Below are 56,207 nucleotides of genomic sequence, written 5' to 3' on the forward strand. Positions count from 1 at the left end.
TAGTGTAAATGGCACTATTAATGTGACCGGGAAGATCTACGGCAATGTCAGTACTGTAAATGGTACGATTCAAGTGACTGGGGAGGTCTATAGCTCTGTTAGTAGTGTAAATGGTAATATTAAAGTGGTCGGGAATGTCTACGGCAGTGTTAGTAGTTTAAATGGTTCGACTAAAGTGATCGGGAATAACTATGGCATTGGTAAAAGTGGACCAAAAACGTCTCATACCTCATCAAGTGGGGGAACAACATTCTTTACCCCTGGGGCTCAAAGCAATACATTTTTTAGCAGCACTGACAAAGATGGAAATCAAACCAACATCTTCACGTCTCCTGACGTTGTTGTTGGTGAGGGGGAAACCTTTCAATTTGATGATATTTTTAAACATATGAAATTTTAATCGTTTCTATCCCAGCATACACATCTAAATTTTGGACACTAAACAGCGTTTTGCCTTCGTGCTGTGCTTTATGCACAGCAACCAGTATATAAGTGATTATCAAGTCTTTTGATAAAGGGATTATTATCGTTAAAAGAAATTTCTGGGGCATTTGGATTGATACATTATCGATAGTCACGCCTATGTTCGCTTCTTCATTAATTTTATCAAGGCATGCCAAAAATTGAATGAGCTGTTCCTTTGAAAATATTCTTTTCAGAGATCAAATCTATATCTTCAGAAAAGCGACGATCTTCAAAATAGATTCTTTTTATTGCTGTCCCGCCATAGAAAACAAAGTGCTGTTTAATATCATTTTTTGAGATGAGTATTGACCAGGGTAAACTATAAGAGATAGGGGGTCATCAGGACTTGACCCCTATTTATTCTGAATGCGATTATTTTATCCGGTTAAGTGCATCATCTCTTAACTGGGTTGTCAAAATCCATTAGGCCAAGACGCTCCATGTCCGTCCCAATTCCCTTGAACATTTGTTCTTTAGAATTTATAGATATCATCTTAAGCTACTCCAAATGTAATCCTTGGATAGTTTTTAAGGGTAAAAACAATTTAAAGTTGTTTTCTGATAATGCCAAGAATCCATAATGCTTATAAAAACTTATGGCTTTATCATCTTTGGCATGAACTACTATGGCAACAATCCCGACTTGCTTTCCTACTGCTATAGTTCGCTTCATAGCATCGATTAAGAGCAACCCTCCTAATCCCCTTCTCTTATATTTTTCATCTACTGCCAATCTACCTAATAATACTCCAGGCAATACCGGATATTTGGGTAGCTTTTTAATTAAAGATTCTGGTAAATCCCCAGGAAATATTCCTATCGTTGAAATAGAGCAATAACCAAAAACAACATCGCTTCCTTGTTCTGATAAAACATAGGTTACAGACATATTTTTTTTAATGTCCTGACTTGCTTGAGTCTGCAGATAACGATCAAGTTCATCTCTTCCGCAAGAGAAATTTGATCGATCATGTTTATCCAATTGCTCGATTATATATTCTTCCTCTTCCATCATTTAGATTGAACACCCTTTTTATAACGATTAGCTGCTTTAACCAAATTCTCGCTTGGCTTGGGTGGATTTAATAAAGCTTGAATAAAAATAACTCTATCAGCTTCCGTCAGCTGGAGTTGTTCATATTCTTTAATTACGCGTTGTGCTGCTTCATACGCTGAATTAACAACAAAATCTGTAAGACTAATGCCTTTAAGTGAGGCAGCATCTTTTAAAACTGATTTTTTGGCCGAACTTATTCTAGCCTCTAAGCGTTCGACTTCATTTGAATGTTTGGAAACATGTACCATAGCAGATACTCCTATTTATTAACTTAATTATACGGCATTTTGCCGTATTTGTAAATTTTAAACAGTAATTTAATGATGGGATTTAGGGGACACTTATAGCTTTACAACAGTGAATAGGAAGAAAATCGGGGCGGCTTGTTGAAAAACATGATCAAAGTTGGATCAAAATCTTTAATAGTTGGTAAAGCGCAAAATAGATTAACCTTTGATAGGGGTCGATAGGGGGCAAGTCCTGATGAAACCCCATTAGTAAACTTTGGAGTTGTTCAGATTGCGTATTTCAGTAAGATAATTTAAACCCTGAATCACGCTGAAAATTAGACAATTAGAAAAAAATACTCTAACAGTTGTTTAATAATTCCTTAATAAAAAACGGGTATAATTGACCATTAGTTGCGCAATATGAGTTGTTCATGTTGCATAGTATGGAAGTCATCGAGATGTTATCGGTATTAGAGCTTAAAGCCCATCAAAACATGAGACAGTGCTCTGTGGCTGAAATCGTTCATGCCATCGAATTCCCAAGCCATAAAATCCCCGCACACTAACAACCACTCATTAAGAGTATTACGCCAGTTTTTTGGGTTGCTAGGGCAACTGTAGGCTGGCTGTCCGCTCCCTTAAGATCGCGGTTGTTTGTGCTTGATGAAACATTACCCCAATCCAGCTCAATTCAATCCGATTCACTACCATTAGGGTGGCGCATAGCAACTCCTACTCCACAACGGTCGTAATCTCTTAATAACCCGTAAATATAACATTATTAAATAGTCACTAATGAAGAGTTGATGGCCACATGGATACAAACCAACAAGAGAAAAAAATCGCATCGCCTGTTGATGTTTTAGCCGATTGTCCTAGTCACAAAAACCTAGAACCAATTAGCCAAGAAGAGATACCCGATGTTTTTTAGCCATCAGCTAGAAAAAATGCAAATGAACCAACCCACACACTCCAATACGATGAATCGTGTGTAACCAATATAGGTAAAAAATGAATCTAGAACAAGCTATCAATGAAATTAAATCAGGAAAAGCGCCGCAAGGATTAGAGCTTAACCTTTCTAACGAAAATATTGATGATACTGGTGCTGAAAAACTGGCCGAAGCCCTCCGATCTGGAAAGGCACCGCAAGGATTAGAGCTCTGCCTTGGGAACAACAAGATTGGTGATGCCGGTGCTGAAAAATTAGCCCAAGCCCTACAATCAGAGAAGGTACCGCAAGGATTAATGCTCTACCTTGGGGACAACAAGATTAGTGATACCGGTGCTGAAAAACTGGCCGAAGCCCTACAATCAGGGAAAGCGCCGCAAGGATTAAGACTTAGCCTCGAGGACAACCAAATTGGTGATACCGGTGTTGAAAAACTGGCCAAAGCCCTGCAGTCAGGGAAGGCGCCACAAGGATTAACGCTTGACCTTAAAGGCAACAATATCAGTGCTGCGGGTTCTGAAAAACTAGCTCGCGCGATAGCTTATCAAAATCATTTTAATAACAAAGCCATTGAAGTTATAGGGATACCCGAGGATACCTTAACCAAGGCCAAGAAGGAATTGCTTGAGCAATGCAAAACTGTTGTCCTATGCATTAAAAAGCACCCCGATTTAGTGGGCAAGGAACTCATTCAAAGTATGCTTCAACGCAACCTGTTTCCAAACATCCTGTTTTTTAGCCATCACCCAAAAGAAACACAATTTAACCAACCCACACGCTCAAATACAATGAAGCGTGTGTAGCAAATAGAGGTACAAAATGAATCTAGAACAAGCTATCAATGAAATTCAATCAGGGAAGGCAGCGCAAGGATTAACGCTTGACCTTGGGTAAAACGGTATTGATGATGATGGTGCTGAAAAATTAGCCGAAGCCCTGCAATCAGGGAAGGCAGCCCAAGGATTAACGCTCAACCTTGAGAACAACGATATTGCTTCTGCTGGCGCGAAAAAACTGGCCGATTTCCTAAAATCAGGGAGTGCGCTACAAGGATTAACCCTTAACCTTAAGTACAACGAAATTGAAAATGAGGGTGTTAGAGAGCTGGCCGATGCCCTACAATCAAGGAATGCGCCGGAAGGATTAACGCTTGACCTTCGGCGCAACAAATTTGATGCTAATGGTGCTAGATGGCTGGCCGATGCACTACAATCAGGGAAGGCGCCGCAAGGATTAACACTTAACCTTCGGCGCAACGAAATTGGTAATGATGGTGCTGGATGGCTGGCCGATGCACTACAATCAGGGAATGCGCCGGAAGGATTAACACTTAACCTTGGACGCAGCGAAATTGGTAATGTTGGTGCTATAAGGCTGGCTGATGCCCTACAATCAGGGAAGGCGCCTCGAGGATTAACGCTTGGCCTTAAGGACAACGAAATTGGTGATGATGGTGTTGGAATGCTGGCCGATGCCCTACAATCAGGGAAGGCGCCGCAAGGATTAACGCTTGGCCTTGAGGGCAACGTAGTTAGTTTTGATGGTCTTGAAATGCTGGCTGATGCCCTACAATCAAGGAATGCGCCGGAAGGATTAACGCTTAGCCTTGAGGGCAACTCAATTGATGATGAAGGCGCTACACTACTGGCCCAAGCCCTCCTATCAGGGAATGCGCCCCAAGGATTAACGCTTAACCTTGAAAGCAACGAAATTGGTGATGATGGTGCTGGGATGCTGGCCCAAGCCCTACAATCAGGGAATGCGCCGCAAGGATTAACCCTTAAACTTGGGGACAACTTTATTAACGATGCTGGTGCTGAAAAAATAGCTCGCGCGATAGCTTATCAAAATCATTTTAATAACAAAGCCATTGTCGTAAAAGGGATACCCGAGGATATCTTAATCAGCGCCAAGAAGGAATTAATTGAGCAATGCAAAACGCTTGCCCTTTGCATTAAAAAGAGCCCCAATTTAACGGACAACACCCACAATACGTTTCCAAAAGACCTATTTCCAAGCATGATGTTTTTTAGCTATCACTCAGAGGAAACGCAATTTAACCAGCCCACTCGCTCCAATACATTTAAACAAAGAGATAAAGAAGAAGACTGTGCTCAAAATGGCAAGGAAGAAATTGTATTGGTAAAAAAGATTAAAAGCGAGAAAGAACCGAATTCTAAAAAAAGTGAGCTTTTAACGTCAGATAAACAAGACAACAATCTTAAGTCTTTTCCAAAAGAGCGGCTTCCACGCATCACGATTTTTAGTCATCTCCCAGAGGAAACGCAATTTGACCAACCCACTCGCTCCGATACATTTAAACAAAGAGATAAAGAAGAAGACTGTGCTCAAAATGGCAAGGAAGAAATTGTATTGGTAAAAAAGATTAAAGTTGAGAAAGAACCGAAATCTAAAAAAAGTGAGCCTTTAACGTCAGACAATCAAGACAACAATTTTCAGTCTTTTCCAAAATCCAAATGAGGCAGAAGGGCTGAGTCAATGAAGCACTGTTCAGTGCGTTTTCATGGATATTGTTCAATAGTCTACTGCGCTGCTGATGTAAAAAATCAGCAGCGTCAGTAACAGTCATTGCCTTGCCCCCCATACACTCAGCCTCGAATATTCAATAGCGCTCAAAATCGAGCTACAGCAACCAAATGAAATAATAAATAGCCCAAAACCATGCGTTACCGCTCAAATCAATGAGGTCTTTGAGAATAGAGCGCTGGGCTTGCTGCATTTTGCAAATGGGAACTAAACTTTACCTAAAATTGCCCATATGTACACATTAGGTCTAAAGGTTCATTTGAGAAAGTATTAATTAAGCTTCTGAACAGATGTATCAAAGAGACAATAGGAATAATAGCAATGGTTAATGCTATGGCCAGCGAATGTCTTAACACTTCGAGGGGAATTGCAATTGCCCAAGCTATTGCATTAATTATGGGTGTATTTTGTCTCTCCTCTAACCAGGTATCAGCAATTAATTTACGTGCTATCAATGGAAAAATTAAAAAATCCAATGCGCCTTTGACCCCTGTTTTACGATTATAAACAGCATGGATTTCGGAACCTACTATTAAAGGGATCAGATAGGGACGAAAAAAAGCCGTCATAATTTGCTCAAACACCGTTTTTTGAGAAGCAGAAGGTGGATGATCATAATGATCACCGACCAAACAGGTATAGGTTGCATCGATAGTTTCATACCAGCATAAATCTCTATTCCACTGTAATTGAATAAATTCGTGAGTCAACAGATCGGGTATTTCCTCAGACATTAATACATGGAGCATAGGCTTGTTACGATAACGAATACCTGACGACTTGGATGTAGGATTTAGCACTTTAAAAAAATGAGGCATAAAGCGTTATTGTTTAATTTATTGATAATATGCGAAAATTATAGCAATCAATTCTGATAGATACTATATCTCATTAGCGATTTGAAAAGCAGATGCAAAAGTTCATGCAGTTGTGTCTACTAAAGTGGGGTAAAATCAAGCTACAGCGTGATGAATATCAAATGACTCTCAACAAAAATTTCTAACCGCATTTAAACCCTGAATTTCATCATCTACCTCTGAATCTCTTTCAGGTTCAGCCACAACCCAAACTAATGACTCAGCATGCGCTTTGGCCTCTTCTGCGGTTTGAGTCACAGCATCCATACCATCAAAAGCTATTGTAGACAATTCTCTCTGTTTGTTTACGTCTATCTGATCAACATAGGTCAATGCCCCCAAATTTTCTTGAAGTCTCTCCGTATGAGTTGATTTAGGAATCACTGCCACACCTCGAGCCATATGCCATGCCAATGCAATCTGAGTAGGTGTTGCATCCATATTATCAGCAATTGTTACTAAAATTTCGGACTTGAGTATAATAGACGACATATTGTATCCCAGCGGTGAATAAGCAATAACTTGTATACCATTGTCTCGACAAAATTTAATGGTTGCATCATTAGGACATAATAAATTCGACTCAACTTCGTTGCTGAATGGCTTAGGCAATTTATTCTTGTCACATACAGCGATTAGTCGTGAGAGATGGCCTGGATAGCAATTAGACACCCCCACCGTTTTAACTTTATCACCTAAAAGAGATGTTACTGCCTCCCATGTATTCGTCAGTTGTTCTTCACTACCGAAAATATGATCTCTGTAAGGATGATGAAGCATAAACGTATCAATGTACTCTACGCCTAAAGCCTTAAGGTACGCTTGAATATCGTCAGGCTTATACTGATCTGATTTCATGGTAAGCCATAATTCATCGCGAGAGATCCCCAGGCCACCCTCCGCTTTGGGTTTCATCGCTTGCTGAATTGCTCCACCAATTGCGGGTAAATTGCCGTAGCTTAATGCAAGATCTATATGTCTGTACCCTAGCTCCAAAGCTTTATACACAGTATTTTTGACAGCTGTCATTCGCTGTTCTACATCTTCAATGCGATCTAATTCAACACCAATAAAGGTTCCAACTCCCATTAATGGGAATACTTTGTTATAAGGCATATCTACTCTTTAAGTGCGTAAACGATTATATTATACGTCAATATTGTATTAAAATATATCAATATGGTTTTAAACAGTAAGTAGGGGCATTTTGCGCGTAGAGGATAAGACAAATAAAGCAGATCTTTTAACGTGATATCGATTTATGGCTCTAAAACGATCCGAATCTCGATTTTTGCATCAATCTTTATAATGAATGCACTTGCGCGAGGAGCTGCAAGAACAGCAGTTATTCTCAAAACTGAAGAAAATGAATCCATGCCTGTCGAACAACCGCATGAACTAAAGAAAATTGAGAGAATGGTTTCAAAGAATTGGGCTCGATAACAGGCTGGATTATTTTTAGAGTAACACAGCGACAAGGAAGTTATTGATAAAATAACTGATGTTGGTATTACAGATAAGCCAGCCGTTTTATTTAATTTGCATAGCAATGGGATAAAATAACATAGCACTATCCCCCATCAAACTTGAATTTGAGTTAGACTAAATAATAAAAAAAATTTAAGGATAATGATGACTAAAAACACATCGATGGAAACACGTATGATGCAGATCGTTTTTCCGAATCAGGTAAATCATGTTGGAACACTTTTTGGCGGACACGCGCTTGAGTGGATGGATATGGTGGCAAGTATCGCGGCAACTCGCTATACTCGAACTACTGTTGTCACCGTTGCAAGTGATAAAATCGAATTTAAAGTTCCTGTAAAAGTGGGCGAGCTCATTGATCTTGTTGCCGTTGTCGAGAGTGTTGGAAAAACAAGTTTAACTGTTGATGTAAAGCTGTATTCCGAAATCTTGCCAACTGGTGAGCGAAAACTATGCACGGAAGGAAAGTTCACAATGGTTGCTGTAGATACGAATATGAGTCCTATTCCTATTATTCGATAGTCTCACCACCTTGTGAGAAAAGCTCCGACAATCAATTCCACGAAATTGGCATCTGAATCTGTAAAAAGCGTGCCATCAAATCATGAACAGCATCGAGTAAACCAAGTTAGCAGTTTTTAGCAACGTTTGAGATTACAAATGCACAACAAATAAACTTATCTTCTAATGATTACCCTTGAACTTCAGATAACAATCAAATTAAATCTTAATGACAAGACGATTTATTACAGTCAACATAAATTGAGCGTAAACTAAATCATGGATTGATCAAACTATTTTAAATGGTGAGAAAGACGTTTCCTAACAATAATAATCTCACAATTCAAGCAGGCCTCAGGTCTGCTTTATTTTGCTTTTTAAAATTGCTCAATCACTCCTTAAGCCCAATGACCAAATTATTTAATTTTAAAAAGTGCACCTAGAAGTGTACCTAAATTTAGGTTGGATAAAAAATTTGATTTAATTATTATGCGTAACTTGTTGATTTAAAAGGATTTTAACTGGTCGGGACGGAAGGATTTGAACCTTCGACCACTAGCACCCCATTCTTAAAAAGACCGTTTTCAAACAGTATCAATTGATATCAAATAGATATCATTCCCCTTTTGGGCAATAAGAAATTAGAGCACTTAAAAACTCGTGAGATAACTCAAGCCCTCGATAAGATTGTAGGCCGTGGCTCCCCTGTTCATGCGAACAAGGTGCTAAGTACTCTAAAGCAAGCCCTTAACTATGCTGTAAGCCGAGGTGAAATGCTGATAAACCCTGCCATGACTATACGAGCAAGAGACATAGGCGGTATATAAAAACCCAGAGAACGCTATTTAACCCTCGATGAAGTAAAAACCTTATGGCAATTCTTAGACAGTGAAGAACACGGCACCTCGTTCCAGATCAGAGCAGCCCTGAAAATCATCCTGCTTACAGGAGTTAGAACAGGCGAAATCCGAGTAGCCAAATGGTCAGAATTCGACTTTGAAAACTCCTTATGGACTATCCCAGCCGAAAATACCAAAACCAATATAGTCATGAGAATCCACCTCACTGAACTGACCAAAAAGGTATTGAGAGAACTCAAAGCACATAGCAATTCAGAATACGTCATTACAGGCGCAGATGACCAAAATATTTTATCCGACCGAGCTATGCCAAGAGCAGTAATCAGAATACAATCACGAGTCGGCATTCCCCATTGGACAGCTCATGATCTAAGACGCACCTTTGCAACTCAGCTTGGTGAGGCGTTGCATGTTGATCCAGTGGTGATTGAGAAATGTTTAGGGCATAAAATGCCGAAGATTATGGCCACTTACAATAAGAATGAAATGCTGCCCCAAAGAAAAGAAGCATTGGAAAGGTGGAACCAACAAATTGAATCCTTCTCTCACGACAAATCAGACGTAGCCTGGATGAAACAACGTGAAATCCAGGAACCCATGAGCGCAGCGAATTCATTCTAATAAGTATCTATTCATAGATTAATAACAATGCCCAAGGGTAGGGATAATTTGTCTCTACCCTTGGTTAATGAACATAATTCAGTAGTAAGCAACTGTTTCCAAATTGGGAAGAGTTCAATATTAGAACTTTATTTAAGGATAAAAATTAACAAAAAAAGCACATGTTCCAAAATGGAACATATGATATTTATATACAATCAGCTACAATCTTTGATAAATTTCATATCAAATCTTGTAAACTTAGTTTACAAAAACTATAATAACAATATGGAATAGAAGTAATGGTTAAAAAACCTTCTAAAAAAACAGACCAAGAGCTTTTTGCTTTGATTGAGAAGAAAATTAAAGAAAGAAACTATATCTTTGTGCCGCATGCAAAAGAAAGGCAAAAACAAAGAAATATTTCAGATCTTGATGTGCTCAATATTTTAGAAGGTAAATCAGGCTACGAAAGAAAAAGAAACAAAAGCAAGGATTCCTATGAATCCAACTACATACATGAAAAACCGCAGGATTGGAAATACTGTATTGAAGGTAAAGATATAGATGAGAAAAAAGTACGAATTATCCTTACATTTACTGATGCTCTGATGCCCATCATTACAGTGATCAATTTAAGCGAGGAGGAAACACCATGAAAACTAAAATTGAACCTACATTCCTTTATGAAGGACTTGGTTTTCCTATTGAATTAGAAAATGTAGAAATGATTAATATCAATGACGAATGGCATCCCAAAATCGATGTTCGCTATGTGGCTGATGAAATAATCAAAAAACTGGCTACCCAAGAAGAAAGATTAACTGGCAATCAAGTTAAATTCATTCGCTCCTATTTTTCCATGTCTCTACGTGAATTTGGTGAAACAGTGGTTCATGAATCACACACAGCTGTCAGTAAATGGGAAAAATTTGAGGATGAGATAACCAATATGAATGCAAATACGGAGCAAGTATTACGACTTTATATTATCAAAAAAACACTAACTAGGACTAAAGCTGAGCAAAAGAATTTCTATTCGAATTTCGAAAGAAGCGAAGCTTTTGTAAATGCCAAAGGTAAAAAACCCAAACCTCTGCAATTAAACCTATGCGCATAACATAAATTGTTTTCACTTAGTACCAGTCGGTGACATTTTATCACCGACTGGTACTAACAAATAATGAACAAAGTAAGATTAAGGGTAGTGGCAAATTGCCCCCCCCTTTCAATTGAATAAAAGAAGTTATGCAAAACAGGTGAATATTATGACTAAAAAACAGTTATCTACTTTTGAAAGAGAAATGCAAGATTCTCTTTTTCGCGAACAATTTGAAACCGAGTACAGCGGGTTTTTATTATCTGAAATCATCAACGTACTTATGAAAAATGGAATAATAACGCTACTAAGCCTTAATGCAGTTTTAGCCTTTTTAATTAGACTTACTGTAACACTAAAAAACTAGATGTTTCCAAAATGGAAATAACTGAAAAATAAGCAACTGGTTACATTTTGTAACCGATTGAAAAAGATACTTATAACACTAATTTAATCTTTTAATAACATTGGCTTATTGCTCTTATGAAGCACTCGAATAATAGCATCAAGCACCACATCAAGTCGTTTACTGACATCTTCAGCAAGAAAACGCAAAACCATATAACCATGCTCCTGAAGTAACAAATCCTTACGCCTGTCTGTACGATAGGCTTCTTTAGAGGAAAGATGTTGAATTCCATCAATTTCAATAACAACTCGTGCATCACAGCAGATCAGATCTACTTCCATACCACCTAGCCCATCAAATGGAATCGTTAATACGTGATTTAATTGAAACCGTCCCTTAGTTTCTGGTAATGTCTCTAAGCGGCAAAACAAGAAAGCCTCAATTAGGCTACGTGCACGATCAATTTGATCAGATTCTAACATTGCAACGTCCGAAAATAATTTCGCTAATGAGTTATCAATGCCATCTGAAACCAAACGTCTAATGGTACTGCCATAATCATTTTTCCAAAGAGGTTCAACAGGAAGAACAACATCCGACGGCCATCCGGGATAAGCACTTGCGGGTTGTATTATTTTATAACCAACAGATTCGTAAGCACTAGATCTTCGTTGAAACATACGCTCTAACATAGGAACAGCGAAATCAGCATAATCATATACATGCACTTCTTTTTTTGTATCATGTAATCGATGAAGCCGACCAACATATTGTGCAATCGTTCCTTTCCAGGAAATAGGTAATGTCAAAAATAAAGTATCTAATCGCGCATCATCAAATCCTTCACCAACAAATCTCCCCGTTGCAAGCACAACACGCTCTTCGTTTAATGGAATAGAAGTTAACTGCGAAATAGCTTGTTTCATTTCTTTAACGTTGAGGCCACCTTTAAGCACAATTAAATGTTGTACTTCTGAGCTTAATTGTTGATGAAGTATATCAAGATGTTCATTTCTTTCCGTTAAAATAATAGGTGAGCGTCCTTTTTTGACAGCGTGGATAACATCATTACAAATCATTTGATTGCGGTAATCATCATGCATTAATTCTTCATATAAATCTTGAAATTGAATGCGCAAGTTTTCATGGATTTGCTTGTAAGGACGAAAGCTTGTTGGACGCACAAAAACATAATGTTCAAATGGTCTCTCAATAGCTTGTGCTTTAGCATCCACGCGATGAAGAATAGGACCACAGCGCATCATAATAATAGGATGACGACCATCTTTACGCACCAGTGTGGCTGACAATCCCGTAATAAATTTAGCTTTGACTTGCCGAATTATATCGTCAAAACTGACTGACGGGATATGGTGGCACTCATCTACAATTACATAACCATACGGAGAAATCATACTCTCAATGTCAGTATGCTTAGTAAGACTTTGAATCAGAGCAATATCAATAAACTCTGTAACTTTCTTTCGCCCTCCACCAAATCGACCAATTTTTTTAGCAGGAAGCCCAAGAAAAGTTTGCAATCGCTCTACCCATTGATCTTGCAGTTGTTTCGTATGAACAATAATCAAGGTGTTGGTTTTTCTCTTAGCAATCATACAGGCAGCAACAACTGTTTTACCAAATGCTGTCGTAGCAGACAATACACCAATATCTGATTTAATTAACGCATCGACGGCAATTTGTTGTTCGGGTCTAAGCTCACCACAAAATTGAATATCTAATGACTCCCCCGTAAACAATTCTTCTTGGGTAGTGTATTTAATTTTTAGTTCACGCAGCAATTTCGTAATGTCATCCAAACAACCACGGGGAAGCCCAATATGATGCGAGTAATCACGAGCACAACCAATGATACGAGGCTTATCATAGACAGGTAATCGCATTGCTTGTGCTTTATAGAAATCAGGATTTTGAAAAGCGGCTATACGAATCAGTCGATTTAATAACGGGGATGGCAATGATTCCTTTTCAATAAAAATCTCATTACTGAGAATCAAGTGAATCGTTTTAGGTAATGTATCAATGATTGGTAATGGTACTGGCGGTTTCCAAGGCGTTCTATTTTCTTCTTCAATAATTTCTAATCGTATACCAACAACACGTCCTTTAGCCTCTGCTTCACTAACTAATTGCTCTATTTCAAAACGAGTTATTTTTTTTATATCTGCAAGATAAGCCCATTGATCTTCAATAACTTGTAATTGTTCATTAATAAATACGCTATTTCCAGCATGCCGTGCTGCTTTTTGTAGAGGCAAGGCAATTAGGTTGCCAAAACCACCTCGAGGTAAAGTATCTTGATTGGGGAAAAATCGATCATATGAATCCAAGCCAACTGCAGGATTAGATTCCATTGTTTCTGTTAAAATTGATGCTCCTAATTTTCTTGCTAATGCTGCTGGTATTGAGTCCTCAAAAAACATCCAAACATGGGCACCTTTACCAGAGCGAGAGCGTTCAAGTACCGCAGGCAAATTTTTTTGAAGGCAGGTTTTCAGAAAAGCAACCGCATCCTGTTCCCAGGTTGCTTTGTCAAAATCAGCTGCAAGAAAATAACAGGTTTCGTCCAATAGCATAGGGTAAATCCCCATAACAAAGTCCTGGCCTTTGTTGTCATATCCTTGCAAATGCCAATATACAACCTCATCGTCTATAGGAATAAATTGCCGATGTTGGCAATCCATGCACTTGATGCGCGGTTTTTGGCAGACATTTCTAACCCATTCATTTTTACAAGCAGGCGCATATCCAGATTTATGTGTTTTTCTATTTTGAAACCGGCGAGGATAGACATCAGAACGCCCTCGAAAGAGAGATTGAAATAATGCGATTTTTTCTGCGATTGAAGAATGTTGGGTAACCATAAATATCAGCCGGTTGGAAGCTGGTTAAGTATACCTTATAATTGGCATAAAGAATAAAAGTCATCCTTAAAGAAGAGCCAGTGACATTTTACCACAAAAGTATGTTCTTTATCGTTTTACCTCTAATTTTATTCAAATTGAAAATTTATCACCCAAAACATTGTTGTTTGTTTTGTGCATGCTATAAAATTAAAAAGCATTTTTTATATATAGATAATTAAAGCGTTATATATCATAGAGATAATCATTAAATACAATTATTTGATGTAATGTTTTTTATATAAAATTTATTACATGGGCTAATCATGAAATCGACGAGTGACAGCATTTTAAGGCGAATCAGAGCGAAACAACGCGGTTGGGTTTTCACGCCTAAAGATTTTCTTGATATAGCGCCTCGCAATACAGTAGGCGTGACCTTACTCAGGCTGGTTGAAAAAGGGATTATCAGAAAAATTGGGCATGGGATATATGATTTTCCTATCAAACATTCAAAACTCGGAACTTTATCAGCAAATCCAGATGCAATAGCAAGAGCGATTGCATCAAAAAAAGGTGATACTATTCAACCCGGTGGTGCTCAATTAGCTAATCAGCTTGGTTTTGATGATCAAGTATCAGCAACACCTTCTTATATTGTTTCTGGTGTCTCTCGACAAAAAAACATAGCGAACTATCCAATAAAATTTATTCATTCAAAATTTATGAATAATATACCTTTATATCCCAATGTGATTAAGGTACTTAATGCATTAAACCATATTGGAAAGAATCATATTACTGATGATATGGTGCAGAAAGTAAACAAATATTGTCGCAAAGAGATAAAGCCCAACTTAAAAAAATATTAAATCAGCTACCAGACTGGATGATTTACGTTGTTTTAAAAATCCTAGGAAAATAATATAAACAAAAGGGTCAAGCCTTGCATTTTGCTATTTATGCTGGATTTACATAGAAAGCAAAGCGCAACGGTTGATCACTCTATGTTTTGTGTGAGCAAAGCCTTCCTCAAAATAACGCCACCTCAATTACCTGTGAAATCAGCAAATATATAAATATGCCATTTGTAGGTAATTGATCATTCCGCGTTAATATCACTAATCAGAAATAATTGAAAAAAGCGCAAATAACTGCGATTAGATTGGTTTAAATAGCTTCGAGAAGATAATTTGGATTCTAAGAGTATCTAAAAATTGATGTCGCTAATTATTGACTATATACGCTATTGGCGTATAATATTATTATGAGCAAAAATAAAACGTTCACTTGGGACGAGCCTAAGCGTCAAATAAACATAGAAAAGCATGGAATAGATTTTCAGGACGCGAAACATATTTTTGAAGATCCCTATAGAATTGAGCGCCAATCCTATAAAAATTATGAAGATCGTTACGAAGTTATCGGAGAAGTTAATAGTAATATCCTTCTGGTTGCATATGTTATAAGAGAAGGAAATGTTTACAGGTTAATTTCTGCGAGGAGGGCAAGTAGAAATGAAAGAAAATCATACTATGAAATTTAAAGGAAAGACTGATTGGGACAAGGTTAAATCCTTAACCGAGGAAGATATTGAGAGGGCAGCCTCATCTGATCCTGATGCACCACTTTTAACTAAAGAAGAGTTGACAGGATTCAAGAGAGCAAACCCCGACATTGAGTTTGACGTTAAATTTATAAGAAATAGACAGGAGATGACTCAAGAGGAATTTTCTTCTAGTTACGGCATTAACAAAAGAACCCTCCAGGGGTGGGAGCAAAGAGCAAAAAAGCCATCTGCAACGGAGGTAACATTTCTCAAGGTAATCGATAAATACCCTGAGGAAGTAAGAAGAATGGTTCGCGATGCCCAGGGGTTAAGAGTTCGTAGCGCTCGGACAGGTCGAGATCATCGAACAGAAAAATTTAAAACTATGTCATCTTGCTTAGAGCCTGTTAGCGGACCAAAGCAAGCTAAATCCAAGGCTTCTAAGATAAGCAAGGATGTATGAAATAAAGGGGGCAAGGCTGCTTTTTGCTATTTATGCTGGATGTACTAAGAAAGCCAAGAGCAAGGCTTGATCCCTTTATGCTTAGCCAGTTACTTGAACCCGAGATCACCACGGATTTGTACTTGTTAATAAAATTTATATTGTTGTCAATAGTTGTATAATATATGAACGGAAATCAAATAAGAGCGCGTACTAATGAAAACCAAAATTGAACCCACCTTCCTCTATGATGGACTTGGTTTTCCTATTGAATTAGAAAATGTAGAAATGATTAATATTAATAACGAATGGCATCCCCAAATAGCTGTCCGCTAAGTGGCTGATGAAATAATCAAAAAATTTCTGTAGCTTAGTGGATAAGCAAGCTTCCGGCGTACTGCCATCAATATTAAATCTTTGGGAAAATGACGACCTTCGAAACTAATCATAGTGAACCTTTTTTGAAGTTGCACTATAACCAAGGTTTTCTATTTTCGACAGAACCAATTAGATACAGTGATTTTATGCTCGACCAATGCGCGAAGGATCCAAGAGGCTAGGTTAATACTGGATACTTTTGGTGACAGCACACAGCTCACCCAGCCTACAGATTGTTACTAACTACGTTCAATTAATGAAGTATATTTCTAAAAAAACTTTGAAATTCATCATCCCGTCTTTTACTCTTCCCTCGATGCTCAACTGTAACGTGAATAGACGAGTCTTTTCTAGGCCGTGAGTTTTGATAGAAACTTCCGTATTCAGAATCTTGTTTCTCTTTCCTCTGTATTTCACCAAGAACGCTTGCCCAGTTATTTATGCCTACAGCTGGATTTTTCGCCTGAATTAATTCGGCGATCTGGAACTTCCTATACTCTTGAGCCCAAAGGTATGCCGTATATCCATTCTTATTTTCAATATCGACGTTTGCATTTTTCTGTAAGAGCATGTTAACAAGCAAACTTTGATCCTGTTTAGTCGCTAATATTAAAGGAGTATCTCCTCTGGAATCTTGAAAATTGATTATATTTTCAGGGGATTTTTCAATAAGAATGGTCGCTAGTTTAATTAGCCCATGCTTGATAGCTAAAGCCAAAAAACTGTTTCTCCCATCATTGGATATCTCTTCTATGTTAAACGATGCTCTATCCATTAACGATATAGCCAGCTCCTCTCTATCATGCAACATAGCTTCTTTGAAATATAGATTAACAGAAGAGTCAGGCACCCTTGGCAAGCAAATATCATAAATTTTTTCAATATGATATCTTATCGCTAAACTGAATAAACTCATATCCTCATATGCGACATTTGACTCTGAAATTACCTTTTTTACAAATTCGTCATTTAAAACAAAATCAAACAATGCTCTTTGATTTTTTTCAATTATCTCAAACAGAGGCGGTTTTTTATTGGGCCTTGCAGTAATTAAGTACTGAGCCCAGTCATCTTGGGTCATGTTAAGGGCTTTCAACATTAATTTGACTTTAGAAACACTCCCAGAAAAAATGGCTGCCTCTAAAGGACCATTACCCTCAGTGTCTTTATAATCCAATGGAGCCCCTTGAGCAATGAGCCCCTCAATAACGTACTCTTTACTGTTCTCTTGCTTTAGAATTCTATGCAGTACCATTTCAGCAGAACTATTTTGGGTTTTCTTAAAATCAACATGCCGGACCATTTCTTCAAATTCAGATGGAGTTAGATGGTTCATCATCAACTCAATTGGGGTCAATGCATAACCTATTTCAGGGGAAAAATATAAAAGGTCCGGGTTATAAGTTAATAAAATTTCTATTTGAAGTGTTTTATTTAAACGCGCTGCCGTATAGAGAAGCTGATTGTGGTATTTAGACTGATTTCCAGTCAACTTAATGAAAGTTATAAATTCATCTTGCGAAAGCGTAACAATTTGAGTAACTGGAGTTGTAATGATGGTCTTGCCGCTCGTATATTTGAAGTGTGTGAGACATTTATTCACCGCGTCAACCGTTGGATTTTCATTTAAAATATAAGCTAATGTGCTTTCATAGCTTAAGTAAAAAAAAGAAAGGTTTAGAAGCGTAGAAATCAAATTAAATGAATTTGTTTTTTTTACGATTTGAATGCAAGCAAAAAAACCGTCAAACCACCAATCTGATGTGGTTAAATCCTTATATACCTGAAGTATTTTTTGAGCATCAGTTTCATTAGGGCCAATAGCATTTAAACTGCGTTTAAGTTTTGGGTTATAAAACATTTTCTTGTACCAAGGTAAAGCATTGTAACTATCTCTTAAAGTATCAAGATCTGTTGTATTAAATTGTAATCCTTGCGGCGCCTTCCCTGTTTGAATTTCATTTATAGCTTGTTCTGGATTCATTTTTTACCTCTATTTTCTTCACGCGCTTTGTCGTATTAGAGCGTGTGGTTGGTTAAATTGCTTTTCCTATGGGTGATGGCTGAAAACATCGAGCCCCCCCCCTTTTGGCTAATTGGTTCTAGATTTTTCATACTAGGGCAATGTTGAATCAAGCACAAACAACCGAGCCGCGACCATAAGGAAGCGGACAGGCAGCCTACTATTGCCTTAGCAATGAATTAAACAAAATGGTGTAATACTCTTAATGAGTAGTTGTTAGTGTGCGGGGATTTTATGGCTTGGAAATTCAATCGCATGAAAGATTTCAGCAACAGAGCACTGTCTGATGTTTTGATGGGCTTTAAGCTCTAATACAACTAACATCTCGATTACTTCCATACTATGAAACATGAACAACTCATGTTGTGCAATCATTATTCAATTGTACCCGTTTTTTATTAAGGTATTATTAAACAATCGCTGGCTATTTTTAGGCCGAACTGCCAAATTACCTGTTGCCGAAGCCCAGGCCTGACAAGCATGTAAATTGCATCGTTGCCTCAATATCACTGTTGCCGAAGGAGGGAAATTTAAAAAGTGTACCTAGAAGTGTACCTAAATTTAACCTGGATAAAAAATTTGATTTGAATATCGTGCGTAACTTGGGCTCTACCCCAATTAAGGTGGGGTACTCATCCCAAAACTCAATAAAGGAACCAGCTGGGTAACCAGTAACAAGAAACGCTGGCTAGAGTTTCATAAAGTACCCAGCAAGGTACCCAGTAAAATAGCATTAGAAATATATGGATTCAAAGTTTTCTGTGTAACTTATTGATTTTAAAGGGGATTTATTGGTCGGGACGGAAGGATTTGAACCTTCGACCACTAGCACCCCATGATAATTCCAATCAATATCAATTGCTATCAAACAACTATATTTACAGCCAAAATACCCTTATAAACACTGAGTTTTATTTATTTTGACATATCAATCGATTAAATCTATTATAATTTAAATACACAAAAAAGTGTAGCCATTGGTGTAGCCAAATCAAAAATAAAAAGAGATGTTTATGGAAAAATTTACTCATAAGAAAATCGCTAGTCTGACAGCCAAAAAAGGTCGTTATCATATAACAGAGGGAAATGGATTTTGCCTTAGAGTCAGTCCTGCTGAAACTAAAACCTGGTTTTATCGATATAAACATAATGGAAAAGAAAAATGGCTCACCTTAGGACACTTCCCTGCGATGGGAGTAGCTGAAGCCAGGAGTCTGTTTAATGAATTATGGAATAAGCGACAAAATGGGGAAAACCCCGAAGAATGCCTTAAACAAGAACCAGAATCACACACTGACACCACTGTTGAGCAGTTGGTAACAGAATGGTATTCAGGGTACATCGAAAAACATCGAGCCCACCCGCAACAAATTAAACAGATTATTTATGCCGATATTATCCCCCTGCTTGGTGATAAAAAATTGGCTAAACTCAAAACCAAAGAAATAACACTGGCACTAGATAAAATTGTTAATCGGGGCTCCCCTATCCATGCCAATAAAGTGCTGGCTGCACTCAAACAGGCTTTTAATTATGGGGAAAGCCGTGGTGATATGCTCTCAAATCCCGCTGCCAATATTCGTGCTAGAGATATTGGCGGTTTAGAAAAAGCCAGGGAACGATACTTAACACTAGAGGAAATCAAAGAGCTTTGGCACTTTTTAGATAGCGACAAAAATCATATATCAGTGCAAATCAAAAACTCACTGAAGATCATTCTTCTGACAGGTGTGCGTGGTGGAGAGCTTCGTGTGGCCAAATGGTCAGAGTTTGATTTTGATAAGTCTCTTTGGACAATCCCTGCCGTAAATACCAAAACAGGTACAATATTACGCGTCCATTTAACCCCATTCATGAAAAGCCTATTACTAGAATTGAAGAAAAATAATAGTAGTGAGTATGTGATTAGCGGCCTGAATGGCCTTTCTTGTTTATCAGACAAAGCAATTCCCAAAGCAGTCAACCGCATCCAGGAACGGCTCAATATTCCTCAATGGACTCCTCATGATTTACGCCGGACTTTCGCGACCCAACTGGGAGAAACATTAAATATTGATCCTGTTGTAATAGAAAAATGCCTGGGGCATAAAATGCCGAAAATCATGGCGACTTATAACAAAAACGAAATGCTTCCACAAAGAAAAGAAGCTCTTGAAAAATGGGCTAATTTTGTTAGCAAACTTGTTTTAGAACTACATAACAACGATTATACTGCAGTTACTATAATGGATGTAATTAATGAATATTGAGCAATTAAATAAGCTGATAAGCAAAGGTGAATCTCACCAGCTTGAGTTTAAAAAATCTACAGGGCAACTAAAACCCGCATTTGAATCTCTATGCGCTTTTCTTAATGAAGCAGGTGGCACCATTCTAATAGGCGTAACTGATAAAGGAAAAATCGCAGGGCAACAAGTAAATGACAAAACTCAGCAAGAAATAGCTAGAGAAATATCAAAAATTGAGCCTAAAACGTCCCTGAATGTTCACTATATTGATGTTGACGAAAATAAACAGGTTATTGTAATCAAATGCTCTGCTGGTAAGCATATCCCCTATACTTATGATGGCCGTTCTTATGAAAGAAACCAATCAACTACTGAGCGTATGTCTCAACATCGCTATGAGCAACTTATTATTCGCCGTGGGCAGTTAAATCATAAATGGGATTCATATACCGAAAATGATTTAACAATAAAAGATCTGGATCAGGAAGAAATCAGACGTACCATTAAAGAAGGTGTTGATATAAACAGAATAAGTGCTGAGGCCCTTACCTACAATATTGAGCTAATACTTAAAAACTTCAAACTAATTGAACACGGCAAATTAACCAATGCTGCAGTGGTTCTTTATGCAAAAGATCCTAGCACCATTTTCTCACATTGCATGATCCGATTAGCTCGGTTCAGGGGTAAAGATAGAGTCGGTGATTTTATAGATAACCTACAAGTACACGGTAATGCATTTCAATTAATTAAAGCTGCAGTTGATTTTTCAATACGTCATTTACCAATTGCCGGATATTTTGAACCAGGCAAACTACAACGTATTGATCAACCAGCAGTCCCAGCATTGGCAATACGAGAAGCACTAATTAATGCCATATGTCATAGAGACTATATGGTCGAAAATGCCACAATTTCCTTAGCTATATATGATGACCGCCTCGAAATATGGAATATTGGAGAACTACCACCTGAACTTGATATTGAAAGCTTAAAAGTCCCTCATGATTCATACCCCAGAAACCAAAAAATTGCCGACGTTTTTTACAAGCGTGGATGGATCGAAAACTGGGGAACCGGTACATTAAGAATGATTGGTTATTGTCAAAATAATCAAACTCCAGAACCTGAGTTTGCTCAATATAAAAGTGGTTTCGCCGTCATTTTCAGGTTTAAAGAAGCGATGAATACTGCAGTAACTATTACACCTCCCTCTGATTTTACGCCTCGTCAAATGGAAATAATTGCGGTTTTAAAAAATGTTGAGGAGATGTCTATTAGAGACATAATGGACCATCTACAATTAAAACCTGCAGAAAGAACGCTTCGAAAAGATCTTAATTATCTAAAAAATGCTGGTATTATTAACTCTCAAGGACAGGCAAGATTCACTACTTGGTATTTTATTAAAAACTAATTTTCAGCGCATATCCGGCATATCCGGCATATCCGGCATATCCGGCATATCCGGCATATCCGGCAATAGATTAAGCAGTATAATCTAATATATCAATAGCAATAAAAAAGCCCCAAGTAGGGGCTCAGTACCTTGAAAACACATGAATCACTCCATTTACCTCAACCGAACAATAATCATTGATAAACAGATCACGAGCAAAAGCCTCACAATCAAAATAACACATCAAATTATCCGGTATCGCATTGCTATAGCATTCTTCAAAAATATGCCAGGCAAAATCAACTTCTGAATCATAGAAGCCATGATAACAATCACTTATCATAGTTTCTGCATCTTCAAGTACATACTCACCCAGAAGCGCTTGTCCCAGCTCTCCGTGTTCAACAATAAACTCGCTATAAGGTACGATTGTTGCTATGGATTCATACTCACTAAAACTAAGACTACCAAAGCCTTCATAATCATGTATCGCAAACTCTTCCGCATCTTCAATAGGACTATTTTCTAGCATAGCTTGGATATCTGCCATAATATCATTTTCACTTTGACTGGCGTCTATCCATTCACCATGTAAGATCCCGTTGTTATAAGATGCCAAACAGGCTACATAAATTTGAGGTTTATCCATGAGATTTTTCTCCTTAAAGTTATAAAGAGAGCGAGCCCCAGCGGGAGCATGCTCCCGCATCGGGTTATAAATTAAACAGCTGCAAGTCTAATTGGATTCTTATGATTTCTAACAAACGAAATCAGTGACTCCAACTTACTTAAACTAAGATCAGCCTGCTTAGCATCATCTATAGATAACTGCTGGCGAAAACCTTGCAGATCATTGATGCACCAAGCCAGCTCAACAAGCAGATGTTCAATTTTCAAAGATACAGTATCGAGTTTTTGCATGGTATTTCTCCTGGTTTAAAGGGATTACCTACCCAAATCGGGATAAAAATCCCCATTGGGTTTGCAAAAGCAAATATCACCGACACAGTGGTTGATTTGCCTGATTGTTAAAGAAGTTATGCTCTAAGCATTCCTGGGCATAAAGCCATGAATCATATCCATGAAATTGAACTTGAGATAAACAAGATTCAAAAGTTTCCCGACTAGACGTCCCACCATTAAATTAGGGAAGAAGATGGTGTTATCACAAGACCCGTAGGTTTCACCAGAGTTGCGCTGGATCATCAGTTGTGTAGCTTCAATTTAATTTAGCATTCTTGGAAAATCAATACCTTTTCAGAGCCTGTTATCAAATGAACCTGTTTGATATTAATTGATATTTAAATTTACTTTTAACCAAAGTAAATTTAATATAATTTTTAACTCAACCTAGCACTAAAATTCATAGCTTGAATTTTCTCTTAATTTTATTGCGAAAAATCTTATATGACTTAAATAGCTCACTGGAGTACTCCTTACTTTTATGTAACAACTCAAACTCTTCTGGGTCCCCGTTCTTATATGCGACTAATTTATATTGGTCACCAATAAGCTCGCATCTTCCACACATTGAATAATGTTCAGCAATTTTATGTAGATCGACAGTTAAATCTGATAACAAGACATTTAGTTTTTTATTAAGGAATTTATTTTTGGGAAGCTGGATGAACTCAACCAAACTATCTACTTTCCAATAAGTATCTTTTGGTAAATACCCTATTTGAGTTCCTTTGATTACTGAAAGAATATGCTCATCATTAATTATTGAATTTATCTTACTGTAAATTTTCCGGTCATGCTTAAAATTTTTATAAGTATGTTTTTTGCATTCATTGTATAAAAAAATTAAAAATCCTGAGGAAATCAAAGCTACTAAGATTTCAGTCATCATATTATCCTTATTCCAGCTAGCAATATCTTGTCCGGCTTTCATTAATATTTTAGCACCCAAGATAAGTATTAGTAATAGCCAAACGAGAATGACCCAATTGGCGGCTAATTATCTCTCTTGCGCTTCTATCCCACTCACGCTCAACCCCTTTCAGATTTCTTGAAGAAGTACCACCATTAATTGGACAAATTAAACCCTTCCCAGTAGCATCAAAGTTTTTGGTCAATTCCACGTATAGCCTCTGAGCATAGGCATGGCGCAGGCCATGGCATTTGCTAAGGCCCATATTTTGTGTTTGAACTTGATAATGACTAAGGTGCTGTTTGTAGGTTCGGTCTTTGGGAATCAACGAGTGACCTGGTAACACTAACTGCATGACTTTAGCAATCCACTTACGTTGTTCCTCATTGGTGATTTCAACGATTCGCCCAATACCTCCCTTTGTCCAGCTAGGTTTTATTTTAAGACAATCACCTTGCCAGGCCTCGCTGATAACCAATTTCATTGATTCTTCCCGACGTAATCCAAAAAGCGATTGGGCCTCGAGGGATAATTGAATCATCGGATCAGTACATTTTGAAAAATCTATCTGATGTATGGCTTTGCTATGAGTAGGGATATAGCTACGCTTTGGGATTTGATAAGCGTCATTATCGGATTTAACCAGATGAGGCTTATCCAGTAAAATGCTTAGTTTGCGTAATTTTGCCATGTAGTTTTTTATTGTTGCAGGATTTTTGTCCTGGGTTTTCCAATGCTCGACCAAGATATGAATATGCTTGGGTTTGAGGCCATTAATGTGTCCTACCTGGTATCCTAATTCATGTAAGTCTTTAATGCAGCGATTTAACATATGGCGCATATCGGCTTTACTGGCAAAGGAGTATACCTTGATACTTTTAACACATTCATTAATGGAGAACTGGGCGCTTTTTAATTTTGATTTACTCATTTAAGTAGAGCCATAGTGTATTAGGGGATTTAATCCCCATTTCATCACGGATGAGCCAATTCGTTTGGTAATTACCAAGAATAGGCTGCAGTTCTTTTTTTAATTGTTGAGCATAGAGGTATCGATAGGTTTTATTGGTTGGTAATTTATAAGCACTTAGTGCCATATCCCAAAGGGTGCGAATGGTATTGTAGGGATGCATATCTACCAAACTTTGGCGGCCTTTGCTGTATTGTATCAATGCCTGAATAATCACGAGTTGGCTCTCGTGACGAATGGGGATTTTTCTATCTTCTGAATTAAAGGTAACTTCACGGGTGAGCAAAAGTTTGTGTTCTTTGATGTGTATGTCTGGTCTTAGATTAATGGCTTCATTGAAGGTCAAACCGAATTGGATTTGAAAGGCCATAATAATTTGCGCGACCGGCTCATTTATATTGGTCCAAATATCTGTTGGAACTATTTTTTTTCTTTTGGAAGAATAAATTCGACCCAATCCCAAGGATTTATTATCGATTCCTTGTAATGGACAATCGATGTTGTTTAAGAAACTTCGTATCGTGGTCATATAATCCATAATAGTAGCAGGCTTAACTTTATTGTCTTGCCAAAGCTGAATCAGGTTCTGGATATGCTGAATTTTTAAAACAGACCAAGAACTGGGGATCTCACCATTCGTGAATAAATCATCAATCATTTTGTGAATGACGAAAGCTCGATTTTGTTTATCCTTGAAGCTGCCTCGTGTATCCGATTTTAAGTAGCGATTGGCAGATCGCCTCAAAGACTCTTTTCGCATGATATTGTTCTCTAAAAATACTTGCCCTGACTTTGGTTTAGTGTTGATCGAGCGGCTCACTCAAAAGCGATACCAGGCTTACGCCACAAGGCTCCAACGGGGGGGGCAAATCAATCGTTATAAGGCAAACGATATTGCCGATTTACTGCGGTTTTTTAGTGTTGTTCTCCTTTTTTATTTAGGTAAATGAATACGCAAAAAAGTACTCTGCGCTTAGACTGCGTCATAACAAGGTGTTGTGATGACAGTAAATTTCTAAAGAAATCTACGCTGCCGAATGGCAGATATCCATGAAGGGTTTCCCGACTCAAACGTCCAGCCACTAGGTTAGGGAACAGGATGGCTTAGCATAAGACCTTAATAAGGTTTCGCCTGAACTGCCCAGGCTCATCAGTTATGCTTGATTTAAAACTATCAAAATGGTGCTTGCTGGGCAAGGGGTTTTGAAGAGTAATTTTATCCTATCGGATTTGGTCCGATAGGATAAAATTACTGGATGTGTTGATTTTACTGGGTAAAATCAAGGGTTTTGTTCTGCGTCACTGCACATATTTTGCAGTGACGCAGAAGAGACGAGATTCAGGCTAGCAAACGGTTACCTGTGCAAGAAGCTTCTTAAACAGCCGGCTATCGAGCCAGGATGTTCTTCTTGGACGGTCTTTGACTGGTTTGAAGTTGCCTCATACATGCGTTTGTAACTCAAGGCTGCGAAAACACCCAAAAGATCGTTCGTGATCGTGAAAGCCGTTATTAAATCGCTTTCTTCATGGCTATCTAACCAGGAGGAAACACAGAACCGTTCTAATGTTTGATACCGAAAGTCATCTGGCTTTATGTTGTGGAAATAAGTCAGGTTCCATAAGCAAGTATTTAGTGAGAAAAATGGATGGCCAATCACTGTTTCTCCCCAGTCAATAATGCTTAGCTCTCCTGTTTTTGAGTCAAGTAGAATATTGTTATCATGGAAATCGCAATGATTGATGGTTTCAGGGATCTTGTACTGTGACAGCCGTTCACATTGTTCTACACAGAGATCATAAGCCTGATTAAGCGTAGTGATTTCTTTTTGAGATAAGCCATCAGCAATCAAGAGATCTGTTTCTTGTATAAGCTCGCGGTACAACAAAGGAAATTTATCAAGCCGCCAATCGTGGAGGCCGAAGGCAATCAGCTTAGGTGTATCATTTTCTAAGGTTCTCTGAATAGACACATAATGGCTAATGCCACGCGCCAATAAATCCATATCAATACTGTCCTTTGAAAACTGAACGCGTAAAGAGACATCGCCACAAGCGGCTGTCAAAAAGCAATGATAGCGGTCATTTTTTGCAATGACGGTTGGGATATGTTGACATCCTTGATCTTGAAGCAAGGAAATTGTGTCGGGTTCAAGAAATAGCGCGGGTGGCGTTTGTTTCAGATAGAAAACACCTTGAGAAGTACTTATTTTTTTCACAATCGAATGGGCTGGTTCAACTATTTTTTGAATAGCAACCAGTTTGCAATCATGAGATTCCAGATAATCCACTGCCCATTGGGTCGCAGCATCATTATTTTTCATGCTTCTTCCAGATATCTTGCAACCTTGGCACCACACGTTGCACATTCGCCTTCAAGCGTAATTGTCCTACCATTTTCTATGGCAACAGGTGATATCATTCTGCATACGCCACTGCATTGACTACACCAGACATTATTTAAAATTAACTCTTTCTGCCTTACTTTTTCCCATAGGTGGAGCGCCTTTTTGGTGCCACAAACACCTGCAATTTCTGGATTCAAGGTTCTTTGTTTTGCCAAATCCCAGTAGCGCATTAACTCATCAAAAGATTTGCCTTGTAGATTTTCCAAGCCCTGCTCTTTAGCAATGGTCTTCATTGCATTTAAACGATGTTCAAATTTATCCAGGCTTTTGCGCAGGGTAAGCTCGGTATCAAAGTTACAATAAGTGCATAAAGAAAATACTGCATGCAGTAAATCGCCTATTTCATCCTGCAAGGATTCTCTTTTGTCTTTTTCCTCCAGATGTTCTTCAATTTCCAGACACTCGCTGCGAATTTGCGTCATAATTTGAGCTTTGGTTTCCCATTGTAGGCCAAAAAGAACAGCTTCCTTCTCTAAATGCTCAATGTCGTCAAAAATGGTTTTCTTCATTCTATTCTTCCAATTCAAAAGCCCATGCTCTATGCGTGTGATAACAGTGGAAACATCAACTGGTTTTCATCGAATAAAGCGGTCTTTTCTGTCTCAACAAAAAGCATTTCATCCTTTGCCTTTTCATCGACAGGTACTCTTTCATAGGATGAACAGTCTTTTGGAACAAAACCAAGTTGCACAGTATCTATGTTTTCATCACTCAAGGCACGGATAACATCGCCTAAATTTTGCTCTTTTTTGCTAAACACGTCCAATAAGTTCAGCTTTCGATCTTTTATTTCGACAATGGCGATGGCATCCAATTCAGGCAGATAGAACACATTGTCTTTATACACTGTTATGCAATAAAACATCACCAGATCGGCGTTTTCTTGCATGGAGATCTTGCCAAATGGACAGGTGTTTTGGGCGTAATCATAGAGTTTATCCCTGTTTTCATTTTTATCCATATCCAATTTCACGGAGTTAGCTTGCGTTGTGGATGTTATTGTTCGCTGGTATTGATACTCTTTAACTGACTTAAATCCGAGTTTAGGATAGAAACCCCATACGCTTGAATTAGCAAAAAGATAAATCAGATGGCTCTCTGCTTTCCAATCTTCAAAGACCTTTTCCATGAGCCTTCTACTTAAGCCTTGATTTCTGTAGGCTTCCTCTGTCATCACGGTGCCAATCTGGATCGCTCTTTGTTGATGGCCAAAGATGCTAAAACCCATAATATTTACTGAAACATTGGCAACGGCTTGCTCCCCATCGAACAAGGTATAGGGGATGTATTTATCTCGCCAATAGCCGGATTGGTACCATTCTTCAAACGATAAATCAAAGGTTTTAACTGCAAGATGATTAAACGCGGCGCGCTTTTGCTCATCTTGTTGATAACCCTTAAAAAAAGTAAGTTCTTTCATTCGCTCACCTTGTAGGCTATTTTGTTTGGATTTATGAATAATTTGATTGCGTTAATTTTCTGTAGTATCCAATCTGCACAAGGTACTAACGATGCTTTGATATCTTCCCAATATTCATTTTCATCGCCGATGCAGATAGATTTAGCTCTATTCATCACGGCTTGGTAAGTTTTTGGCAACCGTTCTATTACCCAATCCGCTGCATCTGGTTTGGAGCAAATTGTATTGGTTTCTAAAGTACACCAAATCCTTGCTAGGGTGAGTAGCACATTGCGAGTATCATCTTTGATATCGGCTGCAAGTCTATCCAGGTCTTGAAGCATCGCTTTAATAAAATCAGCGTAGGGAACTGGCGCTAAAATTTTTTCTGGCTGCTCCCCAAACAAGGTCTGACTTTTCAATAAAACCTGAGTGATAATCAAGGCAAGATCAGGCATTTCAAGATTAGGGGATTCAATCTCACCCATTTCAAAAGAAGCTCTTAGCCATTCTCCATATTGAAAATCAAAACGAGGGGGATAATGCCAGGGGTTAACTGCTCCTTTTTCAACAACCGTCATTTCTATAGGCCGTTTTGCGCTTTTCATGTAAAGGCCTGATATGTGAAGCAGGTGTTTCGTCAATTCATTCTTTTCACTCAAGGTTGTGGCATGATTAATTACAACGAATAAGTCAATGTCACTGTATTTTTGTAAACCACCAACAAGGGCTGAACCATAAAGATAAACGCCCAAAATATTGTCACCTAAAATTTTAGTGACTAAATCAAGACATTCCTTGATTTGTTGCGCATCAGGATTTTTTTCTAGTTGTTCATTAGGAGAACTCATGGCAATAATCCAATTAAACGCATGGGCGCTTCGGTTGCTTGTTTGATTTTCAGTGGGAAGGCCATGACAAAACTACCTATAGAGGGTAATTGTTCACTATTTGCAATGTTTTCCACGATGTATCGTCCTGAATTTAACAAGATGCGATGCACAGGATAATCATCATCTGGCCTGTCAGGTGATAAGGTATCTATGCCTAAACCCACAATGCCCCGTGACACCAGCAAGGTAGCTGTTTCTGCCGAGACAGAGGGAAAATTATGGTTGTTACGATATTGGAGGGGGTTACCCCAGAAACGTGACCAGCCTGTTTTCATGATAACGAATGAATCAGGTTGAATAAGACCATGCGTTTTTTCAAAATCAGCAATATCTTGGGGTGTCACATTGTATAGTGCATGCGCTTTTGTGGATACATCAATAACCACACAAGGAGAGACCAATTGATCCAGCGGAATTTGGTCTATAGATAGGCCATCAGGACAGCAATGCGCGGGGGCATCCATATGTGTTCCCATCCCTGCGGGCATACTGAGGCTTTGCACTCGAAATGGGGTTTCGCTGGTAGAGTCAGCGTAATCCAATACTATTGATGACGAAAAACCACAGGTTTCCTCCCAGGCGGGACTGTTTTCATCTAGAGTATGGGTTAATTCAATAAGTTGGTAAGGAAATATCAAAGGTTTCATTTTTTATTTCATTTTGGCTAGGGTTAAAATATTAAGACTTTTATCAGGTATAAATTGATGGCCATCCATATCATACTGGTTAAGCACCTCAAATCCATTTTTTTCGAGTAAATTCTGCAATTCTTGTGCTGTGTATATTTGTAGACTAAAAGTGTTTGTATGGTATTCCGGTTTGCTACCTTCTTTTGTAATCGTATATTTATCATGAGAAATAAGCAGGCCACGTTCTCTGTCTATTTCTGAATGTTGCTGATTGCGAAATGTAACACCATCAACAACGCTATTGATATCCATAACAAAATCTTTAATGATCTCGTCCGTAAGAGCTTGTAAGTTAAATATATCAAAGATATATATGCCGCCATCATTTAAGTTATGGCGTATATTTTGAAGAGTTATTTCAAAATCTGATTTGTTAATATGTCCTATAGCACTAAATATTGTTATAACTGCATCGAATTTTCCTACATTAATAGTGCGCATATCTCCTACAATGAACGGAGCCTTCAGATTCATTTTCTTGGCTTTATTCCGTGCTGAATCAATTAAAGCGGGACTTAGGTCACTGCCTGTAATTTTATATCCATGTTGAGCCAAATAGAGCACTTGCGAACCAGTACCACAAGTCATGTCCAGAATTGTTTTAGCTCCTCGCTCTTTTAAAAGCTTTTCGATCAGCGCATTTTTATTTTCGGTATTATCATTAATGTTATGCGCATCAAAAAACTGGGGTAATTGTTGGTATTCAATTGGTAACCCAAGATTGACCGTTTTATTGCTCATAATTAATACCTCTTATATTGAAAACAACCTGTTTTACGCTTTTAATAAAAATTTCTGGTTGATCAATGTGAATATTATGCCCGCTTTTTTTAACTATTTTAAGAATGCTATTTGTGGATAACGCAAGCATTTTAATTTTTTCAGCTTTTGCTAATGCTATAGGTTTCTTGAGATCAAGATTAAGCATGGCATTAAATGCGCCACGCTGATGTTTACTAATTACCGCATTAACAAAATGTTTTAATTCTCGATAACGAGTAACAAAATGAATCATCTCATTTTGCTCAGCAATAATAACAACTAGAGGCTTATTTCCTAACATATGGGGATTTTTTTTATTTATTTTATCCAAATCATCCATATCTTTACTTTCTATCTTGCGAAAAATATCGATTTTATGTGAAAAATCATTAGGTATTGATTGGCTTTTAATTTTGGCGATTAATTCAGGGTTTTGTTTGGTGGCTTTCAGCTTATCCCCACTAACTTCTGAATGATTTTTTAAGTAAGCATCTTTTTTTTCATTAAGGACAATGAGGGCGTTAACCAGCTCATCAGAAAAGCCATAATCCTTCATGTTCATACTACCAGAAGTTGCTTCAACTAAAACCATGCCAGCAACTTCGTCTGGATATTCCTCCAAGTAATTGCGTACGTACAATCCTCCATAAGAATGGCCAACTAAAATGTAGGGTGGGGGGTTATGTCTTTTAATCAAGGGGTTGTTTAATAAAACGTGTAAATCTTTTGCTGTTTTAAGCGCATCGAACTGTATTTTATTTTTAGGAATGCTGCTTTTTCCTAGTCCTGCTCTACTATAACTGCAAACACGGGTAAATTTGGCTATTTCTGGTTGTACTTTTGACCAAGTTGATAAATCTGTTCCGCTGCCGGCTTCAAGAATAACAGTAGGACTACCTTTACCCTGGCACACTACATGTAACTTATGGTTCCCCACATTAATCCGGGAATCGAATACAGGAAAGGGATTCTGAGAGGAGTAAGCTGCATAAGAGAGCATTAAAAGAAAAATAATGTTGGCGAATTTAATCATTGGGTTGCCTCAAATTAAGATCTCAATTGTTTTAATCGATTAGAATAATATGTCTTAACGCTAGCCTATCTGTTAGATTTAGGAAAAAAACAGCTTATAATTCCATGTATGTCTCTCTCACTGCAATACAATAAATAGTGAATTATATGAGGATTTCTTTAAATGACCAACGAATTTGGCCCTAAAATAAAAAAGGGTTATGACAGCATAGCCGATGTTTGGAATGAAAAACGAGAATGGTATATAGAACAAGAATCTATTGATGAAGCTATCTCATATCTGGAAAAAGGTGCCTCTATTTTAGATGTTGGATGTGGTTCTGGTAAACCTATTGCGGCATACCTACTTTCTAAAGGTTATGATGTGTATGGAATTGATATTTCAGAAAAACAAGTTGAGCATGCAAAAAACATTATTCCGAAAGAGAACCTTTTTGTTGCGGACATCTTTTCATTCTCAACAACTGTTACCTTTGATGCTATTATTTGCTGGTTTACTATATTTCATATCCATGCAAATCAACATCCAGAAGTTTTAAAAAAGCTTCATTCTTTATTAAAACCTAAAGGCATATTATTAATCACCTTTGCAGATACTAGTATAGAGCCTGAGGGAACCGACTTGACCATAATCGATGAGCATACTATTGAATCTGAAATGTTTGGCGAACGATTTTACCATAGCGGTAACCCGGCTTCCATTAATAGCCAAATTGTTAAATCTGTTGGTTTTAAAATAATTGGAGATAAAATCGATCAACCTGGAAATCAAGTCATTTTAGCGATGAAAGAATAAATAAAAGGTAAAAACCATGATTACTCCAATTAAAATAGGCGATACCATTGGTCTGGTTACTCCTTCAAGCCCTATGATGCCAGGCCGACTTGAATCTGGTATTTCCTATTTGCAGCAAAAAGGATTTAAAATAAAAGTGGGTAAGCATGTACATGATGCTCAGCGCTTTATGGCAGGATCCGACGAAAACAGAGCTCAGGACATTATGGATTGCTTTCTTGATCAAGAGGTAAAAGCTATCATGGCTACAGGTGGCGGATATGGTTCGCAACGAATCCTCCCTTTCCTTGATTATGATGTGATTCGTGACAATCCCAAAATCTTAACGGGTTTTAGTGATACCACAGCCCTGCAATCAGGTTTATTAAAAAAAGCAGGTATTATTTCTTGCACTGGTTTTGTATTTGGTGACTTAGACGATGGCTTGCTAGACCCCTTAATTGAAAGAACCTTGTTTGCGTGTCTTCAAGGAGAGTCTTTTCATATTGCTGAGGGTCAATCAGTGTACCCAGGTATTGCAAAAGGGACATTAATTGGTGGCAATTTAGAAAGCTGGGTTGCCCTATTGGGAACTCCCTACCAATCAGCTGTAAACGATTCTATTTTACTACTCGAAGATGTTGGAGCTGAACCCTTTCAAGTAGATTGCAGATTATCGCAACTTGATTTGGCAGGAATTTTCAAACAAGTATCTGGTGTTGTTTTTGGGCAATTCGCACGTTGTAAAGCAAATTATTTTCCTGAACGAGATGGTACTGTGGAAGACGTAATTGATGAATGGTCATCGCGAATAAATGTTCCATGTATTAAAGATTTTCCTTACGGACATATACCTAGACGCTGCGTGCTACCTCTCGGTAAAGAGGTTTTATTAAATGCAGATCAAGGTATACTTAAGGTATAGAAAATCAATTTCAATTAAGTTGCACTTATTCTAATGGATACTGATACTCCAATACCCAATGAACAAATTACATCTTCTGTTGTACATTCAATGACAGGAGAACAGGTGCTATCTGCGACAAGACTAGCAACGGGTGATCAAAATTTTGTATATGCGGTAAAGACTACGGCGGCAGAATATGTACTCCGTTTGACTGATATCAGTCACAAATATAAATTTCAGTCTGCTATTGCATGGCAGAAAATGCTAATCCCTCTTGGAGTCCCTCTAGCTGAATTTATTAATTCAGATTTAGAGGGGAAGTATTCCCCTTTTCCTGCATTACTGATGATGCGTTTGCCTGGTGATGATTTGATTAATGTTTATCAAAAACTAACAAATGTAGAAAAAAACAAATTAGCTAATGAAATGGTTCGCATCCAGTCTTTATGTGCCGGCCTTCCTGACGGGCCAGGTTATGGTATTTTGGACAGTTATGACGTAATTCCAACAGAAAAAACATGGTATGAATTTTTGACAAAAAGATTGGAGCTATACAAAGAGCATATAACCAAAAATGCTGTTTTTAATCCAGTTATGGTTACTCAAGTTCTTAATGTGGCTCAACAAATGAAAGAGAACTTTAACATTATTCGACCAACTCCTTTTTTATGGGATGCCAGCGAGCGCAACGTATTGATACATGATAGTAAGATCGCAGGTATTGTAGACGTCGATGAAATTTGTTTTGGTGACCCGTTATTAGTGATTGCACTTACAAGTACATGTCTTGAGCTTGAAGGTCTTGATACTATATATACTGATTACTGGACAGCAGCTTTAAATCTTGATAAATCAGCACAAGATAGGCTTGATTTTTATAAGTTATTTTATTCTATAGCGTTTATGCGAAAACACTCAATGCAAACAGCCAATAGTAAAAAGGTTATGTTTGATACTGAGAAGCTCTTATGCATTTTTCATCAATCTTGGGATCGACTTAATAAATTGCATGTCTAAAAAGTTATTTTAACAGGGTAATGGGGGTATCAATATGCAATGGGAAATAATTAAAAGCTCCAATGAAGTTATAGAATACATTGATAATACACTGGGCGATTTCAATAAAACGCAAGTTAACTATAATTCTAAAATGAATTATCTCCCTCTTAATTTTCATATTAAAGATAAAGAAGGAGCTGTTATTGCTGGAATCAATTCTTTTTCTTGCTGGCAAATGCTTTATCTCAGTGAGTTTTATGTTGCAGAGCAGTACAGAAGAAAAGGTTTAGGAACACTTTTATTAGAACAAGTAGAGCAAGAAGCCAAAAAACGGGGTAGCTTAATTGCTCAGACCGATACATTTGATTGGCAGGCTAAAGATTTTTATTTGAAGTTTGGTTATGAAGTATTTGGCGTTATTGATAATTGTCCAGAGGGACATAAACGTTTTTATTTGAAGAAAATTCTTTAACTCATTAATTAAGTATCTGAAATGATCTCCACATTATCGATAAACAATTATCGCTCCATCTTAGATTTGAAAATACCATTAGGTCGACTTAATGTAATTACAGGTCCTAATGGGAGTGGTAAATCTAATATTTACCGAGCTCTCCACCTCCTTTCACAAACCGTAAGCGGTGGAGTTATTAAAGCATTAGCGCAGGAAGGGGGATTAAACTCGACGTATTGGGCAGGACCTGAAACATTGTCTAAAAGCATGTTACAAGGTGATGCGGAAATTGTAGGTAGTACTCGCAAAAAAGTAGTACGAATGCAGCTTGGTTTTTCAACACCTGAGTTAAGCTACTCTATTTCGCTGGGTTTACCTAAACCATCCAGATCTGCTTTTTCCTTAGATCCAGAAATAAAACGAGAGTGTATTTGGGCTGGTCCATGCTTTAGACCATCAAGTCTAATTGTTGATAGAGTTGGCCCCATAGTAAAGGTGCGCCCTTCTCGAGCTTGGCAAGTAGTAGATAATCAATTAAATATTTTTGATAGCCTTTTTTCTCAAATTGGTAATATTAAAGAAACACCAGAAATTAGCTACATACGAGAGACTATTCGTCATTGGAGGTTTTATGATCATTTCCGCACTGACAGAGAGGCACCTGCACGGAAAACTCAAATTGGTACACAAACACCTATTTTAAGCAATGAAGGTGATGATTTAGCTGCAGCACTACAGACGATTAGAGAAATAGGTGATCATGAGGCACTTGATCAAACAATAAGCGATGCGTTTCCAGGGACAAAATTAGTACTAACCTCTCATGATGGTGGCTATCTTTCAGTAGGACTTTCTCAACAAGGTTTATTGCGGCCATTAACTTGCACAGAATTCTCAGATGGAACTTTACGCTATTTATTATTAGCTGCTGCCTTATTAACTCCACGACCACCAAAGCTCATGATTTTAAATGAACCTGAGACAAGTTTGCATCCTGACTTAATACCCGCTTTAGCGAAACTGATTTTACATGCATCTGAAAAAACACAAATTTGGGTTGTCTCTCATGCGTTACCCCTTATTGATATTCTAAGAAAAGATTGGTCATGCAATGTTATTGAGCTTGAAAAAAAATTGGGGCAAACAAAAATATTTGGTCAATCGATTTTAGAAACACCCTCCTGGCATTGGCCTGATTAAAAGAATTAGAAAGAGTAATTGACGAATTTTATGAACATTATCTGTTCAGAGCTAGTCCTATGGTATAGTGAAACTTAGAGTTTGGCCATTCAAAAACAATGCAAAATCGAGATTTGAAGGAATATTAGTTTTAACGACATAGTGTTCATCAATCTTTTTTACAGGTTTTGGCACAAGTAAATCTCTTGAATTGGTAATGTGATTTAGCCACCGAATTTAAAACCTAACGCCATTGACTAAATTAGTAATGTTGGTGAAGTTTTTAATTAAGCTTTTATTATTCGAAGGCAAAGGAATTCGAACTTTATAAAGTTCGCCTCCATTCACCAAAACAAAAGCCTGTCCCTTAGGTAAAGAAATAAGGTCATTTACATCAACCATGGGTACTGAGGTAGTTTGTACACGATCTTCATTAGTAGTATTAAAATAAATCCCTTCCTCTCCATTTGGAGTATCATTGACCATAGATACTTGAGTATGATCAACAACACCAACTTGAGGTAGGGCTTTAACCAATAAATTAGCGGTTTCCTCATTTTTGACTCTGAGCATAATCAAAGTATTAAAATTACCCTCTGTTACTGCAGCTTTAGCTTTTGAGCCAAGAGAGACTTCCATATCTTGTATGGTTTGAGCATAGGCTGTTACCTGGAATCCTGCACCACCTGCTTTATTGAGAATTTTTACAAAAGAATCCTGGATGATTTCTGAAAGTTCATCACAATGCAGATTTAAACGATAATTGGCATTACTTTCTTTATAGATCTTTCCTGCAGTAGAGACTAAATCGGATAAGAATGCTTTACCCACTGCTTGGGCTATATTCGGATTAGTCAGACTATCTAGGCCTATGTAAATGACTTTTTTTTCTTTAATTGCAGTCATTAATTCAATTTCATTAGGACTTTTGTTAAATGAGAAAATAGCAGAAGCGTTACTTTTATTGATCTCAGATAAAACGGGCCCCACGCTTGCGGTAATTTTGTCATAATAATGTTTATCCATGATCGCAGCATCATACAGATCTATTAGAACTTGATCATGGAGGCTTTCTACATTTCCTGCAGCGATAGTTTTATTTATATAATTTTTTAAGTACTCAGCAACTGCTTTGGATCTATCCATAGGAGCTGTATTTTTATTTTTACGGCTTTGGCGTTCTTCATAGTTGGTTAGGATAGCCTCTATCTGATCATTATAATCAGGATAGTGGTTTGGCATGATGGTGTCTGAATAGGCCATGAGTAGTTGATCTAGTCGGCTGATGTAGAATGCTATTGATTTATAGGTGATGGGTTGTTGCATTTCCTCTAAGCAAATTGCGACTATGTTAACGTATTTCCATGCGAAGGCTGCGAATTGTTTGCCTTCTCCTTCTGCAGCAATTGCATCAGTTATTCGTGTTGGAACTTCGCTTACCTGATCATAATTTTTTAAGGGATTGTAATGGGCTGATAACTCGGGAAATCCTAAATGCACTATACGAAAATCCTCTAGACGTCCTGATGCTTCGCAGGCTGCGTACATGTCACGTACTAGATCTAAATCACCTTTGGGATCTACTACAATCACTGCATCACCATTTCGGATGTCCTGATTGATAAGGATACTGGCTAATCTTGTTTTCCCTACCCGCGTTGTACCGACAACAAAGGTATGTCCAACACGCACATCTTGAGGTATGTAAACTGGGCTATCCTTTTCACCTAATCCATGCAGAAAAGGACTTCCACCTACTGGTGGATCTGGTTTAAAAGGATTTAGTTTGGATGAACTGTATAACAGTTTCGCTAATAATGTTTTTTCTTGGTTTTGGCAAAATTCTCTTACTGCTCTGTAGCATATTCCTCTTTGCATAAATGATTCATTCTTTATTTGTTTAATCTGATGCAAGCGCTGGGTGTGATGGGGGAACCAACGAAACCCTTTGCCAACAAATAGCCATTTTTGAGATAAGGGTACTTGAATAGTTGATAATGCATAATACGGCATAGTAATTAATCGACGATGATAGCGTTTGATTTTAAAGGCTTGCCATCCTCTGACTAAACTTAAACAACCTAGACTCAATCCTGCGTAGTATCCCATGCCTTGGGTTAATAAAAATAAATGCGGTTTTGTAACAGCAAGTAAGGCAAGGGCGGTGCAAGTAATACTGGTATAGATCTCGGTTGGCTCACGTAACAGATTTTCAACAGGATAATTAGTCATAATTATTTCCACCAAACCATTAACTCAAAAAAAGCCATTGCTACTAACAAGTACCATTTAGCCTTCAAAGCTGTTTGAACTTGCTCAGCAGTAATTTCGATATTGCTTCGCTTAACATAGAAGTAAATGATTCTTCGCCATAATCCAAACAGTGCCAGGTAAAAGATTATATGAATAATGAGGAAGCCAATTTTATGGGTTATAAAAAAGTTACTGGCTTGATTGAACTCATGACTAAATTGTAACAGTTGAGGAGCAATCATTAAAAGCAGCAACACTGGCAGGATTACTTGAATCATGACTATAATAGTTGAACGGATGTATTTTTTTAACATTGGAAATCTCCTTATGATTAGGAAAAGTTATAAGTCCATAGCCTTTATGGCATTTAAAATCCTTGGGAAGTTTGCTCTTTTTGCTTTGCAATTTATTATTGCTTTTGCCTCAGACAAACCCACCAGGAAACGTTACTCAGCACTTACTGCCCAACATCTTCATGATGAGGGATTAATTAGTGATAAGGAGTATGCTAAATCCGTTTTTCCTGGAAATGGTTAAGTCTGTTTTCTTCATTATTTTCCCATACGGGCGATTCTTGCTCCTTGCTCCATAACTTGTGCTCCCGAACGAGCCACCTTATCACTTTGCTCACCTGATGCTGCTACTAACCCTGTTAATGCTGCACCTGCCTCTCCACCAAAATGGCTAGATACTCTTAAGAGCAACATAGGTGCGATAAAATAAAACAGTACAGCCGCATTTCTCATGGCAGATACCGCATCGTTTTGGCCTAGGGGATCAAGAACACTCCGTTCAACGAAACCCACAAGATGCCAGAGGTATTGCATAAAAATCGCCATGATAAAAAGTCCGCATATGCTGCCTAAGGCTTTAGGGTTATATCCACTTAAGGCAAGAACTACAGGAGTGATAATAATAAGAAAAAAATAAAGGAAGGCTTGCATCACGGGGAGTGTTTGCATTATTGCTTCTCGTTTTAATGGAGTAGAAGTCCATGATTTTGTCCATTGCCCCATGTTAACCAGTCCATGCGATATGGCACCACCGAATGCACCATTAGTATTATCCATAAGATTTTTAACACTGTTGGCTTGCATATCACGGCTATCATTAAGCAGCATTTTGGCGATGTAATCTTCTGAACTTAATTGCGATCCCCACGCTTTGGGATGGTTAGTTTTAAAAGTCCGAACTCTGTCTAACACAGCGAAATAATTCAAATGGCTATCAAAAACACTGGCTTCATTAGCGACTTTCACCAAATCTGTTTTTAGTTTACCCCACCATTGATTACATGTTGGATAACCTTCCTCTGGCAAGTGTTTTGAATCAATATCACCTCGTTGAGCAGCCTTTTCCAAATTGCTATTCGGAGCCTCTTTAAAACTAAATCCTGGTACAGGTTGTCGGGCATGAATTTTTCCGTAATACAGAGTTTGATAGACTTTTGAACCTATCCATTTCAGATCTTCTTCACCACCATATTTTTTCAGGATTTCTTTTACCTTGGCCTTGTCATATGGTTCATTGTGATAACTATTTCTGGCTTCCAAAAAACATTGCCTATGAAATTTTAGGGCTTGTTCCCGAACTTCTGTTGGTAGATACGTGGAAATTAAATCGCCTTCGATGGCTTGTAAGCTATCGGTACACCCTGTTACTTTCATTAAGCCATAAGTGATCCCAGACATATAGTTTTGCAAAATGGCAAATCCTATAGGCATTTTGACACTGGGGGTCAAAACATCTGCGAAGGCTTCATCGTAAGTAGTTCCGGTATCTTTTAATGTAGAAGTCTTGGCATCAGAACCCTTTTTAATTCCACACATGGGTTTAAAATTTAGAGCTTTTTCTTCCAAAGGGACACAGGGATAAACGAATATCCCGCAAATTAAGAATGTCATTGCCAATTCATAAAGAAAATTATTTAAGGCATGTTCGGCTGCATGATGGGTAGATCCCGCTGGAGCCAGGACATTTTTCAAAAACCGATAGCCCACCATAAGAAAGCCAAGATAAAGTAGCCCTGTTTGCCACAGGGCATTGAACAACACCTCATATTGCTGCCAACCTAAATAAGTGGTGTAGAGGGATAATGGACTAAAAACTACCATATCAATCTCCTTTGAAGTTGGTTTGGGGTTTCACATACACAGCTCCATTTTTCACACTTGATTGCTCATGATCATCACCTGGTAAACCTTTGGCTATTTCATTGGAGCGCATGTCCATTAACATAGTTAGAGTTTCTGTCATCATTTTTTTGCGTACTTCACTTTCAAATGCCAGTGAATGAATATCGTCATCCAGCTTTTTTAATGCAAACCGCACCATATCCAAGGCAGGTTTCAGGTTTTGTACTTCTTGTACTTGTAATCCAGCTTGAAGAATTTTGCGCATCATCAATGCCTTATCCAGCATGTTTTGCACAGCAATTTGCTCCGCTAGTTTAGATACCGTGAGTATTTGTTCTTCACGAGGTAAACGCTGAATGGTGATGATAATTTCATCAGTAATCATCAAATTAGATGCACTGACTAACTTAAGTTTTTCTTCAGTCAAAGGCCATTGTTTATCAACCAATTTCCACAGTGCTTTGGCTACATTAGAGGTGCATGTGTTGCTACTGTCGCAGCTTTGTAATAAAGCAGATAATCCTATACCTGCTTTGGCATCATGTTTGGTTTTATCGTTTTTATCTTCACTGGCGCTGACATGAATATCTCCTAAAATTTTTACTGCCCAGTCAGCAGCCTCCTTTGGAGTTTTCCAGTTCTGAGTCATTGGTGTGATTACATCGGCTTTTTTATCGTTATTTAAAGGTTTTCGGTTTAGTAGAATGTTGTAACCAGCTATCACCACATCATTAATGACTTTAATTGGTCTTTGATACTTACCACCTGCATTACCTGCTTCATGTCCAATCCAAGGTAAGCCATATTCATCTCTTTTCTTTGCGATGTTTTTGGCGGTTGCAGTAACATCTACATTTTCTGTTTTTGCACGTCTAGCAGCATCTAGCCAACCTTGACTGTCTGAAACTGATAACATACTTTCCATAGGCGATTGACCTTCTTCCAGAGTCTGTTTAACGTCCTGGCAATCTTTCACTTTGACGGCAAATTCATTTAATGCACCAGAAGCAGTATTTTGCAAAACGTTATAAAGAGCTGGCATGGATTGCTGTAGCTTATACATCGGGTAACCAGCTACTGAGCCTTTCAAATTATCAATAATTCCACCAGGTATATTCATTGCTGAAGATTTCATATCCTGAAAAGTATTGGTGATAGATACGACGGGATTAAAGCCACTACAGGTAAAACCCAGACGAGCATCAACATTTCCTCCTATAGTAATGGTTTGATCGTTATTAACTGGAGGTATGTACAAGTTAGATGAACCACCCAATTTATAATAGTAGTCTGACTCATTGGGCATAAATGAATCGGCAAATAAGATTGTTGGGAGGAAACAAATTAGTGCAATTGTTATTTTATTCATAATATCTTCCTATCTTTTTTGAGATTGGCCTACTTTAGGGAATGATAGAGCGCGGATGTACTTTCCTTCATGATGAATACAGCCACGATATTTACGCCAAACCACAAAGACGTAATTTCCATTTCCTGCTTTATCATCTTCTATGCCCATATCACTTGAGTCAGTTGGGTTTATATTACGATTCTTAGGATAGACTTCCTGCCAAATTACCTGCTTACGTTTTGGGTCAAAAATCACGTTGGAAACAACACAATTTGGACCACAAGAATTACTGGTACTTTGAGTGACATGCAGACTGTTTTTATTGGTAACGATATCAGCAGCATGCATTGCAGCAACAATTGATGCACGAAATCGTGAAGGTTGAGTTACTCTCATTAATCGTGGAATTTCATGTCCCCAGATATCAGCCTGACTGCCAATATCGTGGTTAAACAGTAATTGAGGATGAGTAGCCATATAAGCAATTTCAGCTATTTCAGTTCTATCAGATACAGCATCAGCTTCACTAATGTAATAGGGAAATCCGAATCGTGTTTCGGGACGGTGCGAAAGGTAAGGAAAACGATACAATCCAGCAGGACTGCCTATCACATCTACGATTCTGGTTCGCTCATCATTAAGGTGCATTGAGTTAATCTGTCCTGCATCATCACCAAAACCCAAATCTGAACCTGTCGCCAACGTATAAGTTTGTTTATACAACGCCTGACTGGCAGGATTTTCAAACAAAGCTTTAGCTTCTATCCATGGATTGGTTTCAGGTCTATTGGCAACGGTGATAATTAAATCAGGAAGAAACTGTTCCACCGAAGGCACAGGAACCAATTTTGGTGGCAGCTTTCCAACAGCCCAAGTGCAATTGCCTATGACTTTATAATGGCTATAGGTAAAGATTTTACTAATGACTTTGGTAGCAATACCAAAACTGCTAATAGGATTAGGTGGTTTGAGGCTTTCCTGAGCATGCAGAACTGTAGAACCAATGAACAATACCAGTAATGCAGAATGGCTAATCTTCATAAAAATAACCCCCATCATTTTGATTGCGTACTTTATTCTCCAATCTGCTAGCCACTATCTCAGCTGCTTTAAGAACATCGTATTGTTCTTCTAGTGCATGACGTTCAGCTTTTTCTGCTTTTTCATTGAGTAGTAACGCCAGGATGTAGCGCGTTGGAATGACACGAAATAGTCCTTGATAACGGGAACCGAGTAAGACTGCCTCAGCGTAAAGTCCTTTTTGCGAATCAATGTCACGAATAAGCGCTATTTGCTCAGGAGTTAATTGTTTGAATTTTTGGACATCAACCAGTTCCTTTTCATCAATGCCTAATAAAATCCATGTTTCAATCAGTGATAAAATCTTGGTGGCCATTTCAGAATTCATGTCTGCAACATTTTGGGTACTGGGAACAAGCCACAAACCAAGTTTACGAGCAACTTTAGCTACAAGCAGTGCGCATGTGACCACAGATGGAATTTGAAACTGGATATGGGCTTCGTCAAAAAAGAGAAACGTTGGGCGATTGTTATTTTGGTTTTCTTCAGCCATAGCAAGAATTCGTGGTAAGAGCGATACCATAACCAGAGCCAATTTCCCTTTATCATCTTTAATAGCTGACACATCGACATGGAAAATATCAAAATCACCCAAAGGTTCTGTTGGTACATTAAAAAAGCGTGATTTATTGCTATTAATTACATAACTTTTTAATCGGTCATGCATATCTAAAATACGATCTTTTTTGCGAGGAACTGTCTCTTTTTCCATTCTTCTGGCAAAGGCAGCTAATACATGTTCAGTTAGCATCTGCGGAATATTGGCATTGAAGGAAGTTAATATGGCATCACTTAAGACTTCAATTAGTATGGTTTCATCAGCTAGAGTGAAGCTTTTTTCTTCTAAATCATTAGCCTCAGTAATCATGGTACGCAAAGCAAGTGACAACTCAGCCAAATAGTTACGTGATTCTTCGTTACAAGCCTGCTCAGCAGAATTTGCAGCCTCATGTAATCCTTCTTTCATCTGCATTATTTTTTCAGCCAAGTGTTTGGCCTTTTCATCACTTAAATTACTACTGATTTCATCAAGCGCTTTGTAGGCTTCACAAAATGGGTTTAAAGGAACAGCTTTGCTTTTTTGATTACTTAATAATAATTGTTTGACTACTTTTCCCTTTGATCGACAATGGGTGAGAAAACGGTCAAAAGAGTTACCCATTTCAAACAATACAATACGCGCGTTTTTAGTAGCCATTAATGTATTAATTATCCATCCTGCTGCTACAGATTTTCCTCCGCCTGAATTAGCAAAAAGCGCCATATGGGAATTTTGGCTAATAAAGTCAGTATGCAATGGATCAAACAAGACCGGCTCGCCCAGACGATTAAAGAAAGTAAGACAAGGCAGATGTCGTGCACCTTGATTGCGACCATAGACGGGAAGTAAAGCTGCTAATTCAGAGGCATAGATTAAACGGTCAAATCGTAAATATTGTCGCGCAAAAGTTGGTACAAAATTAAAAGGTAATGCATTAAGGTAACTGTTGATTGGGTGTAGATCATAACTGGAAGGTATTAAAGGCATTTTGGCATCAATGAACAAGTCCTTTAGGTCTTTTTCAATTTGGATTGCCTGTTCTTCAGTTTTTGCACGATAGAATATTGCCTGATTAACCCAAAATAGTCTGTTGCCCATTGATAATTCATCTCGGGCAGTTCTAATATCGTCTCTGACCTGTTGGGGTTTTAAACTGGTACCAATGATGCCTTTTTCAAGTCGCATTAAATGAGCATCAAGAGCTTCATCATTGCTAAAAGTGACCTGAATTGTGTAGATTGCTCCCTCTGGTAATCTGTCTAATAATGCATAACGATGTTTGGGATTTGCTTGAGGTTTTTCACGAGATAACAAACCTGTTTCAGGCGCTTCTCTTAAGCCATCTACATATAATATTCGATGTTGATAACCATCAAATACAAACCCTTTTTCATTACTTTCAGGTGGGGTAAAAAATATAGCCTGACTTAGATTGTATCCAGTGGGTTGTTTTTCTTTAGGGTAGGGAAAGTGACTGAGTAATTCATCAATATTGCCATTAGTCATTGCAGGTTCAGGATTAAACCAACGTACCCACCATTGATAATAGTCCTTACCTGTTAGTCTTTTCAGTTGTAGGCCTGGTGATTTTAACTTGCTTTCAATCTGCGCCATCACTTCCTGATGTTCCAGCAATGCCTGATCTCGTGTTGTTTGAACTTGTTTGTATAAGCGATAAAATAAAACACGAACGCGTCTTCTTCGGCCTCGATAAGGCATATCAGTTTTTGGATCTAAAAATAATCCCTCTGGTCTTACCATCTTGGTGAATAGATCATCGAGTCTGGCCAGATAATCCTGAGTAAAGGACATTTGAGCGATTTTGGGGTCAAGATTATTTGTTATGTGATTCAAAACAGGTTTTAAGCTGTACTCATCATTCACATACATTTGCATTACCCAAGGATCGTCTTTATGTAAGGGAACTACTGCTGCAAAAGTGTCACGAATTTTATTAAATACGGACTCCAGATGAGCAGGAGATGCGGCTTCTGCAGGTATGCTGGCTAATTCGAATCCTGAGCCGATACTGATTCCATCATTTAACAAAAACAGATTTTGTTTATCACAAAAATCGACTATAGCGAGTTGATCAGGTAATGAAGGATGGGGATTGTTATACCCTTTCTTAACTTCCTTCTCTGTAATAGCACTCCTGGATTTAGAACCTAACAACCAATCGCTGGCATCATTTAATAATAGCTTCATACCATCCCCTCAATATTGTTCAGATGCCAAAGCAAACTGGTTTTGTTTGTAGAGAAAAAAACCTGTGGTGTAGCCAGGTTTAATCAATTGCTCATCACCAATTAAAGCCACATGAGGAAACACATAAATTGGGATTTGTGGGTTATCCAGAGGCTTAAATAAATTCTGAATTTCATTAGAGGCATCACGGGTATACCCTTCATAATTGACAGGCTTGTTTAGTGTTCGTTTTACAGACCAACTTTGTGTAGGTTCACTAATGCTTTGCTGATAGAGCTGACTGACGGTCAAACCTCCTTCAGGTATTGCTTTGGAGGCTACTATCGAAGAAGCACATGCGCTCAAAGTCAATGTGCTACCTAAGGCTAAAATCATGCGTAGTTTGTTGTGAGTGGCCATAATCTAATACTCTCCCGTTCGCTTCTTTATCGAGTTTGATGGTTTGTGTTAAATGAAATGAAAACTGATTGGGTCGATACCCTGATTTATAAGCGACACTGGCAGGAACAAATACCATGTCAAAACTGCCCTGAATCCTTTTTTCCAGCCAATCAGCTGCTTTAACTGAACTTTGAGATAGCGCCCCACCTAAAGCGTACTTACCCATAGATCCTGTTGGTATAGCAGTTCCGCCATTGTCATTGGCCGTGTAGGTCATTTGCCATTGAGACAGTGCATTACCAAACCCTTTAAATCCATCTGTTGCAATCATGGCGGTTAATACACGCGGAGCATTGGTAAAATATTGGCCTTTGATGCATGGGTTACCGAAGGCAGTCGTCAGATAACCCAGACTTTCGTTATTAATCATCTCAGCGGTTCCATTCATTTGCTCCTTGCCAATGGTTACAAAATGGCCGTCATCAAAGACAAATAACGCAGAGGTGACATAAGCTCGTGCACAACTGATGTTATCGAGAAATGAGCCTACTCCTATGGCATAGCCATTAACCTTCATCCCTGAAATATTAGGCGGTAAAGGAATACCATTAGCAGCCATTAGATCTCCTCGATTAATGACCGCTGAAAAGGGAAAGAGTGGTTGCATTAATTTTCCTTCCACTGGAACTTCACCAATTAATGCGGATAATAAAGTGGTGTGACCAAGATCCGATCCAGCTGGAATGGTGTAGAAAGGAATAGATTTTTTTACTCCTGTTTTTTTCACATTGATTATAGTTTTTTCGGTTAAAGATTTACGCTTGGCATTGAGTCTGTCCCAATAAGCAAGTTCGGTTTGATTGTTTTCATGCTTCATAAGTAACTGATCAATGTCTTTAATAGTGCTTTTTTTAATTGGTTTATTTGCTGGCTCACCATTAATTGAATAAGGTTGATCCTGAGGCTGTTGTTCCTGTGATGATTTAAGTTCTGCGATTTGTTCTTTTAGGGCATCAAGCTCTTTGGTTAACTCTAGATTGTTGGTTTGTGGTGCATTAATGTTTCCTTGAGTGTTTTGCTCCTTGAGCATTTTATTCTGCGCCTCAAGACTTGCCAGTTTCTTTTCAGTCTCTTGCTGTCTGGCCGCAACATCACGAATATTGTCATTGAATTGACTGGCTATGGCTTCATTTAAGTTATTAGGATCACTTTGTTGTTTATCAGGTGCAGATGAATGATGGCCACTATTCATTAGTATCAAAGCAGCGACTCCTACTACAGCACCAGTTAATACTTTTAATCCGGCATTTTTCTTCATCGTACAAACTCCCTACCAGTAGCTAAGGCTTCATTAAATGGTCTGTCCGAAACCAGAAATACGGTAGTTGTGTCTTCTTTACCTCGCGGTGCCAATGTATTGGTGGGATAGAAAGTAGCAGTTTGCCAATTTCCCACCATGCGACGAGGGTCAACTACTACCTCTTTATTCAACAGATTTTTTAATTCGACCGCAGTGACATAAAAGGCACCTCCATGCCATGAAATCAAAGGACGAGATTCCATACTGGCACCATAAATGAGACTTATTTGTTTTCTAGTTTGCATGGGAATACGACCAACTCCTTCAGGGATAACTAATAGTCTTTGTGGGGCATATAAGGATTGGATAGCGAAACGAGTCAATGTGATTGAGTTGATATCAAAACTGTTAGCCGTTTCCGGTTGATTGTTGTTAGATTCTTCTTTATTTTCCAACAAGATTTCTACAGGTTTATTGGCGGTGATTTTCTCATTGGCAGATAAGTTAAGAATAATCACTTCGCCTTGGGGCATAAGCTGAACGAGCAGGCGTTTGTTATCAAAAGACTCCTTTCCTTTAAGATAAAGAGCATCCTGAATTTTTAATACTGCGATTTTTTCGCCAGCTTCGTTGTCGATAATGCTAATGGCTTGGGGGAAATGAACTAATCGTTCCTCATTTAAAGAAATACTCAAATGAATAGGCGTTTTATCCCATAACACATGCTCGGCATCGAGTGCGAAAACCTCCATACTGACCAAAACACTGATTAATACGAACAACCATTTATACTTTGTCATGTTGTTTTTCCTCCAAAGGTGTAGCTAACAAATCTTTGACCAGGGCTTCTGGTTGGGTATAACCATCGAGAGCTAATTGAAAGGGATTTTGCAGGCGAGATAAGGTCACTTTGACTACTCGAAGATGGTAATCAACTACCTTGTCAGCAATGACCATAGGGCTATTGTCTTTAAGTCTTTGCGTGATGCGTAAAACCAGATGTACTTCCCACATGTTATTGCCTATGGCTTTCACATCACTGTCTTCCATAAAGCGATAAAGACTAGCCACTTGAACTCTATTGAAGAGTTGAGCATCTTTATACGCTGCCAGTGTTTGCTCCATTAAATGTCTATGACGTGGGGTGAAGTAATAGTGGAAACTGGCGAGGTTATTAGTGAATTCACTTTTACCTGCTTTGGACCAGGTATTTAAAGCAGGCATTAACGTTGCAACAAACCCTTGCACATACTCAGCAGGTATTTGCTCTGATTTAATTAATCCACCATTTGTTGCCATTGAAGGGGTTAGCCAAAACTCATAACGATTAGGAGATTTGGCCAGAGTGATAATCAGTCCAGCCACAATGAATACAAGCACTGAGATAAAGGCCAATAAAAGGCGGTTGAGATGATTTAAGCTATCGATTTTCTTCCAGTAATTAAACATGAGGTTCACCTACTAATTTGGATTTTTGCCAGATGCCTTTATGAGAAAGATAAGGCGAAGTTCTTATGCCCCAACGTGCAAACCCTAAAATGGTTTTCTTCATTAGATAACCATAAGGTTTGCCCGCTTTTAATCGGGCAACACGCTTTGGACAAACCGTAATGGACAAAACAAAACCCACCAAAAAACCAACGCAACCAAAAGCCAATGGGTAGCCTGCAGGTATACCGCTTAAGGTAAAAAGCAAGCTAGTACCTGGTGTTGCTACAATGACAATCCAGAATAGTTCACGCAGACTTAACCCTTTGTAGGCTTCGTAATCATGAGACAGATGGCGTGATGAAGGTCGGTTCATGGCAGCCACCTAAATCTTGAATTTGGTAATCATGGTATAACCCACATACCCTGCAACAATACTGATTGCCAGATAAGTAATACCCATCACCGCAAAGGTACCAAAAGCCACCATCGAACCGTCATTTTTCTTGGATTCCTCTATACCATGTTGAACTGTTGTGATGAACTTGATAAAACTCATTACCGCAGCAATAAAGAGTAATAATCCCAATCCTTGTCTGACGTAATTTCCAGTCACCGTCATCATGCTTTTATTGCCGTCACTAATATCATCAGCATTAGAAATTTTAGGGAACCAATTATCAGCAAACAGGGCTGGTGCGTAGTTTAAAGTGATAAAACCCGTACCGATTTTTTGCCACCATTGATTCAACTGGACGTTTTTATTTTTCATGGTTAATTCCCCTTTACTATTAAAATTAGAATGAATAGGCAAAGTCCCATTACAATGCGAATTGAACGAGAACCCAGACGAATGAGAAAACCATCTTGTTCTCTTTCTTCATTGCCCATAAAGTGATTGATGCACCAGATCACTGCGATAATGACCATCATGATCGCGATGAACCGAATGCAACTTGAGTACACCCCAGCAGCTGTATTACCTGCCGCTTGCTTGAAGCTGGCGGCAAATGTTTTAGCGATATCCACTTTGCCCATGGCTACTTACCAATGAAATCAAGCGCTAAAGGCTTGATAGTTTTAGGTTCGATGGCGGGCTTATTGATGTAATCAATTAGTGAATTGCGGATAGCCAATAAATCATTACGCAACCCAGGATGTGACTTACCATCAGATCCTTCAAAAGATTCAATGTGTAATTGGATTCGAGTATTAGGTTCAATTTCCGTTTGGGCTTCATCCAGCAAGGGCATGATGGCGTTAATTTGGTTAATAACTCTGACCAACGTTTGATTAAGAGCTTCTTCACTGGCTTGTGTGGCAAAGCAAGTCATGCTCAGCATTAAAATCAAAAACAATCTTTTCATTTTTTCTCCTTACAAATATTTCTTAAAGCGACTGGCTGTAATGGAAACCATCACACTTAATAAGATACTGACGGGTACGAACATTAGTGCTGGGGTAATACTCAACGGAACTGCTAGCCATAAGGCCAATAACATCAGCAAACCACGTTTGAAGTAGCGATTTAATTGATGAAATACATATGAGGACTCACGTCCCAACGAGGCGGTGCGAATGGCTCGTTGATTCAAACCATCGACCAAACCTGCTGTCATAGCTAAAGCAAATAATGGAATGCTTGCCAAAAGAATCATAAGCTTGATAAACATCACATGAGCAGTCAGGCTGATAAGCAACCCAACGTGTTTTGTAGTGGTAAATAAGTCATCCACTATCTGATCTAATTCAGAGTTGTTTTCTGGCAGGACAGTATTTAATTCATTTTTAATAACGGTAGTAACTTTTGCTACTTTGTCAGTCATCTTTTCAGTTGGTACTGCAGTAACCCATGATTTGAAACGCTCAGCCACTGAAGCATCATTAAATTCTGCGACTGCTATAGTTTGTTGTTTGGATAGTTCATAGATAGTTTGCCAGGCTGAATCAAAGCCAGTCATTCCCCATAGACTCAATGCCCAACCCAATAACATCAACCAGCCTATAAAGACAAGTAACAGCAAGCTCATGATGATTCTTTTGGATTTCTTTTGGGTTTGAGTCTTTATTGCCATATCTCACCCTCATGAAAAACTAGTGGGTAATGGCTTTCATTGAATATGGCTAAGAGATCATCGACATCGGCAGGCAATAATGGTGCTTTAGTTAATTGTTGGAGTTCCTGCAGATTAGTGCTGCTGTTTATATTAGTAATAAAACCCAGAGCATTTATTTTTTCTAACTCTTGTGCATGATCTTTTAACCATTCACGGGATACAGCATCATCACCAATGATAAAAATAGAATAAGAAAAGTTAATTAATTCTAATTTGCGTTTTAATACTTTGCCCGCTGTTGCTTTGCTGGTTGCAGGTAATCGCGCATCCAGTTTTTCCTGAAGTTTCAGTGATTCTTCTGTGAGTTGCTCTTGCGATTCTTTGATGTAGTGTTCCATATCGATGACTTGATAGGCATAGCAGGAAGTAATCATCAATAAACCTGCAATTAGTGATATCTTTCTCATCTTAAAACCTCCCTAGATCGACAATGCTTGAACTGCCATTTTTAGAAAGTAATAACAATGGGGTGTTTTTTTTATTAGCCTTTAGAGATTGATAATTCAGGTCACCATGATTGAGCGTAAGACGGCCACTGTTTATCAGATGTTGTGGTATTTGATTCTTGTTAGCCCATAATTGAATTGATAAATCATCACTATCCAAAAGCATGAGGTGTAAGCGAGTATCAGGAGTATTTTCAATTGCTTCAGTTAAAATCATCAAAATAGTTTTGACTGCTTCATCTGGTTTCATAAACAGATAAAGGATGTCTCCCTGATTTAGTTGAACAGACTTATGGGCATAGGGTGAGTAAGGAGACGGATCAAAATCACCAACAACAGGTACATTGGCAAAGAGCTTGTTATAGGCTTTATAAAATGCATTATTCCAGGCAATATTTTTAGAGACTTTCTGGGCTTCCTGAGCTGCTGCAAGTTCTGCAAAATGATTGCGTTCGGCTTCATTTCTGGCATTAAGCCCCAGTATATCCAATGGGGTTTGTCTTAGTCCCTGATAATAGATCTGGCTACGATTCTTCATAAGGAATACATAACGCTTTTCTTCCTCAAGGGTTAACTCCCAAACTTTGGCTTCATGAAGTTGTTGTTCATTGAGCTTTAATTTGTTTACGTCTTGTTCCAAAGTTAGATCGTCATTATTTTCAGTTAACCCAGCCCTCGCTAAAGTTTGGTCTTGTGCATTTTGAGTATTCAATGGTTGGATATTAATGCCAGGGATATTCAATTCAGCGTGTACTGCATGAGTTGATAACAAAGTGAGAGTGAGTACTGTTCGTTTAAACATGTTGCTCACCTTGTTCCATATTCACTGAAACACGATCTTTATTACTGTTTTCAAATACAAGGTGTTGCCTGCCAAAATCAATTTCTAAAACAGACCATCCAGCCAGGGTATCCCCTCTTTCCATTGGGACAGTTTTAAAATCATAGATAACACTAGCTACACTGACTTGTTGAATGCTGTCTACGCTCAGAACTTTAAAGGGCAAAGCAGTAACGGGTAGATATTTGATGGGGTGTTCTTTCTTATCCAGAGTGTTAACGACCTTATGGATAGTATCGAGCTTCTGGGTTAATTCTGATCTGCTTTCAAGCACCAACTGATTTAATTTGCTTTCATCTGTAGATTTCAATTGTTCAATTAATCCGGCCAGTTTATTAAAACCCTGATTGATGGAACTCAAATCAATTTTTTCTACTGGCTTTTTAATTTCTGTTTGAAGAGTAATGAGCTGAGATTGAATGTCGTTTAAACGAGAACTAATGACATCATTGTCTGTTGTATTGTCATTCGAATGCATTGCTCCAAGGACAATGCCACTAACAATCGCGACATTAACTAATGCAATAAATACCCATTTATTCACAGGTTTATTAAATGAAATCATGATTTACTCCTTACTATTTTTTTAACAACAGATTGATAGCCAGGTTTCAATTTGAAATTCACTTCCCGTAGCAAGGGATTAACAACCAGCATAAAGACTTGCTGTCCCGCAAGGACTTCAAGTCCATCTTTAACGCTTAAAGGGCCTAAATTTCTATCGATTTGAGGTAAGGTCTGCAGCATTACTGCCTGCAAACTTTGGGGTTGCTTTTCTTTTACAGCTAAGGAATAACCAGAGTATTGCAACCACCATTCTATTGCCTGACCAACAGTTTTAACTTCTTGGGGGAAATGAATTTGTTGCACTGCCAATAAAGGATTAACTTGAGCAGCTAAAGGTTTATTAGCGACTGTCGCATAACGATTAATCTGAGTAACATCTGCCAGCGCATGGGTCGTAAAAGTTAAGATGCTTAGTGAAGTAGCAAGTAACATTTTGAACATAACAAACTCCATCAGGGCTTCATGCCCTGAGTTGATAATTAATTGGTTTCTGAAATAATTTCTTGCTGTGTGACAACCTCAGGATTAGCCTTCTTCCTTAAATAGATTTCTTTGCGATCAACATCCACATTTGACGGCGCATGAATCCCTACCGCAATGTGACCTCTACGAACGTATAAAATTTTGATTTGAATCTGGCCCTTGTCTATGAGGATTTCCTCTCCAACACGGCGGGTAAGTACTAGCATGGCAACACTCCTGTTTTGATTAACTGTTTAATTTTTTTAACATGGCTTTGATATGCATCTCAGCGACTTCACGGCTCGCTGGTTTGTTGGAATCTTGATTCATAGGGCGAGGAATTCTGCGACCCTGGATTGCTTTACAATCTTCAATAAACTGAGGCAGTGTTGGTGGATACCCTCTCCCCTCACGAAGCATGAGCAAAACCTCTTTCAGGATTTGGTTGTCAAAACGCAATAAAGCGTCAAACCACTCTTTTTTAGCACCAGCCAACCCGCGTTCATTTTGGAAATTACTCCACCATATATGGCCATAAATCGCTCCAAGCCGGCTAAACAGGGTATCAATCCGCTTGTCATGTACTTCTGGGGTTGCTGAACTGGACGATGTTGCTTGATGATTGCCCGGGCTCTTCATCGTTGAAATCGAAGTCCGTGTCTCCGCATGAGTCCCAGAAAATTTCGATTGGAGATTTTTTTGCACGAGTTGCTGTATGTTTTGCATTGCTATGCTCCTGTTTTCTGACAGTGGAAATTTCATCATCCCAGCAGTGTTGAGCTAACCAGTTGGCTGGATACTTCCATGGAGGAACCCAATCACCTGCAAGGGCTTGCTCATCCCAATTCTTCACTTGTGCAATCAGAGCGCTGATTATTTTGTCCACTAGAAAATCATCGGGATTGATTTGTTTGAACTCCTGCCATGCTTTTTGTTTGGATTTTTTGCTTGGATAATGCGACCAAAATTTTTCAAATTGCGTAAATAAATATAAATAATTATTCTCTTTATGAGGTATGTCGGCTTTTACACATTTAGCTATGTCGGCTTTAACTGGTTCGAAGTTCGATTGGCTACTATTATCAAGGACATCTTGAAATTCAGGACTGATGCCTTGCTGTGACGGCTTTGTGACGGCTTTTTTCTGGACATAATAATCCCTTGTCGCTAAAAGGCATTTTAAAATTAATTGATGATCTCTGGATTGGAATTTAATAAGACCCGCTCTTTCAAGACCAGCGATTGCACGGCGTGTTTGTGCACGAGAAAAGCTAACACTTTTGATGCCTTGATGTGGTTCGATATACAGTTGTTCAGCAATTGATTGATAGCTTATCCCCCTATCAATTCCCACTATCCCGGTTTTCACATTCATATAAGGCCTAATCCCTCTAAAATAAGCTAATTGCTGAATGTGCGGTAAGCCACACAATGCAACCATCTCGTTGTCATTAACAGTGAACTCCATTGCTCCCTCTTTTTCCGTTGATTTAATTAATCATCAATTTTGCTGTATGGTATATTTTGAAAATTAATGACCCACATCAATGCTCTTATTGAGCATAATTACTCAAATCGAGCAACTATAATTAGAACTTAACACATATTGAGAATGTGTCAATATCTGGTATCATATTTATTAAGTATTTTTATGGACGTAACATGGAATGAACATCAAAGAGAAAATAGGACAACGAATTAGGCATGAACGAACCACAAAAGGCCTAACGAGAAAGGCTCTGGCAGAGTTAACAGAGGATTTAAAAGTCTCTCGCATCAACAATTACGAGCGCGGCGAAAGAACCCCTGGTCCCGAAGAAATCAAACAACTAGCTAAAGCACTAGAGGTATCTCCATCCTTTTTAATGTGTTTGTCCGATGACAAACAAGGAAGATTAAATAAAACCCCTGGCTTGGGTGCTCTAATTCCAGTGCTGGATTACAAGCAGGCTGTAAATCCTGCGCTATTTATTCAACAAATCAAAGAGGAACACTACTCTGAAAAGGTTGCATTAATCCCAGTTAGTTCAGGACTGACTGAGCGTATCGGTCCAAATGCCTTTGCGATGGAAGTAAGGGATGACAGCATGACTCCAGAATTCAGAGTGAATGATGTGCTCATCATTGATCCTGATACTACTCCAAATCCAGGAGATTTTGTGGTGGCTAAGCTTGATACTGACAATGAAGTGTTTATTCGCAAATATAAGCAGCTTTCTGCTTCTAAAATTTCTCCAGCATTTGAATTAATTGCGCTTAATGAAGATTGGGCAAGTGTTCGAGTCGATCCCGATACCAGCTGTGAATTAGTTGGGGCGGTTATAAGCCTAAATAGATTTATTAAATTATGATCTATTTAAGATGAATCCAAGGATAATTGATGAAACCGATCTTGATGAACCTACCTATGCCGATAATAACCCCCAGGTTATTAATAAGACCCACGCAAGTTAATGATGGTATGGCTGTGAATGCTGCGATTTTAGAATCCTATGAAGAGCTGCATCGATTTATGGATTGGGCTAAAACAAAGCCCTCCATAGAGGACTCTGAAGAACAGGCTCGACTTGCTGCAGCCAACTGGATTCTAAAGAGAAATGAAGAACCGTGGCTTCAACTATTTATTTATGACAAAACCACTGGAGAATTTATTGGCGGGACCGGATATCATCATATTCTTTGGGAAGTACCCTCTGTTGAGACAGGATATTGGATACGCAGCTCTCGTGGAAAACAAGGCTTGATGACCGAAGCGATTAATGCCATTACGCAATATGCGTTTAAACTATTAGGTGTAAAACGAATAGCCATTACCTGTGACCTTGATAATAGCAGAAGTCGAATGATTCCCGAGCGACTGAATTACACTTTA

The 56,207-nt window shown here is 38.3% G+C and carries 64 protein-coding genes and 1 pseudogene (2 of these 65 cut by a window edge); 23 read left to right on the forward strand and 42 right to left on the reverse strand.

Features of this window, described 5'->3' with window-relative positions; genetic code table 11:
- A protein-coding gene (locus tag Lwal_RS14285) for a DnaJ domain-containing protein (protein WP_058481479.1) crosses the window boundary here: on the forward strand, positions 1 to 400 show its final stretch. The gene continues 644 nt to the left of window position 1, outside the view; 400 of the gene's 1,044 nt are visible here — the last part of the coding sequence; the start codon falls outside the window, past its left edge; the stop codon is at positions 398 to 400.
- Between the two features lie 206 nt (positions 401 to 606).
- Here the strand turns inward: Lwal_RS14285 and Lwal_RS18225 are convergent, their stop codons facing one another.
- The 3 genes from Lwal_RS18225 to Lwal_RS14300 all read right to left on the reverse strand — a co-directional run bounded on the left by Lwal_RS18225 (position 607) and on the right by Lwal_RS14300 (position 1,770).
- Entirely contained in the window at positions 607 to 795 is a 189-nt protein-coding gene (locus tag Lwal_RS18225) for a nucleotidyl transferase AbiEii/AbiGii toxin family protein (RefSeq protein WP_083500136.1), read from the reverse strand.
- A gap of 169 nt (positions 796 to 964) precedes the next feature.
- On the reverse strand, positions 965 to 1,480 hold the full coding sequence (locus tag Lwal_RS14295; protein WP_065235673.1) for a GNAT family N-acetyltransferase: 516 nt from the start codon (positions 1,478 to 1,480) through the stop codon (positions 965 to 967).
- Positions 1,477 to 1,770 carry a type II toxin-antitoxin system TacA family antitoxin gene (locus Lwal_RS14300; RefSeq protein WP_058481481.1) on the reverse strand — a complete coding sequence of 98 codons (294 nt, stop codon included), beginning with the start codon at positions 1,768 to 1,770 and terminating at the stop codon, positions 1,477 to 1,479. The genes Lwal_RS14295 and Lwal_RS14300 overlap by 4 nt, the downstream gene beginning before the upstream one ends.
- A gap of 413 nt (positions 1,771 to 2,183) precedes the next feature.
- On the opposite strand from Lwal_RS14300, the gene Lwal_RS18060 reads away from it, so the two are divergent.
- From Lwal_RS18060 to Lwal_RS14310, 3 genes are all read left to right on the forward strand, one after another.
- Entirely contained in the window at positions 2,184 to 2,318 is a 135-nt protein-coding gene (locus Lwal_RS18060; protein ID WP_269458309.1) for a hypothetical protein, read from the forward strand.
- Positions 2,319 to 2,763: 445 nt separating this feature from the next.
- Complete coding sequence (locus tag Lwal_RS14305; protein WP_058481482.1) at positions 2,764 to 3,507, forward strand: leucine-rich repeat domain-containing protein; 744 nt, start codon at positions 2,764 to 2,766, stop codon at positions 3,505 to 3,507.
- A gap of 658 nt (positions 3,508 to 4,165) precedes the next feature.
- Positions 4,166 to 5,185 carry a leucine-rich repeat domain-containing protein gene (locus tag Lwal_RS14310; RefSeq protein ID WP_058481483.1) on the forward strand — a complete coding sequence of 340 codons (1,020 nt, stop codon included), beginning with the start codon at positions 4,166 to 4,168 and terminating at the stop codon, positions 5,183 to 5,185.
- Positions 5,186 to 5,469: 284 nt separating this feature from the next.
- Here Lwal_RS14310 and Lwal_RS14315 read toward each other — a convergent pair whose 3' ends face one another.
- Positions 5,470 to 6,069, reverse strand: coding sequence for a hypothetical protein (locus Lwal_RS14315; protein ID WP_058481484.1), 600 nt, complete (start codon positions 6,067 to 6,069; stop codon positions 5,470 to 5,472).
- Positions 6,070 to 6,237: 168 nt separating this feature from the next.
- Positions 6,238 to 7,224: an aldo/keto reductase family protein gene (locus tag Lwal_RS14320; protein ID WP_058481485.1), complete on the reverse strand. Its 987-nt coding sequence runs from the start codon at positions 7,222 to 7,224 to the stop codon at positions 6,238 to 6,240.
- A gap of 192 nt (positions 7,225 to 7,416) precedes the next feature.
- On the opposite strand from Lwal_RS14320, the gene Lwal_RS18065 reads away from it, so the two are divergent.
- The 6 genes and pseudogenes from Lwal_RS18065 to Lwal_RS14345 all read left to right on the forward strand — a co-directional run bounded on the left by Lwal_RS18065 (position 7,417) and on the right by Lwal_RS14345 (position 11,023).
- Positions 7,417 to 7,551 carry a hypothetical protein gene (locus Lwal_RS18065; RefSeq protein WP_269458310.1) on the forward strand — a complete coding sequence of 45 codons (135 nt, stop codon included), beginning with the start codon at positions 7,417 to 7,419 and terminating at the stop codon, positions 7,549 to 7,551.
- A 219-nt stretch (positions 7,552 to 7,770) separates the two neighbouring features.
- Complete coding sequence (locus Lwal_RS14325; RefSeq protein WP_231950974.1) at positions 7,771 to 8,118, forward strand: acyl-CoA thioesterase; 348 nt, start codon at positions 7,771 to 7,773, stop codon at positions 8,116 to 8,118.
- 590 nt (positions 8,119 to 8,708) lie between these two features.
- Positions 8,709 to 9,578: pseudogene (locus tag Lwal_RS17145) on the forward strand (tyrosine-type recombinase/integrase); the annotation flags it as partial.
- A gap of 281 nt (positions 9,579 to 9,859) precedes the next feature.
- Entirely contained in the window at positions 9,860 to 10,216 is a 357-nt protein-coding gene (locus tag Lwal_RS14335) for a DUF4258 domain-containing protein (RefSeq protein ID WP_058481488.1), read from the forward strand.
- Positions 10,213 to 10,677: a hypothetical protein gene (locus Lwal_RS14340; protein ID WP_058481489.1), complete on the forward strand. Its 465-nt coding sequence runs from the start codon at positions 10,213 to 10,215 to the stop codon at positions 10,675 to 10,677. The genes Lwal_RS14335 and Lwal_RS14340 overlap by 4 nt, the downstream gene beginning before the upstream one ends.
- 148 nt (positions 10,678 to 10,825) lie before the next feature.
- On the forward strand, positions 10,826 to 11,023 hold the full coding sequence (locus Lwal_RS14345; RefSeq protein WP_058481490.1) for a hypothetical protein: 198 nt from the start codon (positions 10,826 to 10,828) through the stop codon (positions 11,021 to 11,023).
- A gap of 83 nt (positions 11,024 to 11,106) precedes the next feature.
- Here Lwal_RS14345 and Lwal_RS14350 read toward each other — a convergent pair whose 3' ends face one another.
- Positions 11,107 to 13,890, reverse strand: a complete 2,784-nt coding sequence (locus Lwal_RS14350; protein WP_058481491.1) for a TOTE conflict system archaeo-eukaryotic primase domain-containing protein — start codon at positions 13,888 to 13,890, stop codon at positions 11,107 to 11,109.
- A 305-nt stretch (positions 13,891 to 14,195) separates the two neighbouring features.
- Between Lwal_RS14350 and Lwal_RS14355 the strand changes: the two genes are divergently transcribed.
- The 3 genes from Lwal_RS14355 to Lwal_RS14365 all read left to right on the forward strand — a co-directional run bounded on the left by Lwal_RS14355 (position 14,196) and on the right by Lwal_RS14365 (position 15,881).
- Positions 14,196 to 14,741, forward strand: coding sequence for a DUF6088 family protein (locus tag Lwal_RS14355; protein WP_231950975.1), 546 nt, complete (start codon positions 14,196 to 14,198; stop codon positions 14,739 to 14,741).
- A 395-nt stretch (positions 14,742 to 15,136) separates the two neighbouring features.
- The gene (locus tag Lwal_RS14360; RefSeq protein ID WP_058481492.1) at positions 15,137 to 15,415 is read left to right on the forward strand and encodes a BrnT family toxin; all 279 of its coding nucleotides are present in this window, start codon (positions 15,137 to 15,139) and stop codon (positions 15,413 to 15,415) included.
- Complete coding sequence (locus Lwal_RS14365; RefSeq protein WP_058481493.1) at positions 15,387 to 15,881, forward strand: helix-turn-helix domain-containing protein; 495 nt, start codon at positions 15,387 to 15,389, stop codon at positions 15,879 to 15,881. Before Lwal_RS14360 ends, Lwal_RS14365 begins: the two co-directional genes overlap by 29 nt.
- A 610-nt stretch (positions 15,882 to 16,491) precedes the next feature.
- Here Lwal_RS14365 and Lwal_RS14370 read toward each other — a convergent pair.
- Entirely contained in the window at positions 16,492 to 18,222 is a 1,731-nt protein-coding gene (locus Lwal_RS14370) for an ankyrin repeat domain-containing protein (protein WP_058481494.1), read from the reverse strand.
- Between the two features lie 255 nt (positions 18,223 to 18,477).
- On the reverse strand, positions 18,478 to 18,612 hold the full coding sequence (locus Lwal_RS18070) for a hypothetical protein (RefSeq protein WP_269458311.1): 135 nt from the start codon (positions 18,610 to 18,612) through the stop codon (positions 18,478 to 18,480).
- Between the two features lie 662 nt (positions 18,613 to 19,274).
- Between Lwal_RS18070 and Lwal_RS14375 the strand changes: the two genes are divergently transcribed.
- On the forward strand, positions 19,275 to 20,510 hold the full coding sequence (locus Lwal_RS14375; RefSeq protein ID WP_058481495.1) for a tyrosine-type recombinase/integrase: 1,236 nt from the start codon (positions 19,275 to 19,277) through the stop codon (positions 20,508 to 20,510).
- Positions 20,500 to 21,906 carry an RNA-binding domain-containing protein gene (locus Lwal_RS14380; RefSeq protein WP_058481496.1) on the forward strand — a complete coding sequence of 469 codons (1,407 nt, stop codon included), beginning with the start codon at positions 20,500 to 20,502 and terminating at the stop codon, positions 21,904 to 21,906. The genes Lwal_RS14375 and Lwal_RS14380 overlap by 11 nt, the downstream gene beginning before the upstream one ends.
- A gap of 124 nt (positions 21,907 to 22,030) precedes the next feature.
- On the opposite strand, the gene Lwal_RS14385 is transcribed toward Lwal_RS14380, so the two are convergent.
- The 12 genes from Lwal_RS14385 to Lwal_RS14445 form a co-directional block, all read right to left on the reverse strand.
- Positions 22,031 to 22,537, reverse strand: a complete 507-nt coding sequence (locus tag Lwal_RS14385; RefSeq protein ID WP_058481497.1) for an antirestriction protein ArdA — start codon at positions 22,535 to 22,537, stop codon at positions 22,031 to 22,033.
- Between the two features lie 71 nt (positions 22,538 to 22,608).
- Positions 22,609 to 22,809 (reverse strand): hypothetical protein, encoded by a 201-nt coding sequence (locus Lwal_RS14390; protein WP_045096221.1) that lies wholly within the window; start codon positions 22,807 to 22,809, stop codon positions 22,609 to 22,611.
- A 442-nt stretch (positions 22,810 to 23,251) separates the two neighbouring features.
- A complete protein-coding gene (locus tag Lwal_RS14395) occupies positions 23,252 to 23,782 on the reverse strand; it encodes a hypothetical protein (protein ID WP_058481498.1) in 531 nt (176 codons plus the stop codon).
- Between the two features lie 7 nt (positions 23,783 to 23,789).
- The gene (locus Lwal_RS14400; RefSeq protein WP_058481499.1) at positions 23,790 to 24,692 is read right to left on the reverse strand and encodes a phage integrase N-terminal domain-containing protein; all 903 of its coding nucleotides are present in this window, start codon (positions 24,690 to 24,692) and stop codon (positions 23,790 to 23,792) included.
- Entirely contained in the window at positions 24,685 to 25,491 is an 807-nt protein-coding gene (locus Lwal_RS14405) for a phage integrase N-terminal domain-containing protein (protein WP_058481500.1), read from the reverse strand. The genes Lwal_RS14400 and Lwal_RS14405 overlap by 8 nt, the downstream gene beginning before the upstream one ends.
- A 595-nt stretch (positions 25,492 to 26,086) precedes the next feature.
- Positions 26,087 to 27,052: an aminoglycoside phosphotransferase family protein gene (locus Lwal_RS14415; RefSeq protein ID WP_058481502.1), complete on the reverse strand. Its 966-nt coding sequence runs from the start codon at positions 27,050 to 27,052 to the stop codon at positions 26,087 to 26,089.
- Positions 27,049 to 27,645, reverse strand: coding sequence for a MazG nucleotide pyrophosphohydrolase domain-containing protein (locus Lwal_RS14420; protein ID WP_058481503.1), 597 nt, complete (start codon positions 27,643 to 27,645; stop codon positions 27,049 to 27,051). Before Lwal_RS14420 ends, Lwal_RS14415 begins: the two co-directional genes overlap by 4 nt.
- A gap of 29 nt (positions 27,646 to 27,674) precedes the next feature.
- Entirely contained in the window at positions 27,675 to 28,556 is an 882-nt protein-coding gene (locus Lwal_RS14425; RefSeq protein WP_058481504.1) for a GNAT family N-acetyltransferase, read from the reverse strand.
- The gene (locus Lwal_RS14430) at positions 28,553 to 29,386 is read right to left on the reverse strand and encodes an aminoglycoside adenylyltransferase family protein (RefSeq protein ID WP_058481505.1); all 834 of its coding nucleotides are present in this window, start codon (positions 29,384 to 29,386) and stop codon (positions 28,553 to 28,555) included. The genes Lwal_RS14425 and Lwal_RS14430 overlap by 4 nt, the downstream gene beginning before the upstream one ends.
- Entirely contained in the window at positions 29,383 to 30,066 is a 684-nt protein-coding gene (locus tag Lwal_RS14435; protein ID WP_058481927.1) for a cyclase family protein, read from the reverse strand. Before Lwal_RS14435 ends, Lwal_RS14430 begins: the two co-directional genes overlap by 4 nt.
- A gap of 12 nt (positions 30,067 to 30,078) precedes the next feature.
- Entirely contained in the window at positions 30,079 to 30,858 is a 780-nt protein-coding gene (locus tag Lwal_RS14440; RefSeq protein ID WP_058481506.1) for a class I SAM-dependent methyltransferase, read from the reverse strand.
- A complete protein-coding gene (locus Lwal_RS14445) occupies positions 30,848 to 31,912 on the reverse strand; it encodes an alpha/beta fold hydrolase (RefSeq protein ID WP_058481507.1) in 1,065 nt (354 codons plus the stop codon). The genes Lwal_RS14440 and Lwal_RS14445 overlap by 11 nt, the downstream gene beginning before the upstream one ends.
- A gap of 162 nt (positions 31,913 to 32,074) precedes the next feature.
- On the opposite strand from Lwal_RS14445, the gene Lwal_RS14450 reads away from it, so the two are divergent.
- From Lwal_RS14450 to Lwal_RS14470, 5 genes are read left to right on the forward strand one after another with little or no spacing between them, the layout of a single operon-like run.
- Positions 32,075 to 32,707: a class I SAM-dependent methyltransferase gene (locus Lwal_RS14450; RefSeq protein ID WP_058481508.1), complete on the forward strand. Its 633-nt coding sequence runs from the start codon at positions 32,075 to 32,077 to the stop codon at positions 32,705 to 32,707.
- Positions 32,708 to 32,723: 16 nt separating this feature from the next.
- Positions 32,724 to 33,611 (forward strand): S66 peptidase family protein, encoded by an 888-nt coding sequence (locus tag Lwal_RS14455; RefSeq protein WP_058481509.1) that lies wholly within the window; start codon positions 32,724 to 32,726, stop codon positions 33,609 to 33,611.
- Positions 33,612 to 33,644: 33 nt separating this feature from the next.
- Positions 33,645 to 34,610 (forward strand): phosphotransferase family protein, encoded by a 966-nt coding sequence (locus Lwal_RS14460; protein WP_058481510.1) that lies wholly within the window; start codon positions 33,645 to 33,647, stop codon positions 34,608 to 34,610.
- Positions 34,611 to 34,644: 34 nt separating this feature from the next.
- Positions 34,645 to 35,064, forward strand: coding sequence for a GNAT family N-acetyltransferase (locus Lwal_RS14465; RefSeq protein ID WP_058481511.1), 420 nt, complete (start codon positions 34,645 to 34,647; stop codon positions 35,062 to 35,064).
- Between the two features lie 21 nt (positions 35,065 to 35,085).
- Entirely contained in the window at positions 35,086 to 36,246 is a 1,161-nt protein-coding gene (locus tag Lwal_RS14470; protein ID WP_058481512.1) for an AAA family ATPase, read from the forward strand.
- 216 nt (positions 36,247 to 36,462) lie between these two features.
- On the opposite strand, the gene traD is transcribed toward Lwal_RS14470, so the two are convergent.
- Positions 36,463 to 38,457 carry a type IV conjugative transfer system coupling protein TraD gene (gene traD, locus Lwal_RS14475; protein ID WP_058481513.1) on the reverse strand — a complete coding sequence of 665 codons (1,995 nt, stop codon included), beginning with the start codon at positions 38,455 to 38,457 and terminating at the stop codon, positions 36,463 to 36,465.
- 2 nt (positions 38,458 to 38,459) lie between these two features.
- On the reverse strand, positions 38,460 to 38,792 hold the full coding sequence (locus Lwal_RS14480; RefSeq protein ID WP_058481514.1) for a hypothetical protein: 333 nt from the start codon (positions 38,790 to 38,792) through the stop codon (positions 38,460 to 38,462).
- Between the two features lie 13 nt (positions 38,793 to 38,805).
- On the opposite strand from Lwal_RS14480, the gene Lwal_RS14485 reads away from it, so the two are divergent.
- Complete coding sequence (locus Lwal_RS14485) at positions 38,806 to 39,015, forward strand: hypothetical protein (protein ID WP_058481928.1); 210 nt, start codon at positions 38,806 to 38,808, stop codon at positions 39,013 to 39,015.
- 14 nt (positions 39,016 to 39,029) lie between these two features.
- Here Lwal_RS14485 and Lwal_RS14490 read toward each other — a convergent pair whose 3' ends face one another.
- From Lwal_RS14490 to Lwal_RS14585, 20 genes are read right to left on the reverse strand one after another with little or no spacing between them, the layout of a single operon-like run.
- Positions 39,030 to 40,592, reverse strand: a complete 1,563-nt coding sequence (locus tag Lwal_RS14490; protein ID WP_058481515.1) for a conjugal transfer protein TraG N-terminal domain-containing protein — start codon at positions 40,590 to 40,592, stop codon at positions 39,030 to 39,032.
- 1 nt (position 40,593) lies between these two features.
- Positions 40,594 to 41,982: an integrating conjugative element protein gene (locus Lwal_RS14495; protein WP_058481516.1), complete on the reverse strand. Its 1,389-nt coding sequence runs from the start codon at positions 41,980 to 41,982 to the stop codon at positions 40,594 to 40,596.
- A 9-nt stretch (positions 41,983 to 41,991) separates the two neighbouring features.
- A complete protein-coding gene (locus Lwal_RS14500) occupies positions 41,992 to 43,005 on the reverse strand; it encodes a TIGR03756 family integrating conjugative element protein (RefSeq protein WP_058481517.1) in 1,014 nt (337 codons plus the stop codon).
- Positions 42,995 to 45,793 carry a conjugative transfer ATPase gene (locus Lwal_RS14505; protein ID WP_058481518.1) on the reverse strand — a complete coding sequence of 933 codons (2,799 nt, stop codon included), beginning with the start codon at positions 45,791 to 45,793 and terminating at the stop codon, positions 42,995 to 42,997. The genes Lwal_RS14500 and Lwal_RS14505 overlap by 11 nt, the downstream gene beginning before the upstream one ends.
- Before the next feature lie 9 nt (positions 45,794 to 45,802).
- On the reverse strand, positions 45,803 to 46,192 hold the full coding sequence (locus Lwal_RS14510; RefSeq protein WP_058481519.1) for a TIGR03751 family conjugal transfer lipoprotein: 390 nt from the start codon (positions 46,190 to 46,192) through the stop codon (positions 45,803 to 45,805).
- Entirely contained in the window at positions 46,149 to 47,492 is a 1,344-nt protein-coding gene (locus Lwal_RS14515) for a TIGR03752 family integrating conjugative element protein (RefSeq protein ID WP_058481520.1), read from the reverse strand. The genes Lwal_RS14510 and Lwal_RS14515 overlap by 44 nt, the downstream gene beginning before the upstream one ends.
- Positions 47,489 to 48,274: a TIGR03749 family integrating conjugative element protein gene (locus tag Lwal_RS14520; RefSeq protein ID WP_058481521.1), complete on the reverse strand. Its 786-nt coding sequence runs from the start codon at positions 48,272 to 48,274 to the stop codon at positions 47,489 to 47,491. The genes Lwal_RS14515 and Lwal_RS14520 overlap by 4 nt, the downstream gene beginning before the upstream one ends.
- The gene (locus tag Lwal_RS14525) at positions 48,261 to 48,923 is read right to left on the reverse strand and encodes a DUF2895 family protein (protein WP_058481522.1); all 663 of its coding nucleotides are present in this window, start codon (positions 48,921 to 48,923) and stop codon (positions 48,261 to 48,263) included. The genes Lwal_RS14520 and Lwal_RS14525 overlap by 14 nt, the downstream gene beginning before the upstream one ends.
- The gene (locus tag Lwal_RS14530; RefSeq protein ID WP_058481523.1) at positions 48,916 to 49,278 is read right to left on the reverse strand and encodes a TIGR03750 family conjugal transfer protein; all 363 of its coding nucleotides are present in this window, start codon (positions 49,276 to 49,278) and stop codon (positions 48,916 to 48,918) included. The genes Lwal_RS14525 and Lwal_RS14530 overlap by 8 nt, the downstream gene beginning before the upstream one ends.
- A 9-nt stretch (positions 49,279 to 49,287) precedes the next feature.
- Entirely contained in the window at positions 49,288 to 49,674 is a 387-nt protein-coding gene (locus tag Lwal_RS14535) for a hypothetical protein (RefSeq protein WP_045096243.1), read from the reverse strand.
- A 2-nt stretch (positions 49,675 to 49,676) separates the two neighbouring features.
- A complete protein-coding gene (locus Lwal_RS14540; RefSeq protein ID WP_040534879.1) occupies positions 49,677 to 49,940 on the reverse strand; it encodes a hypothetical protein in 264 nt (87 codons plus the stop codon).
- A 2-nt stretch (positions 49,941 to 49,942) separates the two neighbouring features.
- On the reverse strand, positions 49,943 to 50,269 hold the full coding sequence (locus Lwal_RS14545; RefSeq protein WP_058481524.1) for a hypothetical protein: 327 nt from the start codon (positions 50,267 to 50,269) through the stop codon (positions 49,943 to 49,945).
- Positions 50,270 to 50,278: 9 nt separating this feature from the next.
- Positions 50,279 to 50,977: a TIGR03747 family integrating conjugative element membrane protein gene (locus Lwal_RS14550; RefSeq protein ID WP_058481525.1), complete on the reverse strand. Its 699-nt coding sequence runs from the start codon at positions 50,975 to 50,977 to the stop codon at positions 50,279 to 50,281.
- The gene (locus tag Lwal_RS14555) at positions 50,968 to 51,426 is read right to left on the reverse strand and encodes an integrating conjugative element protein (protein WP_058481526.1); all 459 of its coding nucleotides are present in this window, start codon (positions 51,424 to 51,426) and stop codon (positions 50,968 to 50,970) included. Before Lwal_RS14555 ends, Lwal_RS14550 begins: the two co-directional genes overlap by 10 nt.
- Position 51,427: 1 nt before the next feature.
- On the reverse strand, positions 51,428 to 52,267 hold the full coding sequence (locus tag Lwal_RS14560; protein ID WP_058481527.1) for a TIGR03759 family integrating conjugative element protein: 840 nt from the start codon (positions 52,265 to 52,267) through the stop codon (positions 51,428 to 51,430).
- Positions 52,260 to 52,871 carry a hypothetical protein gene (locus tag Lwal_RS14565; protein ID WP_058481528.1) on the reverse strand — a complete coding sequence of 204 codons (612 nt, stop codon included), beginning with the start codon at positions 52,869 to 52,871 and terminating at the stop codon, positions 52,260 to 52,262. Before Lwal_RS14565 ends, Lwal_RS14560 begins: the two co-directional genes overlap by 8 nt.
- A complete protein-coding gene (gene pilL2 / locus Lwal_RS14570; protein WP_408607289.1) occupies positions 52,868 to 53,314 on the reverse strand; it encodes a PFGI-1 class ICE element type IV pilus protein PilL2 in 447 nt (148 codons plus the stop codon). Before pilL2 ends, Lwal_RS14565 begins: the two co-directional genes overlap by 4 nt.
- A 38-nt stretch (positions 53,315 to 53,352) precedes the next feature.
- On the reverse strand, positions 53,353 to 53,562 hold the full coding sequence (locus Lwal_RS14575) for a carbon storage regulator (RefSeq protein ID WP_058481529.1): 210 nt from the start codon (positions 53,560 to 53,562) through the stop codon (positions 53,353 to 53,355).
- Between the two features lie 19 nt (positions 53,563 to 53,581).
- Complete coding sequence (locus Lwal_RS14580) at positions 53,582 to 53,974, reverse strand: Vir protein (protein WP_231950976.1); 393 nt, start codon at positions 53,972 to 53,974, stop codon at positions 53,582 to 53,584.
- The gene (locus tag Lwal_RS14585) at positions 53,913 to 54,803 is read right to left on the reverse strand and encodes a hypothetical protein (RefSeq protein WP_058481530.1); all 891 of its coding nucleotides are present in this window, start codon (positions 54,801 to 54,803) and stop codon (positions 53,913 to 53,915) included. Before Lwal_RS14585 ends, Lwal_RS14580 begins: the two co-directional genes overlap by 62 nt.
- Before the next feature lie 199 nt (positions 54,804 to 55,002).
- On the opposite strand from Lwal_RS14585, the gene Lwal_RS14590 reads away from it, so the two are divergent.
- Positions 55,003 to 55,686, forward strand: a complete 684-nt coding sequence (locus Lwal_RS14590; protein ID WP_058481531.1) for a LexA family protein — start codon at positions 55,003 to 55,005, stop codon at positions 55,684 to 55,686.
- A gap of 29 nt (positions 55,687 to 55,715) precedes the next feature.
- Positions 55,716 to 56,207, forward strand: the 5' portion of a protein-coding gene (locus Lwal_RS14595; RefSeq protein ID WP_058481532.1) for a GNAT family N-acetyltransferase. Its footprint extends 123 nt past the window's final position; 492 of the gene's 615 nt are visible here — the first part of the coding sequence; it begins with the start codon at positions 55,716 to 55,718; the stop codon falls past the right edge of the window.

It is taken from the genome of Legionella waltersii (assembly GCF_001468085.1).
Taxonomy (GTDB): Bacteria; Pseudomonadota; Gammaproteobacteria; order Legionellales; family Legionellaceae; genus Legionella; species Legionella waltersii.

Coding starts and splice junctions, on each gene's coding strand:
- Lwal_RS14430 (WP_058481505.1), bottom strand. CDS start 29,386: ATGAGTTCTCCTAATGAACAACTAGAAAAAAATCCTGATGCGCAACAA.
- Lwal_RS14405 (WP_058481500.1), bottom strand. CDS start 25,491: ATGCGAAAAGAGTCTTTGAGGCGATCTGCCAATCGCTACTTAAAATCG.
- Lwal_RS14350 (WP_058481491.1), bottom strand. CDS start 13,890: ATGGTTACCCAACATTCTTCAATCGCAGAAAAAATCGCATTATTTCAA.
- Lwal_RS14355 (WP_231950975.1), top strand. CDS start 14,196: ATGAAATCGACGAGTGACAGCATTTTAAGGCGAATCAGAGCGAAACAA.
- Lwal_RS14450 (WP_058481508.1), top strand. CDS start 32,075: ATGACCAACGAATTTGGCCCTAAAATAAAAAAGGGTTATGACAGCATA.
- Lwal_RS18060 (WP_269458309.1), top strand. CDS start 2,184: ATGTTGCATAGTATGGAAGTCATCGAGATGTTATCGGTATTAGAGCTT.
- Lwal_RS14360 (WP_058481492.1), top strand. CDS start 15,137: ATGAGCAAAAATAAAACGTTCACTTGGGACGAGCCTAAGCGTCAAATA.
- Lwal_RS14365 (WP_058481493.1), top strand. CDS start 15,387: ATGAAAGAAAATCATACTATGAAATTTAAAGGAAAGACTGATTGGGAC.
- Lwal_RS14580 (WP_231950976.1), bottom strand. CDS start 53,974: ATGAAGAGCCCGGGCAATCATCAAGCAACATCGTCCAGTTCAGCAACC.
- Lwal_RS14560 (WP_058481527.1), bottom strand. CDS start 52,267: ATGTTTAAACGAACAGTACTCACTCTCACTTTGTTATCAACTCATGCA.
- Lwal_RS14575 (WP_058481529.1), bottom strand. CDS start 53,562: ATGCTAGTACTTACCCGCCGTGTTGGAGAGGAAATCCTCATAGACAAG.
- pilL2 (WP_408607289.1), bottom strand. CDS start 53,314: ATGTTCAAAATGTTACTTGCTACTTCACTAAGCATCTTAACTTTTACG.
- Lwal_RS14390 (WP_045096221.1), bottom strand. CDS start 22,809: ATGCAAAAACTCGATACTGTATCTTTGAAAATTGAACATCTGCTTGTT.
- Lwal_RS14460 (WP_058481510.1), top strand. CDS start 33,645: ATGGATACTGATACTCCAATACCCAATGAACAAATTACATCTTCTGTT.
- Lwal_RS14445 (WP_058481507.1), bottom strand. CDS start 31,912: ATGATTAAATTCGCCAACATTATTTTTCTTTTAATGCTCTCTTATGCA.
- Lwal_RS14370 (WP_058481494.1), bottom strand. CDS start 18,222: ATGAATCCAGAACAAGCTATAAATGAAATTCAAACAGGGAAGGCGCCG.
- Lwal_RS14545 (WP_058481524.1), bottom strand. CDS start 50,269: ATGAAAAGATTGTTTTTGATTTTAATGCTGAGCATGACTTGCTTTGCC.
- Lwal_RS14555 (WP_058481526.1), bottom strand. CDS start 51,426: ATGAGAAAGATATCACTAATTGCAGGTTTATTGATGATTACTTCCTGC.
- Lwal_RS14520 (WP_058481521.1), bottom strand. CDS start 48,274: ATGACAAAGTATAAATGGTTGTTCGTATTAATCAGTGTTTTGGTCAGT.
- Lwal_RS14485 (WP_058481928.1), top strand. CDS start 38,806: ATGATTAGGAAAAGTTATAAGTCCATAGCCTTTATGGCATTTAAAATC.
- Lwal_RS14525 (WP_058481522.1), bottom strand. CDS start 48,923: ATGTTTAATTACTGGAAGAAAATCGATAGCTTAAATCATCTCAACCGC.
- Lwal_RS14345 (WP_058481490.1), top strand. CDS start 10,826: ATGACTAAAAAACAGTTATCTACTTTTGAAAGAGAAATGCAAGATTCT.
- Lwal_RS14300 (WP_058481481.1), bottom strand. CDS start 1,770: ATGGTACATGTTTCCAAACATTCAAATGAAGTCGAACGCTTAGAGGCT.
- traD (WP_058481513.1), bottom strand. CDS start 38,457: ATGACTAATTATCCTGTTGAAAATCTGTTACGTGAGCCAACCGAGATC.
- Lwal_RS14400 (WP_058481499.1), bottom strand. CDS start 24,692: ATGAGTAAATCAAAATTAAAAAGCGCCCAGTTCTCCATTAATGAATGT.
- Lwal_RS14335 (WP_058481488.1), top strand. CDS start 9,860: ATGGTTAAAAAACCTTCTAAAAAAACAGACCAAGAGCTTTTTGCTTTG.
- Lwal_RS14490 (WP_058481515.1), bottom strand. CDS start 40,592: ATGGTAGTTTTTAGTCCATTATCCCTCTACACCACTTATTTAGGTTGG.
- Lwal_RS14550 (WP_058481525.1), bottom strand. CDS start 50,977: ATGGCAATAAAGACTCAAACCCAAAAGAAATCCAAAAGAATCATCATG.
- Lwal_RS18065 (WP_269458310.1), top strand. CDS start 7,417: ATGAATGCACTTGCGCGAGGAGCTGCAAGAACAGCAGTTATTCTCAAA.
- Lwal_RS14415 (WP_058481502.1), bottom strand. CDS start 27,052: ATGAAAAATAATGATGCTGCGACCCAATGGGCAGTGGATTATCTGGAA.
- Lwal_RS14380 (WP_058481496.1), top strand. CDS start 20,500: ATGAATATTGAGCAATTAAATAAGCTGATAAGCAAAGGTGAATCTCAC.
- Lwal_RS14340 (WP_058481489.1), top strand. CDS start 10,213: ATGAAAACTAAAATTGAACCTACATTCCTTTATGAAGGACTTGGTTTT.
- Lwal_RS14320 (WP_058481485.1), bottom strand. CDS start 7,224: ATGCCTTATAACAAAGTATTCCCATTAATGGGAGTTGGAACCTTTATT.
- Lwal_RS14470 (WP_058481512.1), top strand. CDS start 35,086: ATGATCTCCACATTATCGATAAACAATTATCGCTCCATCTTAGATTTG.
- Lwal_RS14540 (WP_040534879.1), bottom strand. CDS start 49,940: ATGGGCAAAGTGGATATCGCTAAAACATTTGCCGCCAGCTTCAAGCAA.
- Lwal_RS14440 (WP_058481506.1), bottom strand. CDS start 30,858: ATGAGCAATAAAACGGTCAATCTTGGGTTACCAATTGAATACCAACAA.
- Lwal_RS14295 (WP_065235673.1), bottom strand. CDS start 1,480: ATGATGGAAGAGGAAGAATATATAATCGAGCAATTGGATAAACATGAT.
- Lwal_RS18070 (WP_269458311.1), bottom strand. CDS start 18,612: ATGTTTCATAGTATGGAAGTAATCGAGATGTTAGTTGTATTAGAGCTT.
- Lwal_RS14385 (WP_058481497.1), bottom strand. CDS start 22,537: ATGGATAAACCTCAAATTTATGTAGCCTGTTTGGCATCTTATAACAAC.
- Lwal_RS14465 (WP_058481511.1), top strand. CDS start 34,645: ATGCAATGGGAAATAATTAAAAGCTCCAATGAAGTTATAGAATACATT.
- Lwal_RS14505 (WP_058481518.1), bottom strand. CDS start 45,793: ATGAAGCTATTATTAAATGATGCCAGCGATTGGTTGTTAGGTTCTAAA.
- Lwal_RS14585 (WP_058481530.1), bottom strand. CDS start 54,803: ATGGAGTTCACTGTTAATGACAACGAGATGGTTGCATTGTGTGGCTTA.
- Lwal_RS14565 (WP_058481528.1), bottom strand. CDS start 52,871: ATGATTTCATTTAATAAACCTGTGAATAAATGGGTATTTATTGCATTA.
- Lwal_RS14535 (WP_045096243.1), bottom strand. CDS start 49,674: ATGAAAAATAAAAACGTCCAGTTGAATCAATGGTGGCAAAAAATCGGT.
- Lwal_RS14425 (WP_058481504.1), bottom strand. CDS start 28,556: ATGAAAGAACTTACTTTTTTTAAGGGTTATCAACAAGATGAGCAAAAG.
- Lwal_RS14495 (WP_058481516.1), bottom strand. CDS start 41,982: ATGAATAAAATAACAATTGCACTAATTTGTTTCCTCCCAACAATCTTA.
- Lwal_RS14375 (WP_058481495.1), top strand. CDS start 19,275: ATGGAAAAATTTACTCATAAGAAAATCGCTAGTCTGACAGCCAAAAAA.
- Lwal_RS14310 (WP_058481483.1), top strand. CDS start 4,166: ATGCTGGCCGATGCCCTACAATCAGGGAAGGCGCCGCAAGGATTAACG.
- Lwal_RS14480 (WP_058481514.1), bottom strand. CDS start 38,792: ATGTTAAAAAAATACATCCGTTCAACTATTATAGTCATGATTCAAGTA.
- Lwal_RS14315 (WP_058481484.1), bottom strand. CDS start 6,069: ATGCCTCATTTTTTTAAAGTGCTAAATCCTACATCCAAGTCGTCAGGT.
- Lwal_RS14590 (WP_058481531.1), top strand. CDS start 55,003: ATGAACATCAAAGAGAAAATAGGACAACGAATTAGGCATGAACGAACC.
- Lwal_RS14305 (WP_058481482.1), top strand. CDS start 2,764: ATGAATCTAGAACAAGCTATCAATGAAATTAAATCAGGAAAAGCGCCG.
- Lwal_RS14500 (WP_058481517.1), bottom strand. CDS start 43,005: ATGAAGATTAGCCATTCTGCATTACTGGTATTGTTCATTGGTTCTACA.
- Lwal_RS14420 (WP_058481503.1), bottom strand. CDS start 27,645: ATGAAGAAAACCATTTTTGACGACATTGAGCATTTAGAGAAGGAAGCT.
- Lwal_RS14325 (WP_231950974.1), top strand. CDS start 7,771: ATGATGCAGATCGTTTTTCCGAATCAGGTAAATCATGTTGGAACACTT.
- Lwal_RS14455 (WP_058481509.1), top strand. CDS start 32,724: ATGATTACTCCAATTAAAATAGGCGATACCATTGGTCTGGTTACTCCT.
- Lwal_RS14510 (WP_058481519.1), bottom strand. CDS start 46,192: ATGGCCACTCACAACAAACTACGCATGATTTTAGCCTTAGGTAGCACA.
- Lwal_RS14530 (WP_058481523.1), bottom strand. CDS start 49,278: ATGAACCGACCTTCATCACGCCATCTGTCTCATGATTACGAAGCCTAC.
- Lwal_RS14395 (WP_058481498.1), bottom strand. CDS start 23,782: ATGAAAGCCGGACAAGATATTGCTAGCTGGAATAAGGATAATATGATG.
- Lwal_RS14515 (WP_058481520.1), bottom strand. CDS start 47,492: ATGAAGAAAAATGCCGGATTAAAAGTATTAACTGGTGCTGTAGTAGGA.